Origin of the sequence: Bifidobacterium sp. W8110 (genome assembly GCF_016101375.1) — a bacterium.
In the GTDB taxonomy this organism is placed as follows: Bacteria; Actinomycetota; Actinomycetes; order Actinomycetales; family Bifidobacteriaceae; genus Bombiscardovia; species Bombiscardovia asteroides.
Window position 1 is genome coordinate 1 of the sequence record NZ_JACFQO010000006.1, and the last position, 57,671, is coordinate 57,671.

The 57,671-nt window shown below is 58.3% G+C and carries 39 protein-coding genes, 1 tRNA gene, 1 rRNA gene and 1 pseudogene (1 of these 42 running past the window's edge); 16 read left to right on the forward strand and 26 right to left on the reverse strand.

From position 1 onward, the window contains the following. The 3 genes from H3T88_RS08195 to H3T88_RS08205 form a co-directional block, all read right to left on the reverse strand. Positions 1-82 (reverse strand): 16S ribosomal RNA (locus H3T88_RS08195); the annotation flags it as partial. A 528-nt stretch (positions 83-610) separates the two neighbouring features. After that, a complete protein-coding gene (locus H3T88_RS08200) occupies positions 611-1,507 on the reverse strand; it encodes an alpha/beta fold hydrolase (protein ID WP_198204245.1) in 897 nt (298 codons plus the stop codon). A 221-nt stretch (positions 1,508-1,728) separates the two neighbouring features. After that, positions 1,729-4,806: a glycoside hydrolase family 3 N-terminal domain-containing protein gene (locus H3T88_RS08205; protein WP_198204246.1), complete on the reverse strand. Its 3,078-nt coding sequence runs from the start codon at positions 4,804-4,806 to the stop codon at positions 1,729-1,731. Between the two features lie 421 nt (positions 4,807-5,227). Between H3T88_RS08205 and H3T88_RS08210 the strand changes: the two genes are divergently transcribed. The 3 genes from H3T88_RS08210 (at position 5,228) to H3T88_RS08220 (ending at position 9,542) form a co-directional block, all read left to right on the forward strand. Then, on the forward strand, positions 5,228-7,657 hold the full coding sequence (locus H3T88_RS08210) for a glycoside hydrolase family 3 C-terminal domain-containing protein (protein ID WP_198204247.1): 2,430 nt from the start codon (positions 5,228-5,230) through the stop codon (positions 7,655-7,657). After that, the gene (locus H3T88_RS08215) at positions 7,650-8,321 is read left to right on the forward strand and encodes a hypothetical protein (protein WP_198204248.1); all 672 of its coding nucleotides are present in this window, start codon (positions 7,650-7,652) and stop codon (positions 8,319-8,321) included. Before H3T88_RS08210 ends, H3T88_RS08215 begins: the two co-directional genes overlap by 8 nt. A 171-nt stretch (positions 8,322-8,492) precedes the next feature. Further along, a complete protein-coding gene (locus H3T88_RS08220) occupies positions 8,493-9,542 on the forward strand; it encodes a glycosyltransferase family 2 protein (protein WP_198204249.1) in 1,050 nt (349 codons plus the stop codon). Here the strand turns inward: H3T88_RS08220 and H3T88_RS08225 are convergent. Together H3T88_RS08225 and H3T88_RS08230 are read right to left on the reverse strand one after the other, a co-directional pair. Further along, positions 9,506-10,873: a sensor histidine kinase gene (locus H3T88_RS08225; RefSeq protein WP_198204250.1), complete on the reverse strand. Its 1,368-nt coding sequence runs from the start codon at positions 10,871-10,873 to the stop codon at positions 9,506-9,508. The genes H3T88_RS08220 and H3T88_RS08225 overlap by 37 nt on opposite strands. Further along, positions 10,870-11,580, reverse strand: coding sequence for a LytR/AlgR family response regulator transcription factor (locus H3T88_RS08230; RefSeq protein WP_015021056.1), 711 nt, complete (start codon positions 11,578-11,580; stop codon positions 10,870-10,872). The genes H3T88_RS08225 and H3T88_RS08230 overlap by 4 nt, the downstream gene beginning before the upstream one ends. 196 nt (positions 11,581-11,776) lie before the next feature. Between H3T88_RS08230 and H3T88_RS08235 the strand changes: the two genes are divergently transcribed. Further along, the gene (locus H3T88_RS08235; RefSeq protein ID WP_198204251.1) at positions 11,777-12,730 is read left to right on the forward strand and encodes a DMT family transporter; all 954 of its coding nucleotides are present in this window, start codon (positions 11,777-11,779) and stop codon (positions 12,728-12,730) included. On the opposite strand, the gene H3T88_RS08240 is transcribed toward H3T88_RS08235, so the two are convergent. From H3T88_RS08240 to dnaA, 8 genes are all read right to left on the reverse strand, one after another. Then, positions 12,676-13,791, reverse strand: a complete 1,116-nt coding sequence (locus tag H3T88_RS08240; RefSeq protein ID WP_198204252.1) for a VanZ family protein — start codon at positions 13,789-13,791, stop codon at positions 12,676-12,678. The genes H3T88_RS08235 and H3T88_RS08240 overlap by 55 nt on opposite strands. A gap of 58 nt (positions 13,792-13,849) precedes the next feature. Further along, on the reverse strand, positions 13,850-14,476 hold the full coding sequence (locus tag H3T88_RS08245; RefSeq protein WP_198204253.1) for a DUF3566 domain-containing protein: 627 nt from the start codon (positions 14,474-14,476) through the stop codon (positions 13,850-13,852). 105 nt (positions 14,477-14,581) lie between these two features. Continuing rightward, a complete protein-coding gene (gene gyrA, locus H3T88_RS08250; protein WP_415873735.1) occupies positions 14,582-17,209 on the reverse strand; it encodes a DNA gyrase subunit A in 2,628 nt (875 codons plus the stop codon). Positions 17,210-17,344: 135 nt separating this feature from the next. Beyond that, a complete protein-coding gene (gene gyrB / locus H3T88_RS08255) occupies positions 17,345-19,393 on the reverse strand; it encodes a DNA topoisomerase (ATP-hydrolyzing) subunit B (RefSeq protein WP_198204285.1) in 2,049 nt (682 codons plus the stop codon). A 292-nt stretch (positions 19,394-19,685) separates the two neighbouring features. Then, complete coding sequence (locus H3T88_RS08260; RefSeq protein ID WP_015021050.1) at positions 19,686-20,183, reverse strand: DUF721 domain-containing protein; 498 nt, start codon at positions 20,181-20,183, stop codon at positions 19,686-19,688. Beyond that, positions 20,180-21,442 (reverse strand): DNA replication/repair protein RecF, encoded by a 1,263-nt coding sequence (recF, locus tag H3T88_RS08265; RefSeq protein WP_198204254.1) that lies wholly within the window; start codon positions 21,440-21,442, stop codon positions 20,180-20,182. The genes H3T88_RS08260 and recF overlap by 4 nt, the downstream gene beginning before the upstream one ends. A 29-nt stretch (positions 21,443-21,471) precedes the next feature. Continuing rightward, the gene (dnaN, locus tag H3T88_RS08270) at positions 21,472-22,596 is read right to left on the reverse strand and encodes a DNA polymerase III subunit beta (RefSeq protein ID WP_198204255.1); all 1,125 of its coding nucleotides are present in this window, start codon (positions 22,594-22,596) and stop codon (positions 21,472-21,474) included. Positions 22,597-23,010: 414 nt separating this feature from the next. Further along, the gene (gene dnaA, locus H3T88_RS08275) at positions 23,011-24,753 is read right to left on the reverse strand and encodes a chromosomal replication initiator protein DnaA (RefSeq protein WP_198204256.1); all 1,743 of its coding nucleotides are present in this window, start codon (positions 24,751-24,753) and stop codon (positions 23,011-23,013) included. 332 nt (positions 24,754-25,085) lie between these two features. Here dnaA and rpmH point away from each other — a divergent pair, with 332 nt between their 5' ends. The 8 genes and pseudogenes from rpmH (at position 25,086) to H3T88_RS08315 (ending at position 33,777) form a co-directional block, all read left to right on the forward strand. Then, positions 25,086-25,220 carry a 50S ribosomal protein L34 gene (gene rpmH, locus H3T88_RS08280; protein WP_015022700.1) on the forward strand — a complete coding sequence of 45 codons (135 nt, stop codon included), beginning with the start codon at positions 25,086-25,088 and terminating at the stop codon, positions 25,218-25,220. Between the two features lie 26 nt (positions 25,221-25,246). Then, positions 25,247-25,630 (forward strand): annotated as a pseudogene (gene rnpA / locus H3T88_RS08285) (ribonuclease P protein component); the annotation flags it as partial. Between the two features lie 119 nt (positions 25,631-25,749). Beyond that, entirely contained in the window at positions 25,750-26,061 is a 312-nt protein-coding gene (yidD, locus tag H3T88_RS08290) for a membrane protein insertion efficiency factor YidD (RefSeq protein WP_015022698.1), read from the forward strand. Positions 26,062-26,063: 2 nt separating this feature from the next. Continuing rightward, the gene (gene yidC / locus H3T88_RS08295) at positions 26,064-27,086 is read left to right on the forward strand and encodes a membrane protein insertase YidC (protein WP_015022697.1); all 1,023 of its coding nucleotides are present in this window, start codon (positions 26,064-26,066) and stop codon (positions 27,084-27,086) included. Between the two features lie 177 nt (positions 27,087-27,263). After that, entirely contained in the window at positions 27,264-27,905 is a 642-nt protein-coding gene (locus tag H3T88_RS08300; RefSeq protein WP_015022696.1) for a Jag family protein, read from the forward strand. 432 nt (positions 27,906-28,337) lie between these two features. Further along, the gene (locus H3T88_RS08305; RefSeq protein ID WP_198204258.1) at positions 28,338-29,219 is read left to right on the forward strand and encodes a 16S rRNA (guanine(527)-N(7))-methyltransferase RsmG; all 882 of its coding nucleotides are present in this window, start codon (positions 28,338-28,340) and stop codon (positions 29,217-29,219) included. A gap of 2,010 nt (positions 29,220-31,229) precedes the next feature. Next, entirely contained in the window at positions 31,230-32,177 is a 948-nt protein-coding gene (locus H3T88_RS08310) for a ParA family protein (RefSeq protein WP_198204286.1), read from the forward strand. A gap of 4 nt (positions 32,178-32,181) precedes the next feature. Next, positions 32,182-33,777 carry a ParB/RepB/Spo0J family partition protein gene (locus tag H3T88_RS08315; protein WP_198204259.1) on the forward strand — a complete coding sequence of 532 codons (1,596 nt, stop codon included), beginning with the start codon at positions 32,182-32,184 and terminating at the stop codon, positions 33,775-33,777. A 772-nt stretch (positions 33,778-34,549) separates the two neighbouring features. On the opposite strand, the gene trxB is transcribed toward H3T88_RS08315, so the two are convergent. Beyond that, positions 34,550-35,500 (reverse strand): thioredoxin-disulfide reductase, encoded by a 951-nt coding sequence (gene trxB / locus H3T88_RS08320; protein WP_198204260.1) that lies wholly within the window; start codon positions 35,498-35,500, stop codon positions 34,550-34,552. A gap of 121 nt (positions 35,501-35,621) precedes the next feature. On the opposite strand from trxB, the gene H3T88_RS08325 reads away from it, so the two are divergent. Beyond that, positions 35,622-35,966 (forward strand): hypothetical protein, encoded by a 345-nt coding sequence (locus H3T88_RS08325; RefSeq protein ID WP_198204261.1) that lies wholly within the window; start codon positions 35,622-35,624, stop codon positions 35,964-35,966. Between the two features lie 1,180 nt (positions 35,967-37,146). Here the strand turns inward: H3T88_RS08325 and H3T88_RS08330 are convergent. The 5 genes from H3T88_RS08330 to H3T88_RS08350 form a co-directional block, all read right to left on the reverse strand. Then, positions 37,147-38,349, reverse strand: coding sequence for a D-alanine--D-alanine ligase family protein (locus H3T88_RS08330; RefSeq protein ID WP_198204262.1), 1,203 nt, complete (start codon positions 38,347-38,349; stop codon positions 37,147-37,149). Positions 38,350-38,352: 3 nt separating this feature from the next. Then, a complete protein-coding gene (locus H3T88_RS08335; RefSeq protein WP_198204263.1) occupies positions 38,353-39,636 on the reverse strand; it encodes an aminotransferase-like domain-containing protein in 1,284 nt (427 codons plus the stop codon). Between the two features lie 243 nt (positions 39,637-39,879). Further along, on the reverse strand, positions 39,880-44,103 hold the full coding sequence (locus H3T88_RS08340) for a lipid II flippase MurJ (RefSeq protein ID WP_198204264.1): 4,224 nt from the start codon (positions 44,101-44,103) through the stop codon (positions 39,880-39,882). Further along, positions 44,100-46,313 (reverse strand): DUF6049 family protein, encoded by a 2,214-nt coding sequence (locus tag H3T88_RS08345; RefSeq protein ID WP_198204265.1) that lies wholly within the window; start codon positions 46,311-46,313, stop codon positions 44,100-44,102. Before H3T88_RS08345 ends, H3T88_RS08340 begins: the two co-directional genes overlap by 4 nt. Next, complete coding sequence (locus H3T88_RS08350; protein WP_373637670.1) at positions 46,310-46,951, reverse strand: NUDIX hydrolase; 642 nt, start codon at positions 46,949-46,951, stop codon at positions 46,310-46,312. Before H3T88_RS08350 ends, H3T88_RS08345 begins: the two co-directional genes overlap by 4 nt. A 108-nt stretch (positions 46,952-47,059) precedes the next feature. Between H3T88_RS08350 and H3T88_RS08355 the strand changes: the two genes are divergently transcribed. Continuing rightward, the gene (locus tag H3T88_RS08355; RefSeq protein ID WP_198204266.1) at positions 47,060-48,484 is read left to right on the forward strand and encodes a CCA tRNA nucleotidyltransferase; all 1,425 of its coding nucleotides are present in this window, start codon (positions 47,060-47,062) and stop codon (positions 48,482-48,484) included. Between the two features lie 112 nt (positions 48,485-48,596). Here the strand turns inward: H3T88_RS08355 and H3T88_RS08360 are convergent, their stop codons facing one another. From H3T88_RS08360 to H3T88_RS08390, 7 genes are all read right to left on the reverse strand, one after another. Beyond that, entirely contained in the window at positions 48,597-49,208 is a 612-nt protein-coding gene (locus tag H3T88_RS08360) for a LytR C-terminal domain-containing protein (protein WP_015022681.1), read from the reverse strand. A gap of 10 nt (positions 49,209-49,218) precedes the next feature. After that, positions 49,219-50,139 (reverse strand): 4-(cytidine 5'-diphospho)-2-C-methyl-D-erythritol kinase, encoded by a 921-nt coding sequence (locus H3T88_RS08365; protein ID WP_198204267.1) that lies wholly within the window; start codon positions 50,137-50,139, stop codon positions 49,219-49,221. Next, complete coding sequence (gene rsmA / locus H3T88_RS08370; RefSeq protein WP_198204268.1) at positions 50,136-51,017, reverse strand: 16S rRNA (adenine(1518)-N(6)/adenine(1519)-N(6))-dimethyltransferase RsmA; 882 nt, start codon at positions 51,015-51,017, stop codon at positions 50,136-50,138. The genes H3T88_RS08365 and rsmA overlap by 4 nt, the downstream gene beginning before the upstream one ends. A gap of 34 nt (positions 51,018-51,051) precedes the next feature. Continuing rightward, positions 51,052-52,482, reverse strand: coding sequence for a G5 domain-containing protein (locus tag H3T88_RS08375; protein ID WP_198204269.1), 1,431 nt, complete (start codon positions 52,480-52,482; stop codon positions 51,052-51,054). Positions 52,483-52,884: 402 nt separating this feature from the next. Then, positions 52,885-52,958: transfer RNA gene (locus tag H3T88_RS08380), tRNA-Thr, on the reverse strand. A 110-nt stretch (positions 52,959-53,068) separates the two neighbouring features. After that, a complete protein-coding gene (locus tag H3T88_RS08385) occupies positions 53,069-53,992 on the reverse strand; it encodes a DsbA family protein (RefSeq protein ID WP_198204270.1) in 924 nt (307 codons plus the stop codon). A gap of 61 nt (positions 53,993-54,053) precedes the next feature. Next, the gene (locus tag H3T88_RS08390) at positions 54,054-56,069 is read right to left on the reverse strand and encodes a serine/threonine-protein kinase (protein WP_198204271.1); all 2,016 of its coding nucleotides are present in this window, start codon (positions 56,067-56,069) and stop codon (positions 54,054-54,056) included. Between the two features lie 171 nt (positions 56,070-56,240). Between H3T88_RS08390 and H3T88_RS08395 the strand changes: the two genes are divergently transcribed. Both H3T88_RS08395 and H3T88_RS08400 read left to right on the forward strand, forming a co-directional pair. Further along, a complete protein-coding gene (locus tag H3T88_RS08395) occupies positions 56,241-56,639 on the forward strand; it encodes a carboxymuconolactone decarboxylase family protein (RefSeq protein ID WP_198204272.1) in 399 nt (132 codons plus the stop codon). A gap of 201 nt (positions 56,640-56,840) precedes the next feature. Further along, positions 56,841-57,671: the 5' portion of an ABC transporter ATP-binding protein gene (locus H3T88_RS08400; protein ID WP_015022674.1), read on the forward strand. It continues 297 nt past the right edge of the window; 831 of the gene's 1,128 nt are visible here — the first part of the coding sequence; it begins with the start codon at positions 56,841-56,843; the stop codon falls past the right edge of the window.

A 57,671-nucleotide genomic window follows, 5' to 3' on the forward strand; every position in this document is an offset into this window, starting at 1 on the left:
AGCTGCCCGGATCCCGTTCGACTTGCATGTGTTAAGCACGCCGCCAGCGTTCATCCTGAGCCAGAATCAAACCCTCCACAAAAAAACCATGAAGAAGGCCGAAACAGCCCACATCAATAATTGACGGGCCGGCTTCCATAAGGAGGAAACCAACCCACGAAAAACCCCGACACCCCTCACAACGCTCCCACGTACCCGACAACAGCCGGGCGGGCATCGGACTGGCAATCAAAAAGCTATAAGTAGCACAAACACGCTCTTGAGTTCTCAAACCACCACCACACCAACAGCTCCAAGCCCTCCGAAGAGTTCTCATCACTGCCGGGCAGCAAGATGTAAACTTACACGAAGTTGGGTTATCCCGCAAATTGGCATAGAAAAATATCGAAGGAACCCAATGATTCCGGGGATTCTACGGCGTGTCGATTTTCATCGACATAGTCCCCGCTTCATCGACCTTCGCCTATCCAGGAGCCCCGTGCACTCTTCAGCGAGGCTCAAACCAATATCTTCAATGATTAATATTAGTAGATTTCGTCGCGCGCAGCATGTATTTCCACCATGCGGATGGGCACTAGCAGCAAGGCAGCCCCTGCTTATCAATAGAGCGCTACAGGCAGAGGGATTTAACCGTTGCCGCGAACCGTTCTGGCTCATCCCACTGTGGGCAGTGCCCGGACCGATCAAAGCGAATAAACCGATGCGGGCTCTTCAACCCATCTGCGAACCGCTCAACCAGACTGCCTGGCAGATGACGGTCATACTTGCCGCTGATGAAATATACCGGCGCCTCGAAAGAGGTCTGCCCACTGAAATCGACCTGCTCCAGCTCTGCATTCAAGCGAGCGCGGGATTGAGCCACCCCCTTGGCATGGTTGAGCAGACACGACCAGTTGTAGTAGGGCGAGCGCAGGTAGGTCATGATCCGCCCCAGAGATCCGAACAGCATGGCAGCCCCGCCACGAGACAGCAGCTCATTAATCATCAGCACTATGTCGGCGGCTCCGTTCTCCCTGCTGACGAGCGAACCGAGCCGGGGACCCAAACTCTGCTGCCCCCAACGCCGTCTTAAACGAAGAGCAGCGCGCATGCTGACGACCTGCCCGAGGCCGATGTAGCAACGGACCAGTGAGGGATACCGCTTCACCATCTCCAAACCTAGGACGCTGCCCCAGGAATGACCGATGAGAATCACGGAATCCTCTCCGTAGGCTCGAAGCAGCTTCAGCACGAACTGGTGAACATCTTCGACCATCGAATTGATGGTCACCACCTCGTCAGGGGCAAAGGGATGGTAGGACAGCCCACTACCCCGCTGGTCCAGGTTGATGAAGCGGAAATCGCGCTCCAAGGCCGAATTGTAACGCATGGTCAGGGGAATGCAGGCATCGCCTGGACCCCCATGCAGATAGAGCACTATGGGGGCCTCCGGCGATGCTGGGTTCATGGAGAAGACCATGCGGGCACCGTTGATATGCACGGCGTAGAGCCGAGAATGTGTGGACACCTTTGATGACCCTTCTGAACGGGATGACATCTGATTATTCCCATCCCCACTGTTCATAGCCTACCGACGCCATGGCCGCTTGTCACGCACAGCGCATGAAATTCGATGCGAGGGCAGATAACCGAGGAACAGAGCGACGATGACACTCCGCGCAATACGGCTATTTAGGGAGACGGCTAGGCGTTAGTGCCGAGACTCTGAATGCCCAGCCGTACCCCCGGTCAGATGGCTTTGTCTGACTTCTTTGCCTGGCGATTTAGTCTCCTGGCGGCCCGTTTGGCCTCTTTGCGGACGATCACTGTTTTGCTATGCCTGCGGAAAGTGAACCAAGCCAACAGCAGGATGATGACAGCGACAGCTACATTAAGGCTGTACCGAACCACGTTCATGACGTTGAAGTAGCGGAATCGGCTACCTGGCATAGCCCCATTCATGGCTTTGGAGTTGGCCACGGCATAGAACATGTGGTGAGCTGCCTGGCGCGCGTACTGGTAGGTGGCAGGATCCTTGAAGTCCAACTTCTCACCAGTCGGATCCTTATCCACATTCAGTAGCTTTGCATCCGCACCAGCCTCAATCATCTGATAGGGACTCATAAACACACCGGTGTTGGCATTGTCCGTGATAACCAATCCGTTGAAGCCCCACTCTTGCCTCAGGAGCTTCGTCATCAACTGGTAGGATCCACCGGTCCAGGTTGCTCCGATGCGGTTAAAGGAACTCATGACCCCCATAGCTGCGGGAACTTTGGCAATAGCCTGTTTATATGAACCATCGGGCAGCTTTTTCACGTACTTCATGGGAAGTTCCGGTGCCTTGATACAGGCCTCGAAGGGCGGCAGGTAAATCTGCCGGATGGACTGCTCGTTGGCCCAAGTGGCCACGCTGAAGTTGCCCGGTCGATCCCCGCGATGATCCTCCTGATCATTGAGCGCAAAGTGCTTGATATAGGTGTAGACGCCCTTGGATGCGGCTCCGCTAACTTCCGCTGAAGCGGTACTACCTGACAGGAATGGATCCTCTGAATAGTACTCGCCGTTACGGCCGCTGAAAGGTGTACGGTGGATGTCCATTGATGGGGCGTACCATCCACTGGCACCACCCAGCAGGGCCTCGTTGCCAATCATTTTGCCGAACTGCTCAGCCAAATCATGATTGAAGGACTGGGCCAGCATCATTACATTGGGGAAGGTCTTGCCGGTCCCGCCATAGAATAAGCCGTTGGCGGCGTCAGCATCCATGGTATAAGGCTTTCCGACTGACTTGATGAAGTCCAAACCGTAGCCAGCGTCAATAGTGACTTTCCAGTAGTCATCCTCGGTCATCTGATCAAGCAAGGCATCCCACTCCTTGCTCTCATATGGAAGGCCGCGCATCTCAATCAGACTGCGCTTGTTGTCCTTGCCGAAAACCGGACGGGTGTGTATGGACCGTCGTGCAACTGGTGTGCCTGAGTCATGACCATCCAGCTTGGCGATCAAACTATCATCAGCGGTCTTCTTCCACGTGTAAGCCTTGGGATGACCGTCTTTCTCACCGTTAATCTCACCGCCCCAAGTGCTGATCTGGTCGGACGGAACGCCATCATGCTTGGGGAAAGTTCCTGTCCAATCGGCACGGCTCAGATAAGTGGTGTCAGCCCGGGCAAAATCGAATAGATTCGTGATTTTTTTACCCGTCTTGGCATCTTTGGAGAAGGTCGTGACATCCACCTGAGCGTTGGTCGGAGTATACGAGGCAACTAGCGAAGGATTGCCGGGAGCTGTCATGCCATTATTAATGGTGCGGCCTTTCTGGGCCAGGATGTTGTTAACTGCATCATGAGCATCATGGGCCGCAGTGAAGCGGTATTCGCCTGCGTCAAATATAAAAGTCTTCGCCGTTTTAGCATCATAGGCTTTAAGTTGGCTTCGGTCGAAAGTGATCTTCACGCTTGTATGGGCTCCAGGCTGCAGCTGCGGGGTCTTTGCATATCCGACAAGGTCGACTGCAGACTTTTCCACGCCGTTGGCTTTGTCATATTCGGTATAGGGACTCTGTGCATAAAGTTCAACCACGTCACGTCCTGGACGATTACCGGTATTCTCGACCACCAGAGAAGCCACGAACCGATCACCCTCCTGGTTGATGTGAAAGTCTCGCCAGTCAAAGGTGGTGTAGCTCAGACCGTAACCAAAGGGATAGATGACTTCACGGGCATGGTCGAAGTCACCTGCATTCCCTTGACCGAGGACCTTGTCCTCATAGCGTGTTTCATAGTAGCGATAGCCAACGTAAATGCCTTCCGCATAGGTCAGATAGTTGTACTTCGTAGGCTTGCCCTGCTTGTTGTAATACTGGTAATCTCCGAAATTGTGCGCAGCAGGGGAGTCGAGCGCATGCCGTGCGAAAGTGTCGACCGTTCTGCCTGATGGATTCAGTCGGCCAGAAAGAACGCCTGCCAGTTGGCGGGTGATGTTCTCTGAGTAGACTACCGATCTGATGTGAGGGAATTGATCAAGCCAGCCCAGGTCCAACGCCGCATTGGACTTGATGACTAGGACAACATTGTCAAAATTCTGGTTCAGATAGTTTAAAACAGAAAGCTCGTTGGAGTCTGGCTCTAGGTAAGTCCTGCGCTTGTCTTGGTCCGAACTTGCATGGTTATACATCGAGCGAGGCATATCACGGCCTTCGCCAGCTACACGGCTCAGTAGATAGACCGGCACTGTACCCTTAACAGAATCCAGCAATCCCGGCTCCCGCATGAGGACATCGATAGAAGCCTCGTTGATGCGAAAGTCTTCGCCATCGCCAAAGTTAACGGATCCTGCGGCCAAGCCGTATTTCTTGCCAGCATCCTTGCTATAGAACTGCCAAAGTTTATCATTTACCTTGAACCCTTCCTGCTCAAGTACTTCTTTGGCAGTAACACCCTTGGACTTAGTCAGCATGTTGGCACCGTCTGCCTTCACGCTATTGGCGCTGAAAAGACTCAAATGGGCACCTGACTTGAGGGGCAGGGCCTCGTCCTGATTTTTCAGCAGAACTGTACCTTGTTCAGCGATGTTCGAAGCCAGCCTGTTTTCGGCAGCTTTGATGGTATCGACATTGTAATCGGCTTTGTAATAATTCAGGTCGAGATTTTTATCCTTGATTTGGGAATTATCGATACTCTGCCTGTTGTAGTTCATGATGTTTGACAGAATTTTGTTGGTTTTTAGCTGGGGGTTTGCAAGCATCAAACCAACGATGAGTGCCACAGCGAATATAATGGAGACGATCGTTTTGATTATCCTCACTACTTTTGCCTTCTTCATTGAATTCCTTTCTCTGGCATTGACGTGGTAATCCCTGCATCACCTCCGAGAACCGGGTATTCCGATCGTCAATTCAAATGAATGATAAAAAATTACAGAATCCGATGGTCCATAAAATGACTGAATTGTTCTTTCTCCCACTTAAATTGTCGGAATTCCTTATCAACGCCACAACAAGCGCAGCGAATATTCATGATTGCTACTCAGCTTTTCAACCATTCATGCCAGGAAAATGACAATTTATGGAGTTTTTTCTCAGTATCACTAGTCTTCGCTGAATAATGAACAGCGGAATATGGCAAAACGATTGATGCGAAATCATCGTTGCCACAACCGGAATACGACTGACGATATTCATATCCAAACAGAGCAAGATTGAAATTGCAGCGTTCCGGCGGAAGTTGTTTGGAGAAGGAACACTATGGAAGTCAAGGATCTGACAGTTCTGGAACGGGCATCGCTGCTCTCCGGAAAATCCACCTGGGCGACCCGAGCCTTGAAGAGGGCGGGCATCCCGAGCATGGTCCTGAGCGACGGCCCGCACGGCCTGCGCCGCCAGACCGGATCAGGGGACAACCTGGGCATGGGCAAGTCCAAGCCGGCCACCTGCTTCCCCACAGCCGGCACCGTGGCCTGCTCATGGGACCCGGAGCTGGCCAAGACCATGGGCCAGGCGCTGGGCAGCGAAGCCAGAAGTCTGGGCGTCAACATGGTTCTGGGTCCTGGCATGAACATCAAGCGCAACCCCCTGTGCGGCAGAAATTTTGAATACTATTCCGAAGACCCCCAGGTGGCCGGTCGTATGGCTGCAGGCCTGATTGAAGGCATCCAGTCCCAGGGCGTGGCCGCCACCCCCAAGCACTTCGCCATGAACAGTCAGGAGCTGCGCCGCCAGGCATCCGACTCCGTGGTGGACGAGCGCACCATGCGCGAGCTCTATCTGACCGGATTCGAGATCGCCGTGCGCCAGGCCCACCCCTGGGCCATCATGACCTCATACAACATGGTCAACGGCACCTATGCCAATGAGAATCCACACCTGCTCAAGGACATCCTGCGCAAGGAGTGGGGCTTCCAAGGAATGGTGGTCTCGGATTGGGGTGGCTCCAACAGTGCAGTCGCCGCAGCCGCCAATGGTTCCTCCCTGGAAATGCCCCAGGCCGGATACGACTCCGTCCGCCAGATAGCCAAGGCCGTGCAGGAGGGCCGCCTGGCCGAAGCCGACCTGAATGCCCGGGCCGAAGAGGTGGCACGGCTGGCCAAGCTGACCTACCACTCGGATATGGATCCTGATGGAAACCTGACCGCGGATCAGATACGGGACCACCATCAGGTGGCACGGCGCATCGCCGAGGGATCAGCCGTCCTGCTGGTCAACCGGGAGGGACGCCTGCCACTGGCTGCCGGCACCAGGATCGCCCTGGTCGGGGATATGGCCAAAACCGCCAGGTTCCAAGGATCCGGATCATCAAAGGTCAACGCAGCCAAGCAGGAGAGCATGCTGGACCTGCTCAGACAGGGCAAGGGCGACGGCCTGGAGCTGGCCTCCTACAGCCAGGGATACGAACGCCATGGCGAGAAGAACCAGTCTTTAATCGACCAGGCAGTGGCTGCGGCTAGCCAGGCTGACGTGATTGTCGCCTGCGTGGGCCTGGATGAACGCAGCGAATCCGAGGGCCTGGACCGCTCCCACATGGACATTCCCAGCAACCAGGCCGACCTGATCAAGGCCCTTGGTGCGGCGGACAAGCCCCTGGTGGTCGTCCTGGTGGCGGGCTCCCCCGTCACCACCGACTGGATCGACCAGTGCGATGCCGTTCTCTACATAGGATTGTCCGGGCAGGCTGGGGCATCAGCCACCCTGAACATCCTGACGGGCCGGGTCAACCCCTCAGGCCACCTGGCGGAAACCTGGCCCAAGTCCTATGCCGACTGCCCTAGCGCCGACTGGTACCCCGACCCTGCTCACGAATCGATCTACCGGGAGGGCCCCTTCGTCGGCTACCGCTACTACCTGACCGCCGACGTGGAGGAACGCTTCCCCTTCGGATACGGCCTGTCTTACGCACACTTCACCTACGCCGATCTGGCCGTGGACGACAAGGGAGCCACCTTCACCCTGACCAACGACTCGGACAAGCAGGGAGCCACAGTTCCCCAGCTCTATGTCCAGGCGCCCAAGGGCGGCGTGCTCAGACCGGTCCGGGAGCTGAAGGGCTTCAAGAAGGTCAGCCTGGAGGCCGGCCAGTCAACCCAGGTCCGTATCGACTTCGATCAGACGACCTTCCGGCACTTCGACACAGCCAGCAGCTCCTGGCAGGTCGAGTCCGGCGACTGGACCATCATGATCGGGTCGAACGCCCGCAACATGGAGTTGAGCGGGCATCTGACCGTCCAAGGAACCGTCGATCCGCAGAATCCCGACCCTGCCCTGGGCGCCTACCTGGACGGCCGGGTCAAGGAGCTCGACGATTCCGCTGTGACAGCGCTCTTCGGTCACGCGGTAGCCCGACAGGGTTCAGTCACCACCTTCGGCGTCAACGATCCGCTCTCATCCTGGAAGGACTCCAGAAGCGCCCTTGCCCGGTTCGTGGCCAACTTCCTGTCCAAGAGCGAGAGCCGCCACGAAGCCAAGACCGGCAACCCCGACCTGAACACCCTCTTCCTGCTCAACATGCCCCCAAGGGCCATGGCCAAGATGACCAACGGACTGATCGACACGGCCATGGTCGAGGCCGTCGTGCGCATTCCCAATGGCCACCTATGGCGGGGGCTGGGCGGATTCATCGCCGGATTCTTCAGGAACATGTCCGCCAACCGCCGGACCGGAAAGGAGCTCAATCATGAGTGATCAGCACAGCCAGCAGGCCGGACAGCCGACTCAGGGGAAGGCAACGACGACCTCACAGTGGGCGATCGTCCGCTGGTGGCGACGGTTCAGCGACCGGCACACCACCCTGGCCCAGTTCATCGTCTTCTTCATCCTGTCCAACGGGGTCACCGTCCTGCAGCTGGTGCTCATGCCGGTGCTCAAGGCCATCTTCAACGGCACCTCCCTGGTGGGCACCAACTTCCAGATCTGGCGCATGGGTACCGTCGGCGGCAAGCCCTACTACCTGTTCGACTATGCTGCCGGATCCATCGGCCAGGGCGGCGGGGGCGGCCTGGCCTACTTCCTCGCGGTGGAGATCACCCTGCTGATTGCCCAGATCATCAATTTCTTCCTCCAGCGCAACATCACCTTCAAGTCCAACTCCTCGGTCTGGAAGGCGGCCTTCTGGTACCTGGTGGCCTATGTGATCATCACCATCATCGCAGCAGCGTTGCAGGGCTGGTACAAGGACCCCATCTACGGCTTCTTCCAGCACACCCTGAACTGGGGTAGCCTGGGGACCACCATTGCTGACCTGGTCACCATGATCATCAACTCGGCCATCTCCTTCTGGGTCTTCTTCCCCATCTTCAAGGTCATCTTCCGTCAGGAGCCCACCGAATCTCAGGCGAGCGCCCAGTAAAATTCCGGCCCCACTCCCCCGGCTGCCAATGAACTGGCATGCATCGGCGGCCAGAGGGACGGGGCCTTTTCCTCAAACCCATCATGTACAGTGGTCGCAACGGCCGCCGGCGGGATTACGGCAACCCCGCCGACATACCCGCTGACCCATTCTTTTGCGAAGTGATCGTTCATGACAGCTGACCGACCGGCCTCCACGAGCCCGCCCGTTCTCACTTTCATCGTCCCCGCCTATAACATGGCAAAGCATCTGCCGACCTGCCTGGATTCCCTCCTGAGCAGGGAGTGTGACGATCTGGAGGTCATCGTGGTCGATGACGGATCCACCGATGCCACAGCGCAGGTGGTGCAGTCATACCAGGCACGCCATCCGCACACCGTCCGTCTGATCAGCCAGACCAACAAAGGTCACGGCGGCGCGGTCAACACCGGCCTGGCAGCCGCCCGGGGCCGCTACGTCAAGGTGGTCGATGCCGACGACTGGGTGGACCCGACCTCCCTGAGTCTGGTCCTGGACCAGCTGCGTGACCAATCGCGACGTACGAATCCAGTGGACATGGTGGTCACCAACTACGTCTATGAAAAGGAGGGCCGCAAGCACAAGCGGGTCATCAACTTCCGCAGCGTCATGGATCCGGGGCGGGTACTGGACTGGAACCACCTACGGCGGTTCGGACTGGCCCAGTACATGATCATGCATGCCCTGATCCTGCGCACCGAGGTGCTCCGCCAGGCCCACACACGCCTGCCCGAGCACACCTACTACGTGGACTTCATCTACTCTTATCAGCCCCTGCCCTGGGTGCATACCCTGCTCTACCTGGATACGAATTTCTACCGCTATCACACCGGTCGCCAAGGCCAGTCGGTACAGACCTCGATCATGATCGCCCGGGTTTCACAACTGCTGCTGGTCAACGGGCTCATGGCGGATTCCACACCTGAACCGGGGATGGTTCCCCGTGGACTCTATCGTTATATGATCCACTATCTGTCCATCAACTGTGTGGTGACCTCGGTCTTCCTGATCCTCTCCCGCAATCCCAGCAACTACAGGAACAAGGACATGCTCTGGAACAGGCTGAAGCACCGCTCCCCCGTCATCGCCTCCGACGTCCGCTCCACCCTGCTCTGCCGGATGATCAACATGCCGGGCAGGCCGGGCCGCCTGGCCATTCGTCTGGGTTACAAGGCCGCCGAAGCCGCCATGGGCTTCAACTGATCGCCCTTCCTGGGCAGGAGCACGCAGAGGCTGAACCAATGATGCTCGGTGCGCAGGGTCATCTCCCCCTGGTAGCGGTGGGCTATGTGCCGGATGGACTTGACACCATACCCATGCAGGCCATCGTCAGTCCTGGTCTTGGTGGTGGCCAGCTCGCCATTGCCCTTCCAATTCAGGGGCGAGGTGAAGTAGTTTTCGATGCGAATCACCACGAATTGTCCTCGAGCATATAAGGCTACCTTGATCAGGCGGCGGTCAGGCTCCTTGACCTTTCTCAAGGCCTCGATGGCATTGTCCAAGGCGTTGCCAAAGAGGGTGGAGACATCCATGGGGGCCATCCCCTCCAAAAGCGAACCGTCGGCCACCATGGTCAAAGTGATTCCCTCTTCCGAACAGATGCGCTCCTTGGTGGACATGACCACGTCCAGGATGGGGTTACCAGTGTGCTGCTGCGACCCGTACCGTCCGACCGCAGCCTCCAGCTCCTCGAAGTCCTGGGACTTGCGCTCGGGGTCCATCTGCGAGCGCAGGGCGGCGATCTGATGCTTGAGGTCGTGGGCAAGCCTGCCCATGGCCTCCAGATTCTCCTTGGAACGCATGTACTCGCGATGCTGGCTGTATGAGCGGGCATTGATGGAGGCCAGTTCGGCGCTGGTATGGCTCTCCCGCAGCTGTTCCTGCTGGGCGTAGAGCATGGCGAACCCGCACAGATCCACCAAGGTGCGGATGTAGAAGACCTCCAGTCCGACCCGACCGGAGAAGGGGGTATTGGTTGACACGAAGCTCAGGTTGGACATGGCGAAGGTGACCACTGCGATGACCGCGGCAATAAAGACGCTGCGTCCAGGCACGGAAGGCTGGGCATCGGCGAAGTTTCGCCGCTCCGCCACCCAGGCCAACAGCCCGACACCGCCATAGATCAGGACCAGCAGGATCAGGGAGGCCGGGCCGTACAGGCTGTGGCTGGAAGGCCGCATGAAGGAGTCCAGCTGCCAGTGCAGGGAAGCGACCAGCTCAGCCAGGACGAAGGCACGGGCCAGCAGATAGGCCCCATCCAGCGCACCCAACCCTGAAGCCAGCATGATGATGGCATACATGCAGGCCACAGCCAGGCACATACTGATGATCCAGAAGGCGATAGGCAGGGTGCCAGCCCAGTATTGAACCACGATCAGCACAGCCAGACCAGGCAGGAGGACCGCTGCCATCCGCAGGCGGGAGATTCTCGGCCCGATGGCCAACAGGTAGACAAGGCAACCCAGCCACTCGCTGATGGCCGTATAGAGCCGGGGGATGTCAGGCAGGGCATTGAGGATGTGGGTGGTGGTCATGGCCGACCTGCCACGTAGGCGGTAAGAGCCGTCATAAAGGACTTCTTGCGGGGCCTGCTGACCCGCAGCCGCTGACCGGTGGACATAATGCAGTCCTGGTCCTCCATGCCCGTCACGTGGGCCAGGTTGACCAGGTAGCAGGAGTTGGAGCGGAAGAATCCCCGCTGGTCCAGCTGGCCCTCAAGACTCTTCAACGTACTGTTGGTGGTCAGCGAGGAATCCAAGGTATGGATGACGCTGCTGTGGCGGACGGATTCGATGAAGACAATGTCCTTGAGGGGAATTCTGGTGGATCGGGCGCCCTCGGTAATCAGAATGGACAGGTCCACGCGGCCGCGCACCTGGGCGATGGACCGGTCCAGCTCCTGGGAGAAGGCGAACCAGGGCAGGGGCTTGAGCAGGTAGGAGAGAGCGCCCACCTCATAGCCATTGATGGCGTACTGGGGGGCGGAGGTGATGAAGACGATGACCACCGACTCATCACGGGCGCGTACCCTGCGGGCCACTTCAATCCCGTCCATGGGGGTCATCTGAATGTCCAGAAGGAGGATGTCGTAAACAGGCCGATACCCATCTGCAAAGGCCTTGCCATCGGTGAAGACGCTGACCGTCAGTTCCTCCTGACGCTCCTTGCGATAGCGGCTTAGGTAATTGACCATGGTCCGACAGCTGATGGAATCGTCATCCACCACTGCGATTCTGATCATCCTGGCGCACACTCCTTACCCCGTCGGCCAAGGACCTATGGCCGCCGTTATCACCATTCTTCCATGATATCGGAGATGTCCGGCATGGCAGACCCTGCTTGCCCGAAGCCGAACCAGGACAAGCCTGGTTTGGACTACTCGCTTTTGTCTTGCAAATCAATTCTCACTTGTGGACGGGCAAGATTAGAGTCGAAACATGTCTACCTTCGCACCCCCTTCGTCCTGGAAACCCTCCACCTGGCTGGCCCGTCTGATGCTGCTGATGGCCGCCGCCGCCTGGGGAGCCGGATACACCTTCGAAAAGGTTGCCATGGAGACCCTGACTGTGCGTTGGCTGATGGGCATTCGCATCCTGTGTGCCATCGTCATCATGACGCCCTTTTTGCTGCCACGGCTGCGCAGAACCGGAGCCATACACACCCTGGTACCGGGTCTGATTCTGGGGGTCAGCTACTGGGCGGCTTTCAGCCTGCAGCTGATGGGACTGACCACCATCGCCCCAGGCCGCAACTCATTCCTGACGGCCACCTACTGCATCTTTGTGCCCTTCCTGGTCTGGATCATGGCACGTCGACGGCCGGCCCTGCGCCACTTCATCGCGGCCGCCATCTGCATCCTGGGTGTGTCTCTGATCTCACTGCCAGCCCACGGCGGGGGACAGGGGCTGGCTCTGAGCACCGGTGACCTGCTGACCCTGGCCGGCGCCCTGCTCTACGGGGTCAACCTGGTAATCACCGGCTTCCTGACCAAGGAGTTCGATGCCCCCACCCTGACCTACCTGGAGCTGCTTTTCGGCGGCATCCTCTTCCTGGTCTGCGCGCTGATCTTCGATCCCTTGCCCAGTGCGGCCGACTTCACGCCTTCGACCCTGGGCTCCATGATTTATCTGACGCTGATCTCGACCCTGATGGCTCAGAACTTCCAGAACATCGCCTTTTCCAGGGTTCCAGCCGCCCAGGGTTCGCTGATCCTGTGCTCGGAGAGCCTGTTCGGCATGCTGGTCTCGGTCCTGGTCCTGCACGAGGAGCTGACGGCCACCCATCTGTTGGGATTCGCCATCATCTTCGCCGCCATCATCCTGTCCGAGGTCAGGCTTCACCCCCACCGGTCGTCGGAGGATTCCTCTGCACCCGTGTCCTCCTCCCGGTAGGCTGTCCCAGGCAAGAGGTCATAGGGCATCTGCCGCTTGATCAGATAGAAGACCAGCAGGAGCAGGGCCAGGATGCGCGTTGCAATCTGAACGTTGCCGGTCCAGGGGCCGAAGACTGCCAGGATGACTGCGGTCCGGAACAGATAGAAGAGGAAGCGGGACCAGCCATGCCGCTGCTTGGTCTCGACGGTCATGTGGGTGAAGGTGGCACCCAGCGTCCGTCCCCGACGGGGCAGGGGGATGAGCAGTTCGAAGATCAGCAGCATGACCAGATTCACCACAGTTCCAAACACATCCAGAGCGGATGGGGCGATTAGCAACCCGCCAAAGCGGTAGTGGCCATCCAGCTGGTAGGTACCCAGGCGATGGACCGCATAGGTCACGCCCATCCCCAGGGACATGGACAGGATGGTGGCCAGGAGCAGATCCAAAGCCAGCGAGACGGCACGGTGTATGAACCCGGGGTTGGTGACCAGCTGGGCGGCGTCAGCCTGACGGGTGGGGACGAGTTTGTTGGCCGCCATGGCCACCAGGTAGCCGATTATGGCGCCAGAAGTATTCCAAATCAGATCGTCCACGTCAAAGAGACGGTAGGCGCAGCCCACGATGCCGAAGACCCCGGTCAGCTGGGCCGTTTCGATGAAGAGGGAGACCAGGAGGGCGACCGGCAGAGCCAGGATGAAGCGCCAGCGGAAGACCCGCCCCATAATGAAGCCCAGGGGCAGGAAGAAGACTACATTGAGCAGGATCTGCAGCATGGCCATCCGACCGCCTGTGCTCAGATCGGTCAGGAACTGCAAGGGGTCGAGCTGGGGGCTCAGATGATGGGTGGCGCAGAAGGCGGCACGGTCGTCGGGCATGGGCCAGAGGGTGAAGAAGACCAGGGCCAGCAAGTATAAGACGGTCAGGTAGGCCGCCATGGCTGCTGTCAGCCGGAGCCGGTGATAGCGGTTGTAGATCAGGGCAAGAATGGGCAGGGTCAGAATCAGCGAGGCCAGCGGCCAAAAAACCAGAGATATGCCAAAGGAGCCGCTGAAGTAGTCCAAGTATGTCGAGAGCACGAATCCAGTCTAAATCGCTCTCGGGTCTATCGACCGATTGACCGTGCCGACGAAGAGCTCAGTCATCGCCCAAGGTCACGTGGATGCCGCCTACCAGGGAACTGACCAGGTTGTATAGGAAGGCGAAAATAGTGACCATAACCACTACTATGACAATCTCGAAAATGGAGAAGATGGTCACCGAACTCAGAACCGTCCCCAGGCTCAGCACCTGGCCCAGGTCGAAGCCGCCCGCGTCCAGGCCCGTCTTGGAGATGACCTGGGTCAGGTTGTCAAAGAGCCCCATGGCGTTGAGCAGGAACCAGAGCAGGGCAGCAGCCACCACCTGAATGATGCCCCCGGCGATGGCCAGCAGGAAGGTGACCTTGGCCACCGACCAGGGCTCCAATCGGGTCAGGGACAGTTGCATACGCCGGGCCCGAGGAACATGAGGACGCGCCGTCGAAGCCGAAGCCGCAGGCCGAACAGGACGGGACGAGGATACCTTGACCGGACCGGCAGCAGAAGCTGCGGTTCTTGCGGGACGTCCAGATGCCGTCCTGCCGGCTGCAGGAGTCGGGGGAGTGACCGATGAAGATCGACGGGACTCACCCCGTGCGGATTCATCAGCCTTGGTCTTTCCCTTTTGGGGCTTACCAGCACCCTGCTTGCCGGCCTTGACCTGCTCCTGATCATCCTGGCTCATCGGCACTCCTTGATCCTTGCGTTCAATGGCCCGCGCATACTGCCGCTGGGCCTGCATGACTTCTTACGAGGCTACCAGTCTTGTCAGACTGGTAGCGGACCAAACTCAGTCCTCCTGGGTCAGGCTCTGACCGTCGCCGGTTCCGGTGGTGGCGATGGGCTGATCCTTGGCTGCCAGGGGAGCAGCGGAAGCCAGGTCGGTCTGACCGGCATCCTCTTCCTGGTCATCACGTTCGGCATTACGAGCGATGGAGAGAATCTCGTCACCCTTGTCGGGCTTGGCCAGGGTGACCCCCTGGGTGTTGCGACCGGTCCGCTTGACCTCGGCCACATCGGAGCGGATGACCTTGCCGGACTTCATGATGGCCATGATCTGGTCATCCTCGTTCACCACCAAGGCACCGACCAGGGATCCACGGCCCTCCACCATGGCGATGGCCTTGACACCGTAGCCGTTGCGGCCCTGCAGGCGGTACTCGCTCAGGGCGGTTCGCTTGGCAAAGCCCTCATCGGTGACCACCAGCAGGTCATCCTCGGACTCCTTGGCAATCACGTCCATGCTCAGCAACTCGTCGCCGGGCCGGAATCGCATGCCCTGGACGCCGGCGGTCTGCCGTCCCATGGGCCGCAGAGTGGAGTCGTCCGCCGAGAAGCGCACGCTCATGCCCTTGCGGGAGACCAGGATGATTTCGTCGTCGGCATTGCAGAGGGCGGCACCCACCAGCTCGTCGCTCTGGGGCACCTCCTGTCCCTCCTCGTCGGTGACGGTGCCCAGCTCCATCAGTCGCACGGCGATCAGGCCGCCCTGACGGGGCGAATCATACTCGTCCAGGCGGGTCTTCTTGACCCGTCCTGTCCGCGTGGCCAGTACCAGATAGTCGGCATCGTCGTAGCCGTGCAGGGAAAGGACCTGTTCAATCCGCTCGCCTTGGCCCAGCTGGAGCAGGTTGGCTACATGCTGACCCTTGGAGTCACGGGAACCCTCAGGCAGCTCATAGGCCTTGAGCCGGTACACCCTGCCCTTGTTGGTGAAGAAGAGCAGCCAGTTGTGGGTGCTGGTCAGGAAGAAGTGGTCCACCACGTCGTCCTCGCGCAGCCTGGCCCCCCGGATGCCCTTGCCGCCGCGGTGCTGGGCACGGTACTCGTCGGCCTTGGTCCGCTTGACGAAGCCGGAATGGGTGACGGTGACCACCACCTGCTCGTCGGCAATCAGATCCTCCACGTTCATCTCGCCCGAGTAAGGGACGATCCGGGTGCGCCGCTCGTCACCGTACTTGTCGACGATCTCGTCCAACTCGTCGCCCACGATGGTGCGCTGGCGCTCTGGGTGGGCCAGGATGTCGTTGTAGTCGGCGATCTTGCGCATGAGATCCTCGTGCTCATCCAGGATCTTCTGCCGTTCCAGGGCGGCCAGACGGCGCAGCTGCATGGCCAGGATGGCGTCGGCCTGGACCTCGTCCACATCCAGCAGCTCCATCAGGCCGGTGCGGGCAGTCTCTACATCCTTGGAGGCTCGAATCAGGGCAATGACCTGGTCGATCATGTCCAAGGCCTTCAGATACCCCTGCAGGATGTGGTCGCGATCCTCGGCCTCACGCTTCAGATAGCGGGTGCGCCGCTCGACCACGTCCAGCTGGTGATCCACCCAGTGGCGGATGAAGGCATCCAGACTCAGCGTCCTGGGAACCCCGTCCACCAGGGCCAGCATATTGGCCCCGAAGGTCTGCTGGAGCTGGGTGTGCTTATAAAGGTTGTTGAGAACCACCTTGGGCACGGCATCGCGCTTGAGCACCAGGACCAGGCGCTGGCCGGTGCGGCCCGATGTCTCGTCGCGCATGTCGGCGATGCCCTGGATCTTGCCGTCGCGCACGGCCTCGCGGATGGACGAGGCCAGCCGGTCGGGGTTGACCTGGTAGGGCAGTTCGGTGACCACCAGGCACATCCTTCCGCGGATCTCCTCGGTGTTGACCACTGCCCGCATGGTGATCAGGCCCCGTCCTGTCCGGTAGGCCTGCTCGATGCCCTTGTGCCCAAGAATGGTGGCGCCCGTGGGGAAGTCAGGCCCCTTGATGATGGCGATCAGGGCGTTGAGCAGCTCCTCCTTGGAGGCCTCGGGATGCTCCAGTGCCCAGTGCACACCCTTGGACACCTCGCGCAGGTTGTGCGGAGGAATGTTGGTGGCCATACCCACGGCGATCCCGGCCGATCCGTTGACCAGCAGGTTGGGGAAGCGGGAGGGCAGAACCGTCGGCTCCTGGGTTTTGCCGTCGTAGTTGGGGATGAAGTCGACCGTATCCTTGTCGATGTCGCGCACCATCTCCATGGCCAAGGGGGCCATGCGGCACTCGGTGTACCTCATGGCGGCTGCCGGGTCGTCGCCGGGGGAGCCGAAGTTGCCCTGGCCGTCCACCAGCGGATAGCGCATGGACCAGGACTGGGCCAGGCGCACGATGGTGTCATAGATGGCCGCATCGCCGTGGGGGTGGTACTTGCCCATGACGTCGCCTACAACGCGCGAGCACTTGTTGTAGCCGCGGTCGGGCCGGTATCCACCGTCATACATGGCGTAGATGACCCTGCGGTGCACTGGCTTCATGCCGTCGCGGACGTCGGGCAGGGCGCGCTCCACAATCACTGACAGGGCATAGGACAGGTAGGATTCCCGCATCTCCTGCTGAAGGTCAATGGGCTGAATCCGCTCGCCCTTCAGGAGGCCGTAGTCGGTGTTGTCCATCTCCTGAGGGCTGAGTGGCTCTCGAGACCCGTCGGGCAGGTTGAGGCCATCCTGTTCCGGGTTGTTGTCGTTGTTGTTATCGTCTGCCAAAATCAATCCTTAGCTCAAATGTTGAAAAGGGGAGGCGTCCGCGTCTCAGGCGTCGATGAAGCGGGCGTCGTGGGCGTTGCGCTGGATGAACAGACGCCGGGGTTCGACCTCGTCGCCCATGAGCATGGTGAAGGTCTCGTCGGCCTGCTCGGCGTCATCGATACGGATCTTCTTGAGGATGCGGTGCTCCGGATCCATGGTGGTCTCCCAGAGCTCCTGGTAGCTCATCTCGCCCAGACCCTTGTAGCGCTGGATTCCTTCGCCCTTGGGCAGCTGTCGACCGGAGGCCTTGCCCTCGGCCAGGACCCTGTCGCGCTCGGCATCGGTGTAGACGAAGCTGTGCGGTCCCTTGGTCCACTTGAGCCGGTAGAGCGGTGGCATGGCCACGTAGACATAGCCAGCCTCGATCATGGGCCGCATATAGCGGAAGAAGAGGGTCAGATTCAGGGTGGCGATGTGGGCGCCGTCCACATCGGCGTCGGCCATGATGATGACCTTGTGGTAGCGCACCTTGTCGATGTTGAAGTCCTCGCCGTATCCGCCGCCCACGGCAGTGATCAGGGATTCGATGGTGTCGGACTTCATCATGCGGTCCAGGCTGGCCCGCTCCGTGTTGAGGATCTTGCCGCGCAGGGGCAGGATGGCCTGGGTCATGGGATTGCGCCCCTGAATAGCCGAGCCGCCTGCGGAGTCGCCCTCCACGATGAACAGCTCGCACTCCTCGGGGTCGCTGGACTGGCAGTCCTTGAGCTTGTCTGGCATGCCGGCCGTCTCGAAGATGGACTTGCGACGGGTGTTCTCGCGCGCCTTCTTGGCCGCGATCCGGGCCCGGGATGCCTCCATGGCCTTCTGGATGATGGCCTTGGCCTGGCCTGGGTGGGCGTCGAACCAGTCGCTCAGTCTCTCGGTCATGACCCGCTGGACGAAGGTCTTGGCCTCGGAATTACCCAGCTTGGTCTTGGTCTGGCCCTCGAACTGGGGGTTGGTCAGCTTGACGGAGACCACGGCGGTCAGCCCCTCGCGCACGTCGTCACCAGAGAGGTTGTCGTCCTTGTCCTTGAGGATGTTCTTGTCCCGGGCGTAGCGGTTGATCATGCTGGTCAGAGCCGCACGGAACCCCTCCTCATGGGTGCCGCCCTCGGTGGTCGCGATGGTGTTGGCGAAGGTGTGGACCGACTCCGAGTAGGCGGTGGTCCACTGCATGGCCACCTCGGCGGAGATGCCCAGCTTCAGATCCTCGGCCTCGAAGTCGATGACCTCGGCCTCCACAGGCGTGGCCTTCCTGACCTTGACCAGGTAGTCCACATAGTCCTTGATGCCGTTGGCATACTGGTAGCTGACTGACTGGCCCTTCTGCTCCGGGGTCTGCTCCTCGCCCGCCACCTCGTCACCGGCCTGGTCATTGGGGCGCAGGTCGGTCAGGGTGATCCGCAGACCCTTGTTGAGGAAGGCCATCTGCTGGAAACGGCTACGCAGGGTCTCAAAATCATAGACCGTGGTTTCGAAGATCTTGGGATCGGCCCAGAAAGTCACCGAGGTGCCGGTGCTCTCGTCCGGCCCCATGGCCTGGTCCTTGGACAGGGGAGCGGTTGGCTTCTGGTTGCGGAAGCTCTGATGCCAGTGATAGCCCTGTCGGCGCACCTGGACGTCGATCCGGGTAGACAGGGCATTGACCACGGAGATGCCCACGCCGTGCAGGCCGCCCGAGACCGCGTAGCCGCCGCCACCGAACTTGCCACCGGCATGCAGCTTGGTCATGACCACCTCGACGCCGCTCTTGCCCTCGCCTGGCACCTCGTCCACAGGGATGCCGCGCCCGTTGTCGTCCACACGGATGCCGTTGTCAGGCAGGATGGTGACTTCAATATGATCGGCGTACCCGGCCAGGGCCTCGTCGACCGAGTTGTCGACGATCTCGTAGACCAGATGGTGCAGGCCCCTGGGGCCCGTCGAGCCGATGTACATGCCGGGACGGACGCGAACTGCCTCCAGCCCCTCCAGCACCTTCAGATCGCTGGCGTCATAGTGCTCGGGGGAGAGCGAGTCATCCAGCTGCGCGTCGTCCAGCCGGTCCAGCTGATCCTGGCCCGTCATGCCATCATCCTGAGGCTTGTCCTCCTCATGCTCCCGGCCCTCTTGCGGGGTCCGGGACGGGTCGGTGTTGAGATCTGCCACGGATAGTCCTTTCTGCACCCCCATCGTCGGCCACTGACGACAAAGCAGCTTCCGTTCGTGGTCGAGCGGGGGATTGAGTCATGGTCACCAGGTTCCAAATCGTCCATAAAGGGGCCTTGGAAGCGTTTGACCCTATAACCTATAGATTACCAGCGCTATGGGACTTTAGGCTTACAGAAAGCTGGGAAGACGGTATTCGCAGATTACGGGTTCACCCATAGGTGTCGCGCACGCCTCGGCCGGGCGGATCGAACCGCGAACGGCGGAAGCTGTAGTTGTGGGGGCCGGTCACTCGAATCTGCTTGACCGGCATGCCCAGTCGTTTGACAATGGTCGCCTTGAGCTGGGGGACCAGGTAAGTCAGCTGGGTGGCCCAGACCGTGGTCTGCGCCTGGATAATCAGCACGCCCTCCTGGTAGGAGACCACTCTCGAATGGGCGGCGATGCCGGGTCCAACTACACTGTCCCACTGGTTGCGCAGCCGGGCCACCTTCAGATGGCTGGTCCACCCGCTCCCGGCAGCCAGGCTGGTCACCACGCCTCCTAGTTTGGCTGGATCGCGGCCCGGCTTGCCGAATGCATACCAGGCCTTACGGGAGTTGTCCTCCCGCTGTCGACGAGTGGCAGCCCGTCGCGTGCAGCCTTCGAAGACCAGGGCCGGCAATCGACGCTGATCCAGGTGCAGGGTCTCAACCATGGGCGCCTTCATGACTGGTCGTTTCCTTCCGACTCATGCGGCATATCCGAGTCGTCATGAGCCGTCCCTCTGGTTCGACGCAGGTCCTGCATGGCACTGGCAATGGCGGGATCCTGGGCGGCCGGATCGGATGGCTGCACAGGCCTCAGTCGCGACACATCCACCAGCCTGGCACCCTGCAGGGAGGGAATATCGCTGTCGGCGGCCACGGTGATCAGCACCTGGTCCTGCTGACGGGCAAAATCCAGAATCTGATCCCTGCGGCCCCGATCCAACTGGGCGAAGACATCATCCAGAATGACGATGGGCTCCAAGGAGCGACGATCCTTGACCACCTGCAGCAGAGCCAGCCGCAAAGCCAGGGCCAGGGTCCACATCTCACCGTTGGAGGCGAACTCCCGGGCAGGCATGCCATTGAGAGTGAAAGCCAGATCATCGCGCTGGGGACCGATCAGATTGGTTCCCCGGGCCACTTCTCCCGGGTATATCCGCTGAAAGTGACGGCTGACGGCTTCGGCGACTTCGGGACCTGTCTGCTTATCTGGGCCAATCTCCTCCAGAGATGGCCGGTAGGTCAATCGAGCATCCTGATCAGAGCCTGCCAGCCGACCATACAAATCGCTGAAGGGCTGATTCAGAGCCTCTACCAGAGCCGCTCGTCGGCGGCTTAAATCCAGTCCGGTGCGAATAAACTGCCCAGTCCAGACCTCAAGGCCGGACAAGGCGGCGTCACGCCCATTACCCGAGGGATCATAGCTCGCTTGGGAGAGCTGCTTGAGCAGGGCGGAGCGCTGCCTGGCTACATGGCGAAAATCCTGCCGGACCTGGAAGTAGTCGGCATCGAGCTGGCTGCCGGCCTGGTCCAGCACGGCCCGCCTGGCTGCCGGCTCTCCGGAGACCATCAGCTGATCCTCGGGGCTGAAAGTCACGCAGGGCACCCGACCTACCAGGTCACGCTGATAGAGGGAAGGCCCGCCGTTGATTCTTCCCCGGTTGGCTCCCTTGGCGGCAATGGTCAGCTCATAGTCGGTGGCGGTTCCGTCCTGCTCCAGCCTGGCCCTGATGGTGGCCTTGGACTGCCCACGTTCTACCAAAGGCAAGGAGGATGAGGTCCTATGGCTGCCGCCAGTGGAAAGGACCTCGATGGCCTCGACCAGGTTGGTCTTACCCAGGCCGTTGCGCCCCTCGAGAATGGTCACCCCGGGTTCAAGATCGAGGACGCAATGCTCCCAGGAACGGAAGTGATCCAGAACCAGACGGGAGATGTGCACGACGATCGTTCCTTGAACCTGCCCGGGTGTCAGTTGTTGAAACGCATGGGTACCAGCAGGTAACGGTAGTCCATGGACTCCTCGGAATCCTGCTCCTGCTGACCGTTGAACTCCACGGCCTTGACAGCCGAGGTCATCTTGATGCGGACAAAGGGCTCGGCAATGGCGCCCAACCCATCAATCAGATAGCTGGGGTTGAAAGCCACCGTGATGTCTTCACCGTCCAGATCCACCTGCAGAACCTCATGGGCCTGCGCTTCGTCAGCTGTGCCTGCGCTCAGGGTCACCTCGTTGCCGGAAAAGACCATACGAATGGGGGCGTTGCGTTCGGCCACCAAAGCCACACGCTTGATGGCGTCGATCAGATCCTGCCGGGCGATGACCGCCTGGATGGGGTACTCGTCCGAAAAAAGACGATCCACGGCCGGAAATTCTCCATCAATCAGCTGGGTGGTGGATATTTTGCCAGCGTTTTCCACGCCCATGATGGTGGGGTTGTCAACCTCGTAATCCATGGTCACATTCTGGTGCTCGTCCAGGGAACGGGCGATGTCTCGCAGCAGGGAGCCACGGATCAGCATGGAGGTGGAAAAGTCGGCGTCGCGAGGAGTCCAGGTGAAGCTCGACCGGGACAGCCTGAAACGGTCGGTTGCGGTCATGACCACCTTGTCCCCGGTGATTTCGGTCTTGACGCTGGTCAGTACAGGCCGGCTCTCTTCCCTGGAAACGGCGACGATGGACTGGGAGATGGACTGGATAAAGGTCTCAGCATCCACCTGACCCATGGGTTCGGGGACGGCAGGGAGGTCTGGATACTCGCTGTCGGGCATCAGTTGCAGGGAAAAAGTCGATTTGCCCGAGGTAATGGTCATCTTGGATCCCTCGGTTGACAGATAGGTCTTCTCAGACGGCAGGGATTTGGTGATGTCCGCCAACAGTTTGCCCAGGACCAGAGCCGTTCCGGATTCGTCGATGCCTGCTTCGATGTGGTTTCTTGCCGAAACCTCGTAGTCGAAAGCGGACAGTTTCAATGTTCCGTCAGAGGCTTCCATCCTGATACCCGCCAGAATCGGCGAAGCCGGTCGGGAAGGGATGATGCGGGTGGTCCAGGCCACTGCATCCGAGAGTGCGGATGAATTCACTTCTACTTTCATGGGAGCCTTCTTGTCGATGAATGAACTTGACTCATTCTATCGAATAGCTCTGGTGATGTGGTTGGAGTGAGCAGATGTGCTTGAGTATGAAGGTGACTATTGCATAAATATACATAGAGTCATCGTAATAAGCACGGTGGATGGTGTGGATAAGTTCTCAAATCCTTGCAACGCGGTGGATACACATCACCCAATCGCTGTGGATAAGTGGTGAGATCGATGTGAACAAGAAGCCGAGTTGTGCACAGGGATTGATTTCTGCCGAGTTATCCACAAAATTAATGTGGTTATTCGCTGAGAATCCACCGCCTGTCCCCGGAAAAGCGGTGGGTTATTCCCAAGGATTGCCCACATCCGGGGATAACTAGGTGGATATCTTTTTTCGGCAATCCACACTGGTGTCTGCGTGTCGTGTCAGTTCTGAGGCTGCTTGAGCCGAACCGTCAGCTCCATGACGTAGTTGTAAATCTCCCGCTTCTCCTGCATCTCATTGGAGATACGAGTGTATGCGTGCATGACTGTGGTGTGGTCGCGGCCACCGAAGACCTCGCCAATGTCAACCAAGGACATGCTGGTCATTTCCCGGGCCAGGTACATGGCAATCTGCCGGGCCAGGGCGATGTTCTTGGTACGTGTGCGGCCGACTATATCGTCAAAGGTCAGATGGAAGTACTTGGCCACCTGGGAGATGATGTCAGTGGGCTTGATTTCTACGTCCGTTGAGAAGAAGTCCTGCAGGGTCTGTTCAGCCAATGCTGTGGTAACCGGCTGATTATTGAGGCTGGCCACGGCCGTGACGCGGGTCAGGGCCCCCTCAAGTTCCCGGATGTTCTCGGTGAAGCGTTCCGCAATCAGGTCCAGGACCTCGTTGGGAATACTGACCCCGTTCATGGAGGCCATCATCCTAAGTATGGCCACCCGGGTCTCCCTGTCTGGTGGTTTGACATCCACGGTCAGACCCGAATCGAAGCGCGAAATCAGTCGGGATTCGAAGCCTTTCAGATTCTTGGGGGCCACATCCGAGGCGATGACGATGCGCTTATTAGCGTCATGGAGGGCATTAAAGGTGTGGAAGAACTGATCCAGGGTGGCTTCCTTGCCTCCCAGAAATTGGATGTCATCGATAAGAAGCACATCCACCTGCCGATAGCGGCGGTTGAATTCAGCTATCTGGCCCGATCCTTGGGTGGAGTTCTGCAGGGCGTCAATGAATTCGTTGGTGAATTCCTCCGAGTTGACATATCGGACCTTAAGCGAGGGATCCTTGACCAGAGCATAATTGCCGATGGCGTTGAGCAGATGGGTTTTGCCCAGGCCTGAGCTCCCGTAGATACATAAGGGGTTGAAGTCCTGGCCCGATCCTTCGGCCACGGCCAAGGCCACGGTCCGTGCAAAACGGTTGGAGTCGCCTGGGACGAAGGTGTCGAATGTGGCGTTTTTGTTCAGGTGGGTCTGTGGGTCACGCTCCACCCTGTTCTGGCTCATGGGGAAGCGCGGCACGGTAAAGGCGGGCCGGGATGCGGTCCTCTCTGCCTCGCCTTGCTGATCGGCATCACCGCCTGCCGTTGACCTCATAGCAGGGGAGGGCTCTGACAGCTCAGCCTGCATATCCAAGGTCATGGGCACATAGGTGCCCTCATGGAAGTCATTAACGGAAACAACAGGGGACTTGGATGTTCCAGCAGTCTCGGTCTGCCAGTCCGAGTGGGTCTCCGAGCCGGGGGTTCGATCTGCGCCGGTCTGACGCTGATAGTCGCCGTAAGGATCCTGAGCGGGACTGTGGACCTGACGGAACTCGCCGCTTCCCGGGGCGGAGCCAGCCAAGGCGGATGTTCGTTGGTCTTTCTGCTGGTCGGCAGCCATCTGTTTGGCCATCTGCTCCGGATAGACGATCTTGATGGCCGGGAACATTTCCTGGTTGGTGACCAGCTGCAGTGCATTGAGGAGGGGCTGACTGAGCGGTCCCTGCACAGCCTCCTGGGTGGCCTTGGAGGAGACCCGCAGAACGATGGTGGTGCCGAAGACCGCCTCAGGGGTGATGTCCTCCAGCCAACCCTTGTCCCTGGAGGTCAATGAGCTGCTGTAGCGGAGCACCTGCAGGACCGAATCCCAGATTCTCTCGGCCTGGGCAGCGGCATCCAGCGGATCCTGCGCCATCAGTGTGCTCCTCTCTTCTCGACGACGGATTGTCCCGGTCTTCCTGCTTCTCTCAAAGTAGACAGTAGCCCATTGTTACACCGACTTTGCGTGGTTATCCACAGGATAGCGTGTTGTATCTGCGCCGAATGTGAATAACAGTGATGTAATTTGTGGATAAGTGAGGAGGCTCTTTCTCCCGCCATGACAGGGTTTGCGCAAGGTAGGGAGTGGTCTTCACCAGTAGGATGATGGAAGCCTGTTTGACTCCGTCCCGGCTCATGTGTACCGTGATATAGCTTGACTCATTACGAGCCGTACTCGAGTATGTCTACACACGGGAGCAACGAATTATGAAGAGGACATTCCAGCCAAACAATCGCCGTCGTCACATGAAGCACGGATTCCGCGCTCGCATGCGCACCCGCTCCGGTCGTGCCCTGATCAACCGCCGCCGGGCAAAGGGCCGTCGGACCCTCTCCGCCTGAGCCGGATCCCAATCCCTTTTCAGAAGGTGGAACGGCTGAGGAGCCACCGGGAGTTCACGGCGGTGCTCAGGCGACGTCATCGGGTCAGTAGTAGGGATCTGGTCATACATTATTGGATACCCGGATCTGACCGGACGGAGACCCAGTTGCCGGTGACATCGGCTGTGCGCGAAGGGCGGCATGACATCCTGCCTGTAGGCAGACGCCGCATGGGGCTTGCTGTGTCCAAAAATGTGGGTAAAGCCGTGACCAGGAACAAGGTCAAGCGCAGATTCAGGCAACTTGCCGGATTCAAGGAGGACCTGCTGCCATCCTCCTGTGATCTGGTCCTGCGCGCCAAACCCAGCGCTGCTACAGCCACCTACAAGCAGCTGGAGGAGCAAGTGGACAGGCTCTTCCGTGACCTCACGCATAAGACCGGAAAGACTGTCGGCAGTCTCGATGCACAGGGACAGTCAGGTCTGCAGCTCGCCGGCGGATCCAAGGGTCGACCGATTCAACGACTGGAAGCCAACGAAGGATGCAGGGCATGAGCGGCCTGGCCTCCCGGACTTTGCAGGGTGCAGTCCGCTGGTATCAGCGCCACATCTCACCCTTGTCGCCGCCGAGGTGCCGTTACTACCCGACGTGCTCACAGTACGCTTTGACCGCCCTGAAACGGTTCGGGGCCTTGCGTGGAACCATCCTGGCAGTTCTGCGGCTGTTGCGTTGCACACCCTTCAACAACGGCGGAATCGATGACGTGCCCCAAAGATTTTCCATCTTCTATCGGTTCTCGTGGTCAAAGGCCCATGAGGAGGCCCGGCTGACCCCCATGGCCCCAGACAAGGAGACGGCCTGACAATGTTCCAGAACAACGACACCTTTACTTTCGATACGGGCATATACGGCTTCTTCTACAAGATCCTGTACCCTATCGAGTGGCTCATGACCTACATCATGACCTACTGCCACAAGTTCCTGACATTGATCGGGTTCCACAAGGGTCCCGGCGTGGCCTGGGCGCTCTCGGTAGTGATGTTGGTGCTGGTCGTCAACCTGTGTGTCCTGCCGCTCTTCATCAAGCAGCTGCGATCCATGCAAAAGATGCAGGCCCTGCAGCCCAAACTGATGAAGATCCAGAACAAGTACCGCAACAAGAAGGATCCAGCTAGCCGAGAGGCCATGAGTCGGGAGACCATGAAGGTCTACCAGGACAATCATGCCAATCCTATGGGGTCCTGTCTGCCTGCGCTGGTCCAGGGCCCGGTCTTCATGACCATGTTCTATGTGCTTTCGGCTGTGCCCTTCATCGCCCGTGGCAAGCGGGCACCTCTGGGAGCCTTCAATCGACAGGTGGCGCGGGAATTCGAAGAGACTACCTTTTTTGGGCTGCGGATTTCGGACAACTTCATGTCCGCCCAAGGTGCGGGCCGCATAGTCATTGTGGTCTTCATCGTGCTCATGTGCCTGGCCATGTTCTACTCGCAGTTCCATAATGTTCGACGGAACATGCCGAGGTCGGCCATGCAGGGACAGCAGTACAAGTTGCAGCAGATGATGGCCTTCATCTTCCCGGTCATGTACATCTTCTCGGGCATCTATTTCCCCTTCGCAGTGCTGATTTACTGGCTGACCAACAACCTTTGGAATCTGGGCCGAACCCTCTTCCAGGTCCGCCATATGCCCACTCCTGGCTCGCCGGCCGCAGAGAGCAAGGAAGAGCGTGACCATCGCCGTGAGAATGCCCGCCGCAAGCGCCAGGGGCTGCCCTCTTTGGAGGAGGAGCAGTTGATGGAGGCCAAGAGGTTGGAAGAGGAAGCCCGCAACAACAAGAACATCTCCCACCAGCGTTCCCAGCCCCATCGCAAACGTCGCGGCCGTTGATGCGGCTACTGGCGGTGGAGGCCGGCGTGGTGACCCGGCTTTCGGTCGGGCGAATACTGGAGTAATCTGCAATCATCACGTCCGTGTATCCTCAATACTGGACACTCGATTGGTGACCAGGAATCCAGTGGACCTGAGGTTATGAATCGGATGTAAACGCGTGTAAGGAGAGCATAGATGTCTCAGTCTCTGGACCAGGGAAAGACCATCGAGCAACTCAATGAGGAGGCGGATGTCGCCGCCGACTATCTGGAGGGGTTGCTGGACATCGTCGATTACGAGGGCGATATCGAGATGGGGGTGCGCAACCACCGTCCGACCGTGCAGATTGTGGCTGACGACGATACGGACATTAAGCATCTGATCGGCAAGGATGGCGAGGTGGTCGATGCTCTTCAGCAGCTGACACGCTTGGCCGTGCAGCAGAAGATAGGGGAGCGCTCCCATCTGATTGTGGATGTGGATGGTTTCCTGCGGCGCAAGCGCGAACATCTTCGCGAGCAAGCCCTGGATGTGATTGACGAGGTTCGTGAGACTGGCGACCCTGTCAATATGAAGCCTATGAACTCTTTCGAGCGCAAGATCGTCCATGACATGGTCCGCGAGGAGGGGCTGAAGTCACGTTCCCACGGCGAGGAACCCCACCGTTATGTCACTGTCTACCTGAAGGCCAGGAGCGAAGACGAAGACCTGCCTGACGATGCTGAGGACGAACCTGTCGGATATGATGCCCCGTTGGACGCGGATGAAACAGATCAGGCTGATGATTCGGTTGATTACACAGATGATGGCGATTCTATGGATACCGACATGGAGTGACTACAGAGTCATGCAGGGTTATGGGCTGATGAAGAACTTATGACGTTGGATCCTTTGGATTGTTCCATCGTTTGGCGCAGTCATGCATGCTTTCTAACCAAGTGTGTTGTGCTATTTGTCAGTGTATTATTTGGCAGGTGCCTAGTGTTGTCCAGCTCATGATGGTTCTTGGTTCGCCATGCTGCTTAATTCGGATTGTGCCTGGTCGATGATCTTGTTTAAGGGACTGCCTCCCATGCTGTTCGATAGGATACTGATGTATGACTCTTGATGCCCTTTTGCGGTTGAAAACCGTATGGTGGTAATGGTCTTAGAAATCCAGCAGTTTTCGGTTCCGGCAGTGTGAATTCTCGCTGGATACCAGACAGTATGCCGTTGTCATAGTCTGTGGCTGTGATTGACTGGGCTTCGAACGTGAAGTGAGGAGTGTAAATGGCTGTTGTGGATGATGAGCTGAACAATAGTCCCCTCTTGAGGCAGGTGCTCGGCGATGCTCTGGTGCCCATGCAGCGTTTCCACGACAAGCTCTTGCACGAGGGTGTGGAGAGGGGAATCATTGGCCCTCGCGATGAAGGTATTATTTGGGAGCGGCACATACTCAATTCAGCGGCTATTGTGCCGTTCGTGCGTGAGCGATTGAACACTGACTCTCGCACGGCAACGGTGGCGGATATAGGTTCCGGTGGAGGCTTCCCTGGTATTGTACTGGCTGCCTGCCTACCGCAGTGCAATGTTGTTCTGGTCGAACCGATGGAGCGGCGTGTAACCTGGCTGCAGGAAGTCGTTGACGAGTTGCACCTGGCTAATGCGTTTGTGTTTCGCAAGCGTGCAGAGGATCTGGTTCCACAACCCTCCAAGGCTTCGATGAGGCACAACAAAAAAAGTTCGCAGAGTCGTCGTCATGGTCGTCGTCTCAACGAGAAACAGCCTGCTTCGACATACGGCCGTGGTGGTTCTTTAAATTCGGTTGCAGCTAGGAATGCTGAAAGCCAACAAGGAGTAAAGAGTCAAAACTCCTCGGAGACGGTTGGAGCAGGCCTAACAGGCGTCGAATCCAATCATCCAATTCCGCAGACTTTTGATGTCGTGACATGCCGAGCTGTAGCCCCCATGACAAAGCTCGCCGGATGGACCTTGCCCCTTTTGAGATCGCAAGGTCAGCTTATCGCACTTAAGGGTCGTTCGGCACAGGCAGAGCTCGATAAGGCTGCCAAAGAGATAAAGAAATATCATGGAGCGAATCCACGGGTTTGCCGAGCTCCAATCGCACCTGGGCTTGAGGATACCCACGTGGTTCTCGTGGATAAACTTTAAAGCAGAACACCGATATGACCTTATTTTAAGGATTCAGGCGTCCGAGATTTTCCTCAATAAGAAGAAAAGAATTGGCCGGGTAAGATAAATAATTATCAGCATCTAGAATAGAGGCCTGCCGAATGTCTGATTAGAGATGATGACTAAGCTCTGCCAGATTTGATCGTACTTTTCCAAGCAGCAGATTAAACGATCTTCAATCGATATAAATGGAATATTAGGTTAAGGAGAAGGTGAGTACGTAGCAGAATTATACTGTTTGCTATAAATTTGCTTTCAGTCCAGATATTTCTAGTTATTTGATACAAAAGTTTTGACAAAAGTGTCATAGACACTGGCAGAATAGAATATATATAATAAAAATATTCGAAACATAAGCGTCTTTTGCCTTGAATAAAGCGCACATCATAGTGCCTCTTTGAGTTATCGGACCCGTAGTCTTATCTCATCCTGATTGCGTAATCCAAGCATTCTTGGACTGATAGCATCAGGTTTATCCTGGAAGTAGATGTACTGTCGTCTTTCTGATGCTTGATCAAGAGACTTAGGAGATGTTATAGTTTCGTTGTTTTGAAATCTATGAATCCACACACTTCATGTACTTGATACCCGTAGTTACACTGTTATCGCTGTATCTATTTCCTAGTTTCCCCAACCTCATGGGAGTTTATTGTCTCTAGACCTGTGTCTCAATCTTCACTGTTCCCTTTTTAATGCTCATAGAGGTAAGCAGATTCCTGCATACGCACGAGGATTGCACGAGTTACCGGTTAATCAGTTTAGACAATGGCTCTAAAATTGTTTAAAAAGACAAAAGTGCCCCAATATATTGAGTATGGGATAACCAATTTGAGTTACCATGAAGCTATTCAAGTATCTTATATGCTGCCACTATCGAATGTATCACGTGAAACATTGTAAAGTAAATACCTTTTTTAACCGGAAACAGAGAAACAGGAACCCTTGATCGAAGGTGTGACAAGGCCAAATAACAAATCGACGATTAAGTGTATGTTGCGCAAGAAGGTCAATCCGTCACTAATATATTTCGGGCAACACCGCGCATGACATTATTGAGTCGGTCCCGCCTCTAGTGGATGATATCTATGTAATGACAGATTTACTGTTTCACGTGAAACACGTGGCATAGCATGGACCAATCACGACTAAGGTCTTAGAAGCAAAAGAGCAAGGTTATTGCAGTATCTTTTAGATTATGTTTAGGGAAAAGTTGTCAATGGTCGCATTTCTTAGATACTTCCTTTTTTAATCTAAAGCTCATGATGTAAAACAAAGTGGCGTTTTATATACTGATGCGGATGGATTAATGACAAAGCTCATACTTAAATCAAAACAAGTAGTCCAGTATCTTGATTCGTTAGTGGTTAAAAAACGGTGGATTAATATGATTGGAAAACACACAAAACTAAGTCATCCGCTTTGTTTGCCAGCAATTTACGGGGTGACGTTACTTCTCAGGCAATATAGATGTTTCACGTGAAACACTATCATGCTGTGCAGTTGTATAAGGTTTTCGTCCGAAGGATTAATTTGAAAGTTACAGCAGTTTTATAATCGCTATTCAACAGGTGACGAAATCATTGATTATAACCATGAACTGAGCTGTTTAAATTGACGGCGTGATTGATTTAATGGTTTGTTGTTTGTAAGTTATGCACAATTGAGATGCCACGATTGAATTATCCACATTATCGTTTATTAGCCATTTCGTGTGGTGTGAAGCGTCAGACTTCTCAATAATTACAAGGCAAGGCTAATAATCTAAGAGGAGAGTGAGTCGCTGTGGGATGATTGGACCTATCCACACTTATCCACAGTTATAAACAGCGGCCGTGTATAACTCTCGGATGTACAGACATGTCCAAGTGGAACGGGAAAATTGAATGGTAATCAAAAGGAGGAAGGTTCGTGACCGCATCGAAGAAGGTGAAACCCGTTTCGAGAAATACTCCGGATATCGGTGAGCAACCCACGCCGAACGCATCAGGTATGGAAACGGCAACGGATATACTAAATCGGATATTCGCTGATGGTACTGGTTCGGTGTCTGGTGCGGAGATGGCAGATCTTTCTGCTCGCTATCAGGCATTACGCCAGGCCGAATTTCCTCACCCATCAAAAACACGCTTCATTGCCGTTGCAAATCAGAAAGGTGGGGTGGGGAAAACCACGACCACTGTCAATTTGGCATGCGCGTTTGCCGAATTCAATGCACGTGTGCTGGTCATTGATATGGATCCACAAGGCAACGCTTCTACTGCATTGGGCGTGGCTCATGAATCCGGGATGCCATCAACATACGATGTACTGGAGGGTCGCCTTGGGATTGACGATGTTAAGGTGGCTTCCCCCGAATTCCCTAACCTTGAGGTTGTCCCATCCTCCATTGATTTAAGTGGTGCTGAGCTGGAAGTCGCAGATATGACCAACCGCAATCAGCTCATGAAAAAAGCAGTCGCCGACTACCTCAAAATCTGCCATCAGCATTATGACTACGTTCTTGTTGATTGCCCGCCTAGTCTCGGACTGCTGGTTCTGAATGCCATGTGTTCTGTCAATGAGGTATTGATTCCAGTGCAAGCTGAATACTATGCCCTTGAAGGGTTGCAACAATTGTTGCACACTATCGGACTTGTTCAGCAAAGCTATAATCCTTATCTCGTAATCTCTACCATGTTGTTGACTATGTATGACAGGCGAACACTGCTCAGCAAAGAAGTGTTTGATCAAGTCAAGGAACATTATCCAGAGATAGTGCTTAATACGACCATCCCGCGTTCCGTCAAGATTTCTGAAGCTCCCAGCTTCCGGCAAAGCGTTATCACTTACGACCCTAAAGGAGCTGGCGCTATCGCTTATGAAGAGGCGGCGTTAGAAATCGCACAGAGATCTGAGCAAGTGCTGGAACATATTTCCAATAGACGACAGGGGGAGTGAGGACATGACAAGCCGTTCACGGTTAGGCAAGGGCTTGGGGGCTCTATTTCCCGCCCTGCCAGGTGAAGATGATGAAAGTAATGCCGACAAAAATCGGCAACAAGCTAATAAAGTACCGAATTCCGGTAACAAGGAGCCCACTCTTCAAGGTTTGGGTGCGGAATCAGACAAACGACAGCGGCCGAGGACAGACACCGCAGAAAATGACGGGGCAAGCAAAGAATACAGTACTACGCATTCGGATCGTGGAAGCTCTCAAATAGCGGCTTCGGCAAAGTCTTCTGAGAGCGGTCGTAAACGTTCTAAGACAGGACAAAAGCTTGTCAGCAGTTCCGAGTCTCTCAACATGGATGTTTCACGTGAAACATCCACGGCGAAGAGGGCTACCAAGCGTCGGTCAATCCCGTCCATCAGCAGCCTGGAACATCCAAGTGATCTATTCTTTGGTCCAACGACAACAGATGTTTCACGTGAAACATCGCTGATGGTGGAATCGAATGAGGTTGTCGACCGTCGAACAAAGGAGACCCAGCAAAGCGCTAATCGTACGCCTATTGTTGGCAATGATACTGGGTCGAATAACAAGGCGGAGGGCAATCACCAAGAAGAGCTGAAACCAGTCCAAGGTGGGTACTTGGCTGAAGTGCGCGTGGACGATATTAGGCCTAACGCTCAGCAGCCGCGGCAAATCTTCGATGAAGACGAACTGTTGGAGCTTTCCCGCTCCATCAAGGAAGTTGGTGTATTGCAACCCATAGTGGTGCGTAGATCAACTCTTGTGGACCGTCCAGGAACAATCGAGGATAAAACAACTGCAGTTGGCAACGCGGCAAACAAATCCAGTGCAGTCGAAACTAAGCCCGGTGATGATCAATCTAGTCAGCTATCAAACAATTGGGAAGCGGCTCTGCGGCAAGGAACCCATTTTGAAATCATAATGGGTGAGCGTCGTTGGCGTGCTACTCGATTGGCTGGTCTGGATACCATACCTGCAATTGTGAAAACAACGAGCGATGACACCATGTTGCGTGATGCCTTGCTCGAGAATCTCCATAGAGTGGCCCTTAATCCGTTGGAAGAAGCAGCCGCTTATCAGCAAATGATTGATGATTTTGGCTTGACTCAGGACGGTTTGTCTAAGTCGATCTCTAAGTCCAGACCTCAGATTACGAATACACTTCGATTGTTGAAGTTGCCCCCAAGTGTGCAGAAAAAGGTAAGCTCAGGTGTGTTGTCGGCTGGACATGCTCGCGCCTTGCTTACTTTGCCGGATGAAAAGTCTATGACTGCCCTGGCAGACAAGATCATTGCTGAAGGTCTGTCGGTAAGATCTACTGAGGAACTTGTCGCCTTGCAGACTGGACAGGCGAAGAAGAAAGCAAAGAAGCCTAGGGTAAACGCCTGGGCTGATAGTCCTGTACGCCAGGATCTGGAAAGCCACTTTGATACCAAGGTGGCTATTAAGGGCACTAAAAAGCACGGGAAAATAGAAATCGTTTTTTCTTCGCCTGAAGACATGGACCGCATCGTTGCCATTCTCTTGGAAAAGAATCAACCTGCAAGTAATGACGGAGATTCGGGTGATAAAGGCTGGGTTTAATCCCATTCTGGAAATGGAACTTCAGGGTTTGCTCATCCAAACCTTGCCGTTAAAGTGAGCGATTGCTTCATGGCTCGATCGAGTTTGGGATGGGTTGATGAGCAATCGCTGCATTTGCCTTGGGATCAGAATGATTGGGCCATCCTAGGTATGTGTTCCATTCACCAACCAGATATATCTGCATTAGAATGTTGATTAAATAGCTTGAAGCTGGCAAACAGTCAGTCGGCAGACTGTTGGATTATGAATCACTGCATAATGGGTTACCCGGTCATTTTGTCGGGTCACCATATCTAACTGGATCCGTCTGATAGCTTGATAGCTGTCGGCAGTGTGATGGGTATATCCAATCCCGAGATATGCGATTAGTCGTTGTTGACCGGCTACCCAGTAGGTCATGATTGAATTGCTGCTTCTTTGTACGCCGTCTGGTAGGTAATAAGCCCTTGCTTTCGTACGGCTTTTGACGGAGGTTGGCCTTGGCCGTTGATGTGAGGTGGCAAATCCGTGCAGCGAGACATTGAGAATTTCAGTTACGGCTTTGGGGAGGAGGGAATCGGTTGTGGGAGATTGTTTCGATGAGAAGCAGCCTGTGTCAGCGGGGGATGATGTGCGTAGCTGTAAGGTCGGGAATGCTCCTGTTGAGTAGAGTGTCCGGTCGTGGCCAATGGAGAACTAGAAGAAACTAAGTAGGTAACACGGCATAATCAATAAACGGAGTGCCTGACAATCGTAAACTGTCAGGCACTTAAATCTTTGTTTGCGGGGCCGTTCAAGCCTTAAGGCTATCCAAACTTGTCAGATATTCCTGAGCGTCTAAAGCAGCACGGCAACCCATACCAGCAGCAGAGATGGCCTGACGATAGATCTTGTCGGTCACATCACCAGCGGCAAAGACTCCAGGTACAGAAGTGGTTGTCGATCCACCCTTGACCAGGATATAGCCGTCCTGGTCCAGATCAACTTGTCCATTGAGGAAAGCAGTCTGAGGGGTGAATCCAATAGCAACGAAAACTCCGTTAGCTGGAATAGTGGACTGCTGGTCAGTGGCTGTATTGCGAATATCCAAAGACGTCACACCACTATCGTCGCCATTAATCCGCGTGACGACCGAATCAAGAAGGAAGTTGATCTTGTCATTAGCCTTGGCGCGGTCCACCATGATTTTTGAAGCGCGGAAGCCTTGGCGACGGTGAATCAGTGTGACAGAAGAGCCGAAACGGGTCAGAAAGTCCGCGTCACCCATGGCAGAGTCGCCACCGCCAACAATAACAATCGGCTTGTCTTTGAAGAAGAAACCGTCGCATGTGGCGCAGTAGGATACCCCTCGTCCTGAGAACTCGCGCTCGCCAGGAACATCCAATTTACGATATTGCGAGCCAGTGGTGATAACGACGGATCGAGCCTGGTATTCCTGGCCGCCATCCGTTGTTATCCGCTTGACGTCTCCGTTCAAGTCAACTGAGACGACATCGTCGTATTCAATCTGGGCACCAAAATGTTCTGCCTGATCGCGCATCTGATCCATCAGATCGGGGCCCAGTACCGCTTTAGGGAATCCAGGGAAGTTCTCTACTTCGGTGGTGTTCATAAGCTGACCGCCAGGCGTAAGAGCTCCAGCAATAACGAGTGGAGCGTATCCGGCTCTGCCAAGATAAATGGCGGCTGTGTAACCTGCTGGTCCGGACCCTATAACAATGGCATCATGAACAGTTTGCTTCATAACGCTACTGTATCCATGCAGGATGACCGAGGCACACGCGGTGGGCGAAAAGGGCGCTACTTATCTCACAGTAGGTTCGGTTCTGATAGGGGTAGGCTATTCTTGAACTATGGAGAAAACCGTGGTAGTCGCCATCGTAACCAATCTTGGGACGATTCTAGTGCTGATTTGGTTTATGCTCCGAGTTGATCGGTTGCTGCGGGAGCATCCTAGCCATCAAACAGATGATAAGAGTAAGGATGACAGCTGGCATAGCTGGCGTTTTTGGAATCCCCCAAGCCTTGAGGACAATGTCGACGAGTTGGACGCTGATTCTCCGATAAAAGACAAAAGCCTTGGGACTGGTGAGGATATGACTGCCATGACTGCTGACCGATATGTATCTTCAAGTCAGGAAGAATCTGTCGAAAGTTCTTCGCTCGCATCGGACAAGGACGAGGACGAGGAAGGTAGCAGAAATAAGTAAGACGTATCTAGCCAGGCCGTAGACAGTTCGATAAGGGTGGGGTGCGGTTTCAATTGTTAGTTCGATTTTACGAAAGTATGGTCTCTCAATAAGGACGGATGCGCTTGGGTATGTTGTACATGCGAATCCAATGACTTGCAGGGTATCCGCGGGCTTTTACCTATCCGCTTTGGATCGGTTGCCAGGGGGCAAAATGCGTAAGCGCTATGACTCGATGAATCAATTCTGATAAGGAGATTGTACTCATCAACGATGAGTATGTGCGAATCGGGGTAAATCAATCAGTACAACAATGCCGATAAAAGAACGGCAATTTACTGGTGCGGTCTCGCTCTCGCTCAGAGTTCCTGCTGACACAGTAGAGATGTGCGCTCGATTTTTGAAGGTATAAAGGCAGCGTTGCCTCAATGTAGTCGCGCTTGATTGATAAACATCTCGATAAAGAATCCTGAGCCGATTGATGCAGAACCCATAGTGATTGCGATCCTATGAAGGCTGTATTCATTTGCTCGAGGCCCGTATCTTTATTCGACTCGCACCGTTAACGGGCAGGATTCTCTGTTGGTTATAGGCGTTGTGGCATGCGGGGCTCTCGCTGGAGTTGATGAAGTAAGTTGATCATCCCAGAATGTTTCACGTGAAACATTCGATACCGACCATGCGCACATGCATAGGCGTAGAGCAATATAGCACTGTCGTGAGTTGAATCCTGGAAGGTGACCAGCCATACCGGCATCGGCTATATATTAGACCGCGTCTCTTCTGCAAGTCAGCCTGGTCGGCAATATAAAAGCAAGGATTTGATTGAACATACCTCCAATCAGCCTTGGCTTTGGTGGAGTAGTAAAGGAGAAGCAGGGGAGAGGAGAGGAACGGATAGAGGTAGGGAGATAACCGAGGCAGAGTGGTGAGCAGTGAACAACTGACATTTGGCGGGCAGAGAAGAATGATGATGAGAATAATGGATATAGAACAGAGTACCGGGTTTGATGATTACAAACTGTCAGTCAGTACTATGTGTAATGTGCTCGTCTTGTGCACTATCTGCTCTGCCTGTATTTGCAAGCTATTTAAATTGCAAGTCCGCATGATACATATTGTGCAGTTTGCACACCATATATCATGCGGACTTTGCTCATGCTAACCGAGTGGTAGGCAGAGCCAGGTAGGCTTTGAGGTCTCAGTTGGTTCGTTTTTGATTCAAAACTGATTGAACCAATGCAGTGTATAGCTCTGGCAGGTTGTAGCCGGCGGCCAGGGCTGATTGCGGTAGAAGCGAGGTGTCCGTCATGCCGGGCGCAACATTGGACTCCAGGAATTGCGGCTGACCGTGGGCATCGACGATGAAGTCGGTGCGCGAGATATCTCGAAGCCCCAGAGCCCGATGGGCGGTCAGTGCAGCATCGCTCACAGCCTGTGTGGTCTTGGCATCCAGTCGAGCTGGAACATAGAACTCCGTCGGGCCAGGTGTGGAGCGAGCCTCGAAGTCGTAGGTGCCTGAGGGGGTCCAGATTTCAAGCGGAGGCAAAACCAGGGGGTGTCCGTCAAACTCGAGGATGGAGACGGAGACTTCAGTGCCCGTGACAGCCTGTTCGATTAGTGCCACATCACCGTAGGCAAAGCAGTTGATCAACGCCTGAGTGAGCTGGCTCTGTTCCGTCACCATGGTGCAACCCATGGCCGAGCCGCCCATGGTGGGCTTGATGAAGAGCGGAAGCCCCAGCGAACCTAGAAGCATATCGATAACGGGTTCGACTCCCAGCTCGCGGAACATGGATTCAGGCAAGGTCACGGAGTGTGGCGTCTGCAATCCGGCCATGCGGACAACGTTCTTGGCGATGGGCTTGCTCCAGGCGGTCCTGGAGGCCTTGGCCCGAGATCCGATGTAAGGCAGTTCAGCCATCTCCAAGACATCACGGATGGAGCCATCTTCGCCGTTGGCGCCGTGCAGCAGAGGCCAGACCAGATCAGGACGGGTCGACTCGTCAGTCAGATAGGGCAGGAGCGAGCCATCCATGTCATGGACATGGACCGTCCATCCGGCCTCCTCCAGGAATCCCTGGACTCGATGCCCCGAGCTGATGGAGACATCGCGTTCATGGCTGAGGCCGCCGCAAATAACCAGGAGGGACTTATCAGCACGCTTGGTGGCCTTGCTCGCCAGGGAGAGGACATCGTCCATGGTGAATGGCGTGGCCTCGCGGGTGGAGCGGTGCGAGGTACGCCTGGCTCTTTTGGCCACTTCGCCAGCAGTCGTGGCTACGGTGGTGTCCGGGCTGTCGACTGTGGTCGGCGTCGCGCTCGCGGTTGTCTTGGTCTTGCCGACTGCCGGGGTTTTGCCGCCGGTCTGCTGCCGTGGTGTCTTACTGTGCTTGGCCGCCATGATTCAGCCCCTTTCCTTGCCGCTGTCGGGCTCGAACAGCCGGACGGTGGCGAGTTCATTCTCGATGACTGTGGACAGTCTGCGTATTCCCTCTCGGATTCGATCGGGAGTGGGGTAACAGAAGGACAGGCGCATATGGTCCGCGCCCTCCCCGTTATCGTAGAAGGCTGTGCCCGACACGTAGGCCACCTTGGCGGTGATCGCCCTGGGCAGCATGTCCTTGGCATTGAGCCCCTGGGGTATCTTCAGCCAGATGTAGAAGCCACCCTTGGGTTTGAGCCATGAACAGTAGGGCAGATATTCCTTCAGAGCCTCGTCCATGGCATCGCAGCGTTCCTTGTACATTCCCCGGTAATCGTTGATTTGCGATTTCCAATCGAAGTTGTCCAGATAGGTGGTGATGGTCATCTGGCTCATGTTGGAAGGACAAAGGATGGCCGACTCGTTGGCCAGAACCAGTTTCTGTCGGATGCCGGGAGGCGCAACCATCCAGGCCACGCGCATGCCAGGAGCGATGATCTTGGAAAAGCTGCTCAGGTAGACAACGCCCTCGGAGTCGTAAGAGCGCAGGGCCGGGTAGGTTTGGCCGTCGAAGGCCAGCAGTCCATAAGGATTGTCCTCGACGATTAGCACGTGGTACTTCCTGGCGATCTCAATGACTCGTGGCCGCCGTTCCACGCTCATGGTGGCCCCGGCAGGATTGTGGAAGTTGGGCACAGTGTAGAGGAATTTGACCGACTTGCCCTGGCGGCGCTGCTCCAGAATGGTCTCCTCCAGAGCCTCAGGGATCAGTCCGTCTCCGTCCATGGCCACGTTGACCACATCGACCTGGAAGGATTGGAAGACGCCCAAGGCGCCCACATAGTTGGGTGCCTCGGCCAGAACCACATCGCCGGGGTCGCACATAATCCTGGTGATCAGGTCCAGTCCCGACTGGGAACCGTTGACTATGACCACATCATCCGGCTGGACGTCCTTGATGCCTTCCAGCTCCATGATGGGCAGCACGTCTTCACGCAGGTGGGGATCGCCCTGTGCTGACCCATACTGCCAGGCCACCTGGCCCTTGCTCCGCAGCATATCGCCAAGCTGGTCGGCCAACTTGTCGAAAGGCATCCGGCCCAGATAGGGCATGCCGCCGGCCAGGGAGACCACCTCAGGCCGATTGGCCACGGCGAAGAGGGCACGAATCTCGGAGGCCCGCATCTGCTCGGCTCGTGTTGCATAGGAGCTATACCAAGGATCGTTCTTGATGACCTTGGACGCGATATTGGGATCATCCGCCATAACTGACTTCCGCCTTCCTGCCGCCGTTGTCTAAGGAAACTGTATTACCTGTGGGCGCTATGTAGGAGGAAAAATCCAACACATTACCATTTCGGTACACCCATAGTATCGGCATACGGATGGGTGGGCAGTCATGTCCGGTTGACGGGGCCCATGGGGCCTGCAGGCAATTGCGGTCGACAAGTGGCCCGTGGGCCGACGTCGGGATGATTCGCCTTTGTTGCCGTCGACCCATAGTCATGCTCAGAAGACTTGGACGGAAGTGAAGCGCAGGGTATTGCCCGGCATACCATCCATGGGTACCCAGATGACCAGGTCCTGAGTCGTTACCGGCTCGCGCAGGGTGACCTGGGTTGTGCCCGAGGCATCGAAGCTGAAGTCGGCCAGAGGCTGTCCCTGGTTGGGCTGAGCCGCTGTGGAATTCGCATAGATCTGGGCATGGCCACCGCTCTGAGGTGCGACGATGGTCAGGCGGGAGACCTCTTCCGGCTTGGTTAGATGCATATACCATCCATAGCCCTGCAGGCCGGCAGGCTTGTTGAGGAAGAGCTGGCGACTGGTCTGATAGGCTGTGGTGTTCTTGGGCTTGGGCGGATCGGGAACCTTGCCCGCCTTCTTGTCAGCGTGGCTGACCTTGTCGTTCCCGGCATTGGTGCCGGCCTGAGCCTGGTCGTCACCATTGCCATTGCTGGAGGGAGTCGCTTCGTCGCTCTCATTGGTCTTGCCGGGGAAGGGCACGTTGGACATGACCGGCCAGCCGCCCTCACTTTTACTGACCTCGGATCGGGATCCGGTAATGGTTGAGAGGGCCCAGACCAGGGCCACCACAACGATTATAGCCGCTATGGCGATGACCACTGAGCGAGTCGTGAAGCGTCCGAACAGACGGGTGTCAGCCATATCGGCTTCGTCATCCAGACCCTTATCCTGCTCATCGTCGGAAAGTACCGAGTATGTCACCGGCACGGGCATGGAGTGGATTTCAGGTGTGAAGCTGGGGGGCAGCGGCTCCATGACTGTGGTCTCTTGCTCCTCCTCATCGAAATCAGGGTTCTTAGAGGAACGGGCCACCTGGGCAGGGGCCACGGTCTTTTCAGAAGATGCGGCAGAAGGCGAATGTCCACTGCGAGCTGCAGGTTCTCCACCGCCTGCGATATGAGATTCAGCGGCGGCAGCTCCTGTTTGACGCGCATGCGAATCCACGTCGTCCTGTGAAGCGGTCCGGTTGGATATTGCTGTGGTCTGGCGACTGCCGGCCGTCGCATCATCCTGCGCACTGCCGGATTTGTGGAAGTCCCACTGGGAGAAGCCTCGCTCCACGGGATTGTCGGCAGTTACGCCGTTGCCGCTGAGAGCCTCGGAGGATTTACGCTGATCGTCTTTGATGGTTGGCATCCGTCCGGTCACAGCCTTGGACTCTTCCTCATTGGCCGCGGGCCTGGGCATTGTCGCCCTGAGTGCGCTCACATCCATGGCTGCGGTCTTGCGGGAGGAGCTGTTCAGCGAGCGTAGCCGCTGACGCTCGTCAAAGAGCGAGAAGAGATCCGTATCCGTGTCTTCTGGATTGAGCATCTCAATCTCACTGCGGCCGGGGAAGAGCAGTTGGTTGGTCTTCCAGTGCGGCTCATGGTGGGATACGGTCTGCGCGGCAGGCAGGGCTGAGGAGGTCAATCCCGCGGGAAGCGGGAGTACGTTCCTGGGGTCCACCGGGCGTAGGGCCACGGCCTCGATGGAGGCACGGCCGTCCAGCTCGGGCCAAATCAGATCGCTGTCGGTCAGCTCCTCGGGCGGGACCCAGGGGCTGAGCAGGGCCGAGAGCTCCGCCAGGGTGACCAGTGGAACCGGCATGGCTCCCTGCTCATTAGTCAGGCCCAGTCCACGCATGCAGATGATTTTGAACTCTTCCGGGGTCTGCTCGGGCAGCTCCTGCAGACTTGGCTGTCGTCCGTCCTGATCGGCCCGTCTGGTCAGCATGGCATAGAGCACGCCGGCCAGCCCGTGTATGGCATACTCCTCGTCCGTCAGTCCCATTTCAGTTGAGGCCGACGGGTGCTCGAGCATAGGCGATATGGGTGCATCGGCCAGGGTGATCGAGGCTGGCGCCAGCCTGATGGTGCTCGTGGAGACTGCATAGTCGACCATGCCGGCGGCATGTAGGGTGCGCATGGCCTCGGTGACCTCTCCCATGATGGTGCCGATGGCCCGGTTGCTGAGCGTTTCCCCGGCGGGTCCGTGCATGTAGTCCCTCAGGGACATACCGGCATCGGGGGCGGTGACGATCAGGGAGACCTTGTCACGGGTGTGCAGCTGGTAGACCGGGGTGAAGCGGCGGTCCTTGCTCAGCGCCAGGCTGGAGGCGTTGACGTTGATCCGGTCCATGCAGGTTGAATCCCCGGCGATGAAGAGCTGGCAGTCCCTGTCCAGGACCTTGTCCTTGGCCCGCCAGGCGCTCAGACCGTTTGCGCGGCGGAGCAGGGTGACCAGGGTATATCTGCCGAGGATGGTGTCTCCGATATGCGCGTTCATGGTTGCCGAGCTCTCATCAGAAGTGGGGCGTCGCCTGTAGTCGGCGACACCGTGGTGGACCTTGCTGTTCCTAGGTACAATCCTAACGGGTTGCGGGGTCGGAGGGGCCGGCGGGGGCCCGGCTATCGCGGATTCTCCATCAGTATCGGACTCATGGGCCTCTTCGAAGTTCTCCAGGGCTGCGTCCATGCCGGGCAGAGCGGAGTCAGGGGAGGAGGAGTGCACCACCCTGACCGAGCGGTCGGCCAGCCGGGAGGGTCGTCCCTGCAGAGTGTCCATGCTGCGGACGGGGTGCCGGGTTGCCCTGCCCAGTCGACGGGCCAGGTCGATCAGGAGCTGGGTGAATTCCTCAGTGCGCAGGGCTACCAGGGTCACGACATAGATGACCGCCGTCAGCAGGGTGATGACCACGCAGATGAAGAGTGCCTGCACCCAGCTCATATGGCCCTGTCGGCCCTGAACCCAGGCGCCGACTAGGTGGGTCACCGGGGTCTTGACCGTCAGGGCGGCTGCCAGGGCCAATCCCGCAGCCAGGAAAGCCTTGGCGTAAGTTGTCAGAATCCGCCGCTCGTCCAGATTCCCCTGGAAGGGGCTGCGCAGCATGTGGGTCAGGACAGGGAAGCTGAGGATGCTGCTCAGGGACAGGCTCAGACCCACCAGCGCTGCCCAGTAGCGGGGAGGGAACAAGCGTATGGATACCAGAACCAGTGCTACTTGGATGGTATTGGAGACAGCAGCGAAAATGAAAGGATGCCGCCCATCCTCGAAGGCGTAGAAGGTGCGCTGAATGAGCAGGAAGGCGCTTGAGGGGACCAGCCCCAGGGACAGGGTTATCAGCGGCCCTGAGATAAGGACAGACTCATGGACACTTACCGAAGGCAGCAGTGCTCGTGTGATGGGCACTGGAATTGCCAACAGGACTGCAGCGAAGAAGAACATGGCCAGTCCGACGTTGCGCAGGGCTTGGCTCAGATCATTGCGGGCATCCCCGATGCGGCCGTCCGAAACCGCTTTGGACAGTTTGGGAAAGAGGGCCGTGCTGACCGAGACGGCTACCAGGGAATAGGGGAGGATGAAGAGCGTGTAGGCGTTCTGATAGGACCCGTTGCCAGCGATGTCGAACGGGTTGCCTTCAAGGGGTGCACCGTTGTTGATGCGGGCATTGACCACGTTGGCCAGCTGGTCGATGATGACCACGCACATGCTCCATGCCGCTACCGAGCCCATGGATCGCAGGCCGATTCCACGCAGACCCCAGCGAGGACGATAGCGGAAGCCGCTCATAATCAGGGGGATGAAGAGGACCAGTGCCTGGAAGGCCACGCCCAGGGTCCAGGCTCCAGCGGTCAAGGCCACCTTACCGTTGTCCCAGAAGCCGACCGGCTGATTGCGGGCGTTGCCGAACAGGAGGATGAAGGCCAGGAAGCCCAGGCAGCTGATGACGTTGGCGCCTACCGAGCTCCAGGCGTATGCGGTGAACCGGCCCTTGGCGGCCAGGATCTGACCGAGGACCGTATAGAGCCCGTAGAAGAAGACCTGGGGCATGCACCAGAGGGTAAAGGAGTTGGCCAGGGCCCGCTGGGCCGGGTTCCACTTGGAGTTCAGATAGATGGTGGTCAGCACCGGGGTGCCCAGCATCAGCAGTAGGGTCAGCAGGGCCAGGAGGACCATGGCGACCGTGATCAGCTTGTTCAGCCGGTCTGCTGCATCCCGTTCCTTGAGGGTGCGCACGATCTGCGGGACCAGGATGGCGTTGAAGATGCCGCCTGAGATCAGGGTGAACATGACCTGAGGGATCATGGCGCCGGTCTGGTAGGCGTCGGCCGCGATCCCGGTGGTGCCTATGGCGGCTGCCAGCAGGATGGTGCGAATCTGCCCGGTCACGCGGGAGGCTGCGGTCCCCGTGGCCATGATGGCGGAATTGCGCCCTACGGAACTCATTCGTCCGGGTCCTTCGTACGGTGGAACTGCCGCCAGAGCCCCAGGAGTCCTAGGAGTACGGCGATGACGATGATGATTAGGCCGCTCATGTCGCTCAGTCGCAGATTGCTGGTGATCTGAGCCCGGCGCACCTGGCCGAAGGGGCGGCCCTGGCTGTCCAGCAGGCCGATGTCCACGTTGGCCCTGCCGGCTGCCGCCACCCTGACCTTAAAGGTCACTTGAGCCTCGGAGCGGGCGGGAATAACCACCTCCGCCATACGCGAGGTGACAATCTCCATGGAGTCGGTTCGAGCGCTGATGCGAGCGTATACAGGGTAGGGGTGGCTGTTGCTGACGGTGACGGGCATAGAGGCCGTCTCGCTGACCACGTTCAGGGATTCGCTGGGCGTGATGCTGATTCCGTCAAGGAGCCGGTGGGATATGGCCTCGGCCTGATCGGCCAGACCAGCGGCGGTTGCGGTTCCCCCCAAGGACTTCAGAGCCAGGTCGTCGTGGGTTGCGGTCAATTGGTTCAGCCACTGATGCGGGTCCTTGGGCTGGCGGGCGGTGGTGTCGGCATCTTGGCGGGCCAGGGCCTGACTGTCGGTCTTGCCTGCTGTGGCACTGGCGGTGGGTTGGGAATCCTGCTTGTTGTCAGCCAGAATGGAGGTGGCAAATCGGTCGATGTCGGCCCGGCTGGCAATCAGAGAGTCCAGAGTGCCTGTCGAGCCATCGCCGTGCTTGGTGCCGCTCTTGGTGCTGCCGAGCTCCATGGCCTTGAGCAGACCCGACGACCCGCCGGTGAAGTCGGGCGCCTTCATCAGATTGTCCATGGAGATCAGGTTGATCCACGGAGCATGCTCCAGTTCGGTCATGATCTGGTTTGTCTGCTGGGTGTCCTCATCGGCGTCGAAGCAGACCAGGAGGGAGCGTTCGGCGTAAGGCTGTTCCATCTGGTAGAAGGCACTCTGGGCTATGAAGCGGGCCGTCTGCCCAGCCTGAGTCTGCTCACCGGTGGCGCGTGTGGAGCTGGGATGGCCCCTGGCCAGGTTGCTGAGCTCTCGCTGGGCCGACAGGACGGTTACCTTTCCGGCCTTGGTTTCGAAGGTGTACTTGCCGGTGTGGGCGGAGGTGCCGGCGTCGACCTCGAAGCCTTGGGGGGCGATGACCGTCTGATAGCCGGCACGTCGGGCGGCGGTGATGGAGTCCATGGTCCACTCCTGTCGGCCCTGCCAAGCGTATATGCCAGGCGTTGCGTCAGCATAGAGCTTGGCTGCAGTCTGGGCGCTCCAGGACTCGGGGGTGACTCCAGCCTGGACATAACGGTCCTGACTCTGGGATGCATACCTGGTGATGTCGAAGTCGGCCGGCTGAATCAACCCCTGGATCTGGGGACGGTTGGCGAAGGCGGACAGGTAGACCGGATCGCCCAGGGCCTGCAGGGACTTGTGCTTGGATAGCAGCTGGCTCTGATCCTCCTGGCGGCGGGCACCCTGGCGGGTCAGTGTCACATTCCGGTTTTTATCGTTGCCTGGGCCTGACTCGGATTTGGCACTGGACTGGGTCATCAACGCCGTCATGGCCCTGTCGTCAATATTCCAGTCCGAGGAGGTCAGCGGAAGGACCATGGTCAGGGACAGGGCGGGGGTGCCTGCGGTGGGCAGGCCATCCCAGGTCCTGGTAAGAAAGGTGAACACATCGCCCAGGACCCGGTCCTGATCGTCGCTCAGGGAGAGCCGGACAGGTTTGGGCCCCCAGCTGGTCATCTTCTTGATCGCGTCTTGATCAGTCGGCACGTTGACTGCAACCTCGATGCTCTGCCCGGCCGGGATTGTCGGTACGGTCTGCGTACCCAGCACGTCCGGGGTGGGGATGCGGGCGTGGCCTTCGGACCAGGCCTGCATGTCAACCCGGGAGCTGAAGGAGTAAAGGGCGCTGGTGGACACGCTCAGATGCGCATGCTTCATGGGCTGGCTCGCGGTGTTGGTCACAGCAGCGCGCAGGGCGTAGCCGGACTTGTCGGTCACCACCGGCGTCGACCAGCGCAGGGCCACCTCGGCTGAGCTCTGATGACTGGTGGCAGCCAGGGCTGGTGTCGGGTGCCAGGGGGTTATGACCAGGGCCAGCAGAAGGACAATCGCTAGCAGGATTCGAGCCCACCGAGCCCATCGATTAAAGGCATGGGTGCGCTGGCTGGTGCGCCCGACCGGGCGCAGGGGGGTCTGGATCATGGCTGTTTTTTGTACTTCCTCGCGTAGAGCCAGGCTATTTTACGCTCATTGGGGTAACTGAGCACCGAGGTCAGGTCGGAGAAGTCCACCCAGATGGCATCTTCGGCCTCATGATCGGGGTCGCCTTCCACGCTCAGGGATCCTCCGATCATCCGCAGGACGAAATGATGGACCAGCTTGTGGACCCGCTGGTTGGTTCCGGTGAACCAGTAGTCGATGGTGGCGATGGAGTCGGTCACCCTACCCAGTATCCCCGTCTCCTCATGGACCTCGCGCACCGCCGTCTGTTCGGGTGTTTCCCCCTTCTCGATATGCCCCTTGGGCAGGCACCATTCCAGATGGCCCGAGCGGGAGTGCCGGGCGATGATGGCCACCCGGTCATGCCGGTCGAAGATCAGTCCGCCCGCCGAATACTCGCGGACCACGGGCAGCTCCTGGGCATCCAGGGAGGCGAAGGTTGAAGGTCCTGAGGCATGCTTATGCCGAGGCATGAGGGCAGGTGTGGGAGCGTCATCCTCGGTCTGTATGCGCTCGCGGACCTGCGGATCCAGACGTTCGCTTACGGTTTCCACAAGATGGCCCCGCTTCTGCTGGCCGCGGGCATGAATGTCCGCAGAGTCGGCGCTATGCGCAAGCATGCGCGCCATGTCCGCGGGCGTAATCATACTCCAACTCTACGTAAGGTAATGTGCAGGTGGGGTAACGGTATGCTAGTAGGCGCATCAACTCCATAGGAAAGGGTGAGCGTGGATTTCCAAGTCTGGCCGGAGGCCATCGAGCTCGGGCGCCTCTTCGCTGAGCAGGGATATGAACTGGCGTTGGTAGGGGGTCCTGTACGCGATCTGCTCCTGCACCGGCCCTCCCACGACCTGGACTTCTGCACCTCGGCCAGACCCGAGCAGTTCGAGCCCATCCTGCGCCATTGGGGGTCGGGCTTCTGGGACATGGGGCGCAAATTCGGCACCCTTGGCGCGCTTCGGCGGCGTCCTGACGGCACCGAGGTCAAGGTGGAGGTGACCACCTATCGGCGAGACACCTACGATCCCGACTCCCGCAAGCCCGAGGTGGACTATGGGGACAGCCTTGAGGGCGATCTTTCAAGGCGCGATTTCACTGTCAATGCCATGGCCCTGCGGGTGCCTGACCTGGTCTTCGTGGACCCCTACCGGGGGGCCAACGACCTGGCCAAGCAGGTGTTGCGGACCCCGGTGGATCCCCGCCAGTCTTTCGACGACGACCCTCTGCGGATGATGCGGGCTGTGCGGTTCGTGGCCCAGCTGGGATTCACCATAGCCCCGGAGACCGCAGAGGCCATCACCCGCATGACCGATCGAATTAGCATCGTCTCGGCAGAACGGATTCGCGACGAGCTGACCAAGCTCATGCTGTCCGATCACCCTGTGCAGGGCATCGAGGCCCTGGTGCAGTCCGGCTTGGCTGACATCGTTCTGCCCGAGGTGCCGGCTCTGCAGCTGGAGATAGACGAGCACCACCGGCACAAGGATGTCTTTGAACACACCCTGATGGTGGTGGACCGGGCCATCGCCCTGGAGACCGGATCTGACGGTCCTGTGCCCGCCCCGGACCTTACCCTGCGCATGGCCGCCCTGCTGCACGACATCGGCAAGCCCGCCACCAGACGTTTTGAGCCCGGTGGCAAGGTCAGCTTCCATCATCATGATGCAGTCGGAGCCCGGCTGGCCCGCAAACGCTTGAAGGCCTTGCGCTTCGACCGCCACCTGATCGCCGACGTCTGCGACCTGATCTCCATGCACCTGCGTTTCCACGGCTACGTGGATGAGCGGTGGACCGATGCGGCCGTACGCCGCTATGCCCGGGAGACCGGTCCTCTTTATGAACGGCTCAATCGCCTTACCCGGGCCGATGCAACCACTCGCAACAAGCGCAAGGCCCAGGTCTTCTCCTCCGCCATGGATGAGTTGGAGGACAGAGTGGCTCAATTGCGTCGTCAGGAAGATTTGGATGCCATCCGGCCTGACTTGGATGGACGACAGATCATGCAGATTTTGGACCTCAAGCCCGGACCGCAGGTGGGACGTGCCTATCAGCACATGCTGGAATACCGTCTGGATCAGGGCCCGGTCGACCGGCAGACGGCCGAGCAGGAGTTGCGGGACTGGTGGCAAAGAGAAGGCGCTGACCAAGCCTGACCCAGGTCGGTACCCTTCCGGGCGGGCGCTCTTGGTCAGGAGACTGTGGATATTGGTGGCGAATATTGTGGCGACGCGATGTTGAATCCGGCGGTACGCCGGATCTGCGGCGTCAGGCCTTGGGAGCCTTGGGCAGGTTCTTCATGGAGGAGGGGTCGGCCTGGCAGCCCTTGATGGCTTCGATTCTACGTCCTACGACAGGGGTGCTGTCCTCGTCGTTAAGATCGGTAAAAGTGGCCCCGACGACTACGTCAATCAGATCGTCACTGCGGTCGTCCATGATCAGAATGGCATCATTGAATTGGGATCCCACTGTGTAGCCACGGTCAATGGCCGAAGCTCCGAAACGTATCTCGGTACGGGCTGTCTCGGTCTTGCCCGGATAGTCCGCCACATCCTGCATATTGAATCCCCGATTACGCAGGGCAGAGGCCAGGGCAGTGGCCAAACCTGACTTGTTGGTTCCGTTGAGCACCCGCACACGGATGTCGGGGTGGTTGACCAGCTTGGACTTGTCAGGCGGGCAGGGCACGGCGACACCATAGTTGGGCTTGGTGATGCTGGCATGTTTGGCGGTATGCCCGATGGACTCGAAGATAATCAGACCGCAGATGATAAGGATAACAACCAGAGCGCTGACGACTATGGTGAAAACCATCTTCTGCCGCCGTCGTACGAACTGCCTGCGGGCCTCGCGTTCGTCGAGTGGTTCGGGATTCGTCATGCTGCCTACTCTACTGTCCATGGGTGACTCTCAGGGGGACCATCCTGGGCAGGACTGGCGAGTCAGCCTCGATTATCCTGTCCACGGCATTTTGCTCCCGCCAGAGCCTTATCAATGCGATTGCCTGCTCGGGGTGAGGGGCCATGACCACCACGGAGGGGCCCGATCCAGAGACGAAGGCCGGTCCGATGCCTGCCTGCCGGGCAAGGTCCAGAGCCTGGCGCGAGCGCGGGTGCAGGGTGCAGGCGGTCTCCTGCAGGTCGTTCAGGTCGTTGGGGCCGGGTCCGATCAGATCGAAGGCCTTGTAGACATGGGCTGTGCTCAGCTGATCTTCGTAGGCACCGATCAGGAGGTGTCCGGTCAGCCCAGCACGGGACAGCCGCTGGGCCTGCAGGCCATCCGGATCCAGGGGCTCAAGAATTTGGCCGAAACCTGTACCTCTGCTGAGCCCTCCATGCAGGCAGAAGGGCAGGTCCGCGCCCAGCCCGGCGGCGATGCGGTCCAGCTCGGCGGCAGCCATTCCAAGATTCCAGAGCCGGTTCAACCCCAGCATGGTTCCGGCAGCATCCGCGGATCCACCGGCCAGCCCGGCGCCCACCGGTATCCGTTTGAGGATGTGGATAGCCACATCAGGCTGGTGCCCGGTGGCCTGTGCCATGGCCAGAAGGGCCTTGACGGCCAGGTTGGCGCGTAGATCGGCATCCCGGCGGTTCAGGTCGCCCAAGTGGTCGCCCTCCAGGCTCAAGCGGAAGCCGTTGCCGGGTTCTGTCCGACGTAGTTCCACCCGATCCCAGATTCCCACAGCGCTGTAAATGGTGTCCAGGCGGTGTCGCGCTCCAAGTTCGGCTTGGGCCGGACCGACACGAAGCCTCAGATTGATCTTGGCGGGACAGTAGAGGGCAATGCCGTCCCCTCCGGCGGCCGGGCTCAAGCGGCCACCTCGCGGCGGGCTTGCTCCAGGGCCACGAACTCCTCGATGGTCATGGTTTCCCCCCGGCGTGCAGGGTCGATGCCTGCGGCCTGGAAGACTTCAGCGGTCACCAGGCCCTTCAGGGCGGCGTGTAGGGTTTTGCGGCGCTGTCCGAAGGCGGCATCAATCAGGGAGAAGACTCGGGTCCTCGTTCCCTCGTCCGTGCGTCCGCGTCCGTCCTTGTCCCGGGTGAAGGAAACCAGGGCCGAGTCCACGTTGGGGGCGGGCCAGAAGACATGGCGCCCAATCCTGCCCGCCTGGGCGGCATGCCCATACCAGGCCAGCTTCAGACTGGGAGCGCCGTAGACCTTGGAGCCAGGAGCGGCCGTCAGCCGGTCCGCCACCTCCTTCTGGACCATGACCAGGAACCGGCTCAGATTGGCGAACCGGGCCAGGAGGGTCAGAATGATCGGAGTGGCAACGTTATATGGCAGGTTGGCCACCATGGCCAGGTCGGTGGCCTTGCCCGCGTCGCCTGCCAGCCGAGGGGTCAGGGTCAGGGCATCCCGGTTGATTACGGTCAGCCGGTCCAGGCTCTCCGGCATGCGCTCGCTGACGGTCTGCGGCAGCTGCCGGGCCAGAACGGGATCGATCTCGTCGGCGGTCACCGGGCAGCCCGCCTCCAACAATCCAAGAGTCAGGGATCCCAGACCAGGACCCACCTCCAGAACGGGCTGGCCAGATTCCAACTTGGCCAGACGGACAATCTTGCGGACAGTCCCTGGATCGATGACGAAGTTCTGCCCCAGCCGTTTGGTGGGGTGGATGCCGATCTGGTCGGCGAGGCGTCGGATGTCGGCTGCTCCCAGGAGGCGGTCGCTCTCAGTTTTAGTGTTCATGTCGGTTTGCTGCTCGGCGGGTGTGGTGGGAGGATCAGTACCAGTTATATTGCTGCCAATAGTGCCAGGCCGTGCTGGGATTCCCGTACTGTTGGCCGATATACCAGAGGCCCCAATCAATCTGGACAGCGGCATCGTCACGCCAGTTGTCTCCAAACTTTGCCATCTTAGAGCCCGGCAGAGATTGTGGGATGCCGTAGGCGTCGGAGTTGGGATTCTTCTTATACCACCACCATTCTGATTCCTTGTTCCAGAGTTTCACCAAGTCATCGAATTGCGAACCCGTCCATCCGCGCTGGGCGGCAGCGCCCCCGGCATAGGCCTGGGCTACACCAGGTTCCGCATGCCAAAGACCGTCACGAGATGGGCTCGGCGCTGGCGACGGGGCTGGTTTGTTCTCGGGCATAGCTGGAGCTGGTGTGCTTGGTTGTTTCGGCTTGGTTGTCTGCGTCGTCTGCGGAGGCTTGGTCTGTGTTGGCGTAGGGGTCGGTGTCGTTGCCGACTGCGAATCCTGGCTGGGCGAGGGGCTCGGAGAGGGTGTCTTCTGCGTCTGCTGGGAGTCCTTGCCTGTGTCCTCCTTGGACTGCTGCCCGCTGTTCTGTTCCTCTTTCGGCTTGTCGGGACCGACGGCCACCACCTGATCCACCGGCATGGCTACGGTCTCCTCCTTGACCACCTGCTCTGATTCGGCCTGTCCGTCCACGTAGGTGACCTGTATGGTCTGCAGCCGTTGACCGACTACGCCCGCCTGTCGCACCTGGGTCTGACCGGGCGCCAGGCTCGGGTCGACCACGGTCCTCGTAGCGAAGGGTATGGGGATTGTTTTTTGAGTGTTTCCGTGGGTGACCCGTTGGACCCGCAGCACAGTGGTGCCCTGGTCATGCTCCACGCTGACCCGGTCCTCCTTGCCCAGCACGATGCCCTTGGAGTCCAGGATGGATGCTGCTGGAAGCTTGCCGTCAGGGGCTACCGAGGTCTTCCCGTCAGCAATGACCGTGACCGGCCCCGCCTGGTTGATGACCAGACCGCCGGTCAGCTGGTTGTAGATGTTGCCTACATCCACGGTGACCTTCATGGCCTGCCTGCGGTTCTCCTCGAAGAACCCAAGCAGCTGGTCCATGCTGGTGGCCGTGGTCCAGAAGGGCACCCGCTGGCCCTGGATGACGATAGTGGTCTGATAGGCGGAGCGCACAGTGACCGCCGCGTGGTTGTGCAGCTGGCCTCCGGAGGTGGAATCAACCAAGTCGTGGGTCTTGACTTTGATTCCCTGCTGGCGCAGCAGACCGTCCACGCTGTAGGCGTAGGTGGTCACCATCTTGGTCTGCCCATTGACGCTTAGCGCCACGCTCTTGCGCGCAGTAACGCCGAAGGTCAGGATCATTGCCAGAACGACCAGGAGGGCGCAGGAGACCACGCGAATCCTTCTGAGCACGATGAAACGCCGCGGTGTCCAGCGTCTGGCCATGTGCTCGCCTCCCGTTCCTGCCTTGTCCGTACCCGGCAATTCTAACGGCGCGGGCATGGAACGAGGCCGCACAATCCGCAAGGTCGGGCAAATATCCACATTTGTCGCAGAGGGGGTGGCAACAAAAAAGCCGACTTGACCGTCATCGGTCAGTCGGCTTTTCAAGACCCGGGCCCTGGGCCGGCGGATCAACGTCAAGAGGACGGGAATGAAGGGGAATGATCCCGTCCTCGAATACGAACGGAGATGGTTGGGGAAAAGCTCCGTTCGTACTTCGGAGAACGAGCCTCCGAAATGACTTACTCGAGGGAAGTATTTGCAATTATCCAGGTAATGTCCACTATTATAACCTGCCCGGAGACAAAGCCGAGCATTTGGATTTATGGTTCGTTCCTGGCGTAGAGCCTCCTGTCAGAGTCGAACTGACGACCTGCCGCTTACAAGGCGGCTGCTCTGGCCAACTGAGCTAAGGAGGCGGTCCCGGTGGTCCATTACAGCATTCCGGGCCGCGGTACGGAATGATATCGTACCATCACCGTGCCCCCAAGGGGACGCTGGACGCGAAATTTCTCTCGACCTGCCTGGTTCAGTCCAGTGAGCGCGGATGGCCGGAGGCGCCGATGGCCGGCATGGCTCCCTTGACGCCCACCTTGGACTGGTCCAGACCCAGAGCCTTGAGCAGGCCCGAACTGTAGTCCAAGCCCGCCCGGGACAGGTTGCCCAGCTCCCAGTAATTGCCGTTGATGCGAACCGTGGGCGTGGTCATCTGTCCCTTATTGGAACCGGAGGGATTCCAGAGTTCCTTGCGCAGGGGGGTATAGGCGTCCATGGCCTTGATCCAGTCCCGGTAGTGGCCCTTGAGCGCCTGGTCGGCAACCTTGGGATCAACCCCGGCCTTGATGGCCTGCTGACGGATCTTGTCGTTGCTGACGGGGTGGTAGTCGGATTCGTCCGGTTGGAAGTCCTTGGCGTAGAGGTTGGCGATGAAGGGCAGTAGGTGGTCCGGATCGTGCTGTGCCACGTAGATGGTTGCCGTGCCCGTCCTGGTCGAGTAGTTGTCCGTGGAGAGCCGGTCCATGAAGCTCATGGGGTAGATGACCAGGTTGATTTGGCCGGCATCCACCAGACCGGTCAGTGTGGAGTCCAGCCCGCGATGCAGGGCGCCGCAGCCTGGGCACATGAAGTCCATGTAAATCTCCACGGTCGGAGCCTTGGCCACCGGCTTGCCCAGTCCCTGGGAGCTGATCAGGAAGCCGCCCTGGTCATTGGCGGCCGATGGCTTTTCCTTGACCTTTGCGACGGCCTGACGGGCCTGCCCCAGGTCCTGGGCCTTGACCGGGCGATGGCTGCGCCAGTAGAGGAATCCGCCCAGAGCGATCAGGATGATGAGCGCCACGGTGACGATGACGCCGATCGTGGTCTGCTGGCGGCGTTCCTTGGCCTCCTGGAGCCGACGGGCCTCTTCCTGGGCCTTGAGCGCGGCCTTGCGGTTCTGCTTGCCCTTGGACATGACCTGGATCCTTTCCTTGGCGTACTGAGCACAGTGTAGCCGTCAGGGGTGGAGCACGACCTTAGGCACGCAGCAGGTGGATAGGGGCCCAGTCCATGGAGGGCTGGACAATCAGCCCGGCCAGGAGAACGGCCACAATCAGCAGCCAGATCAGGAGCAGAATCCACCTGCGGCGGGGGTTGCCCGGTGCCTCGGGATCCTGACGGCCCATAGGGATTCGGCCCGCCGCCAGGCGCAGGACCATGTTGCCGCTGTTGGCCTTGGGGGCTGAGCGGTCCTGCGTCGGCAGAGTCGTCAACATCCAGCCGGCAAGCGTCGCCAGGGCCATGGCCAGTCCGCCGGCGGACAGGGGCCTGGCCGCTGGCAGGGGGACGGTCAGAAGGCGCTCGCCCAAGGTCAGACCGGCACGAACGGTGGTGAGGGCGCCCGCCCAGGTCAGCGGCAGAGCGACCAGGACTTGGACGAGGATCATGCCCGGCAGACGGAGTAGGGCGGCTGCCAGGCCCTTGAGCAGGTGCCAGGGGAGGGCGGCTGCGTTCAACAGACGATCGGTGCCCCGCCTAGGGCCGTCGCGACGCAGTTCCCGTTCGATTTGGGCTTTTATGCTCCATCCTGCGGTGCTCAGGGCCCAGAGGAGGATTCCGGCGGTGGCCAGTGCGGAGACCGGGGCCAGAGCTGTCAGCAGTGCGGGGAGGATTCCCAGCATTACCAGGCAGGAGGTTCCGGCTTTCAGGTAGCACAGGCGTCGCATCTGGGCGGGGGGTTGGTCTCCCAGCCAGCGGGTGTTCGCCTCGTTGCGGTATCCGCTGGGCAGAGGCTGTGCCGGTGGAAGAGGATCCTGGACGGTGGTGGCTTGAAGATCTTGGCGGTCGGCCAGGGGCTGGCGGTCCTGCCAGGTCTGCGTCTGCTCCTGCTGCTCCTGGGCTGCGGGAAGGGGATTCAAGAGGGTGGTGGGTTGCTCCAAGTCGGGCAGGAGGGTCGTCTGTTCATCGGCTTCGCCGTTTGTCGGAGGCTGTGACCAGGCCGTCCGTGGACTGTCTGGATTAGCCTGCGTAATAGGCGGCATGGGCATGGTGGCCGGCTCAACGACCATGGTGGGCGAGTCGGTCTGCTCCTCAGCCTCCGAAGAGCCGCCGCCAAAAGGGCGCATCGTCTCCTGACTGCCCTTGCCGGTCTGCTGCCCTTCCGCGCCCTGGTCGTCTTGCTCCCCTTGCCAGGCCTGGGGATTCATGGCATCCAGGCTGATGGCCTCCAGGAGCTCCTGGGGCGTGCAACGCGCACCTCGGTCGGGGGAGAGGGCCGAGCGCAGGGCTTTCATGGTGCCGATGGGCAGTCCGGACAGGTCAGCATTGCCCGAGGCCTCCCGCTCCAGAACCGCCATCATGGGTTTGTCGCCGAAGACCGCCCGCCCGGTGGCTGCATAGGCCAGAACTGCGGCTGTGCTCCACCAGTCGGTTCCCTGGTCGGCCTCGGCTCCGTCGATGATCTCCGGGGCGATGAAGCCAGGGGTTCCCATGACCAGCCCGGTCCGGGTCACATGGCTCTGCCCCTGGCCCATGGCGATGCCAAAGTCCACCAGCACCGGACCTGAGACCGAAATCATGACATTGGTGGGTTTGATGTCCCGGTGGACGATGCCCGCCTGGTGGACGGCAGCGACGGCATCGATCAGCTTCCGTGCCAGCCGCTCCAGATCGTCGTCCCGATAGGGGCCATTGACAGCCACGTCGTCGCGAAGGTTGCGCCCCTCGATCAGTTCGGTCACGATGAAGGCCAGGGCATCATCAAGTTCCATATCCACGATCCGGCAGACGCCTGGATGACGGATCCGTTGCAGGGCCAGAGCCTCGCGTCGCAGGCGCTCGCGGGCCGAGGCGCGGTCCCGTTCGTCAGAGTTGTCTGACGAGGCCTGGTCCTCCTCCAGGGATTCCCGCAGAATCTTCATGGCGTAGTCCTGGCCTCCGCCATCACGTGCGCGCCAGACGGACCCCATGGCTCCGCCGCCCAGGGGCTCAATCAGGGTGTAGCCCCCGACCAGCCGTCCCGGCCTTAGGTCCAAACCCTCAAGATCGCTCATATCTCCATTGTGCCCCGACAGGTTGAAAAGCACCTGATTGCGGTTCCTGCTGTTTCGCCGTGTCAGGGATTGCCGGAGTTGGCTCCACCACCGGCGGCATAATGCGTAAACAGGCGCTGATACAATATTCTCGGCTGGGAAGTATGCAAAACAACAGAAAGAAGGGGCTTCATGGAAGCTTCGCGCTTTGAAAAGGGCTCTGAGGCCTTGGCCGCTATCGACGGTAAGGGAGGTCAGGCTGTCATCGACTCTCTTCAGGACATAGCGCCGGATCTGGGTCGCTGGATTGTCGAATTCGCCTTTGGCGACATATACATCCGGAAGGGACTTGATCTTCAGCAGCGCGAGCTGGTCACGATAGGCAGCCTGGTGACGCAGGGGGATACAGCTCCGCAGTTGGCCGTTCACATACAGGGAGCCCTGAATGTGGGGCTGAGCAGGGCGGCCGTGGTCGAAGCCATACTCCAATGTGTTCCATACGTGGGATTCCCGAGGGTCATCAACGCGATCAACGTGGCGAGGACGGTCTTCGAGCGCGAGCCTGAAGGTCCCGATAAGTCCGAGGATTGAGTTGACGACGGTGAACACGTCGAATTCGTGCCTTGGTGTATAGTGGACACTGGCTCAAGGGAGAGTTTCTCTTAACCACAAAATAGAAAACCGTCGCATGGCCATGCCGATGTCGGTGTTGACCCCGGGACGGAACCACAGTGAAAATCAACCCTTCACTACGGATCGTTCGGCACGTACCTGCCGATGAAAGGATGAACAATGGCAGAAGTCGTATTCGACCACGTCACTCGTATCTACCCGGGCAACGATGAGCCCTCGGTCAGTGACCTCAGTCTGGACATCAGAGACGGTGAATTCCTTGTTCTGGTAGGGCCTTCCGGCTGCGGAAAGTCCACCACCCTGCGCATGCTGGCCGGCCTGGAAGAGGTCAACAAGGGCCGTATCATGATCGGCGACAAGGACGTGACGACCATGCAGCCCAAGGACCGCGACATCGCCATGGTCTTCCAGAACTACGCCCTTTACCCTCACATGACCGTGGCCGACAACATGGGCTTCGCCCTGAAGATCGCCGGCACCCCCAAGGACGAGATTCGCCAGCGGGTGGAGAAGGCCGCCGAGGTGTTGGATCTGACCGAGTACCTGGACCGCAAGCCCAAGGCTCTGTCCGGTGGTCAGCGTCAGCGTGTGGCCATGGGACGCGCTATTGTGCGTCAGCCCAAGGTCTTCCTGATGGATGAGCCTCTGTCCAACCTGGACGCCAAGCTGCGTGTCCAGACCCGTACCCAGATTGCGGCCCTGCAGCGTCAGCTCAACGTCACCACCCTGTATGTGACCCACGATCAGACCGAGGCTCTGACCATGGGCGACAGGATTGCCGTCATCAAGCTGGGCGTCCTGCAGCAGGTGGGCGCGCCCACCGAGCTCTACGATCGGCCTGAGAATGTCTTCGTGGCCGGCTTCATCGGCTCGCCCTCCATGAACATCAACATCCACCCCGTGGTCAACGGCCAGGCCAAGATCGGCGAGGACACCATCAGCCTGCCGCGCGAGGCCGTCGACAAGCTGACTCCCGAGGACCAGGGCAAG

Coding starts and splice junctions, on each gene's coding strand:
- H3T88_RS08205 (WP_198204246.1), bottom strand. CDS start 4,806: ATGAAGAAGGCAAAAGTAGTGAGGATAATCAAAACGATCGTCTCCATT.
- H3T88_RS08210 (WP_198204247.1), top strand. CDS start 5,228: ATGGAAGTCAAGGATCTGACAGTTCTGGAACGGGCATCGCTGCTCTCC.
- H3T88_RS08215 (WP_198204248.1), top strand. CDS start 7,650: ATGAGTGATCAGCACAGCCAGCAGGCCGGACAGCCGACTCAGGGGAAG.
- H3T88_RS08220 (WP_198204249.1), top strand. CDS start 8,493: ATGACAGCTGACCGACCGGCCTCCACGAGCCCGCCCGTTCTCACTTTC.
- H3T88_RS08225 (WP_198204250.1), bottom strand. CDS start 10,873: ATGACCACCACCCACATCCTCAATGCCCTGCCTGACATCCCCCGGCTC.
- H3T88_RS08230 (WP_015021056.1), bottom strand. CDS start 11,580: ATGATCAGAATCGCAGTGGTGGATGACGATTCCATCAGCTGTCGGACC.
- H3T88_RS08235 (WP_198204251.1), top strand. CDS start 11,777: ATGTCTACCTTCGCACCCCCTTCGTCCTGGAAACCCTCCACCTGGCTG.
- H3T88_RS08245 (WP_198204253.1), bottom strand. CDS start 14,476: ATGAGCCAGGATGATCAGGAGCAGGTCAAGGCCGGCAAGCAGGGTGCT.
- gyrA (WP_415873735.1), bottom strand. CDS start 17,209: ATGGACAACACCGACTACGGCCTCCTGAAGGGCGAGCGGATTCAGCCC.
- gyrB (WP_198204285.1), bottom strand. CDS start 19,393: ATGACGGGCCAGGATCAGCTGGACCGGCTGGACGACGCGCAGCTGGAT.
- H3T88_RS08260 (WP_015021050.1), bottom strand. CDS start 20,183: ATGAAGGCGCCCATGGTTGAGACCCTGCACCTGGATCAGCGTCGATTG.
- dnaN (WP_198204255.1), bottom strand. CDS start 22,596: ATGAAAGTAGAAGTGAATTCATCCGCACTCTCGGATGCAGTGGCCTGG.
- dnaA (WP_198204256.1), bottom strand. CDS start 24,753: ATGGCGCAGGATCCGCTGGATGCCGCTGCCCAGGCCGAGAGAATCTGG.
- rpmH (WP_015022700.1), top strand. CDS start 25,086: ATGAAGAGGACATTCCAGCCAAACAATCGCCGTCGTCACATGAAGCAC.
- yidD (WP_015022698.1), top strand. CDS start 25,750: ATGAGCGGCCTGGCCTCCCGGACTTTGCAGGGTGCAGTCCGCTGGTAT.
- yidC (WP_015022697.1), top strand. CDS start 26,064: ATGTTCCAGAACAACGACACCTTTACTTTCGATACGGGCATATACGGC.
- H3T88_RS08300 (WP_015022696.1), top strand. CDS start 27,264: ATGTCTCAGTCTCTGGACCAGGGAAAGACCATCGAGCAACTCAATGAG.
- H3T88_RS08305 (WP_198204258.1), top strand. CDS start 28,338: ATGGCTGTTGTGGATGATGAGCTGAACAATAGTCCCCTCTTGAGGCAG.
- H3T88_RS08310 (WP_198204286.1), top strand. CDS start 31,230: ATGGAAACGGCAACGGATATACTAAATCGGATATTCGCTGATGGTACT.
- H3T88_RS08315 (WP_198204259.1), top strand. CDS start 32,182: ATGACAAGCCGTTCACGGTTAGGCAAGGGCTTGGGGGCTCTATTTCCC.
- trxB (WP_198204260.1), bottom strand. CDS start 35,500: ATGAAGCAAACTGTTCATGATGCCATTGTTATAGGGTCCGGACCAGCA.
- H3T88_RS08330 (WP_198204262.1), bottom strand. CDS start 38,349: ATGGCGGCCAAGCACAGTAAGACACCACGGCAGCAGACCGGCGGCAAA.
- H3T88_RS08335 (WP_198204263.1), bottom strand. CDS start 39,636: ATGGCGGATGATCCCAATATCGCGTCCAAGGTCATCAAGAACGATCCT.
- H3T88_RS08340 (WP_198204264.1), bottom strand. CDS start 44,103: ATGAGTTCCGTAGGGCGCAATTCCGCCATCATGGCCACGGGGACCGCA.
- H3T88_RS08345 (WP_198204265.1), bottom strand. CDS start 46,313: ATGATCCAGACCCCCCTGCGCCCGGTCGGGCGCACCAGCCAGCGCACC.
- H3T88_RS08350 (WP_373637670.1), bottom strand. CDS start 46,951: ATGCTTGCGCATAGCGCCGACTCTGCGGACATTCATGCCCGCGGCCAG.
- H3T88_RS08360 (WP_015022681.1), bottom strand. CDS start 49,208: ATGACGAATCCCGAACCACTCGACGAACGCGAGGCCCGCAGGCAGTTC.
- rsmA (WP_198204268.1), bottom strand. CDS start 51,017: ATGAACACTAAAACTGAGAGCGACCGCCTCCTGGGAGCAGCCGACATC.
- H3T88_RS08375 (WP_198204269.1), bottom strand. CDS start 52,482: ATGGCCAGACGCTGGACACCGCGGCGTTTCATCGTGCTCAGAAGGATT.
- H3T88_RS08385 (WP_198204270.1), bottom strand. CDS start 53,992: ATGTCCAAGGGCAAGCAGAACCGCAAGGCCGCGCTCAAGGCCCAGGAA.
- H3T88_RS08390 (WP_198204271.1), bottom strand. CDS start 56,069: ATGAGCGATCTTGAGGGTTTGGACCTAAGGCCGGGACGGCTGGTCGGG.
- H3T88_RS08395 (WP_198204272.1), top strand. CDS start 56,241: ATGGAAGCTTCGCGCTTTGAAAAGGGCTCTGAGGCCTTGGCCGCTATC.